The 57081-nt window shown below is 65.8% G+C and carries 49 protein-coding genes and 1 tRNA gene (2 of these 50 running past the window's edge); 25 read left to right on the top strand and 25 right to left on the bottom strand.

Translation table 11 applies throughout. From position 1 onward, the window contains the following. Nucleotides 1–9: the final stretch of an SLC13 family permease gene (locus BZF61_RS08735; RefSeq protein WP_086618555.1), read on the top strand. 1827 nt of this gene lie to the left of the window's left edge; only the last 9 of its 1836 coding nucleotides appear in the window; its start codon lies off the left edge, out of view; its stop codon occupies nucleotides 7–9. A gap of 182 nt (nucleotides 10–191) precedes the next feature. Further along, the gene (locus BZF61_RS08730) at nucleotides 192–1511 is read left to right on the top strand and encodes an amidohydrolase (protein WP_086618632.1); all 1320 of its coding nucleotides are present in this window, start codon (nucleotides 192–194) and stop codon (nucleotides 1509–1511) included. A 121-nt stretch (nucleotides 1512–1632) separates the two neighbouring features. Here BZF61_RS08730 and BZF61_RS08725 read toward each other — a convergent pair whose 3' ends face one another. Both BZF61_RS08725 and BZF61_RS08720 read right to left on the bottom strand, forming a co-directional pair. Then, nucleotides 1633–1818, bottom strand: coding sequence for a hypothetical protein (locus tag BZF61_RS08725; protein ID WP_086618554.1), 186 nt, complete (start codon nucleotides 1816–1818; stop codon nucleotides 1633–1635). 99 nt (nucleotides 1819–1917) lie between these two features. Next, nucleotides 1918–3516, bottom strand: a complete 1599-nt coding sequence (locus BZF61_RS08720; protein ID WP_281251528.1) for an isocitrate lyase — start codon at nucleotides 3514–3516, stop codon at nucleotides 1918–1920. Nucleotides 3517–3696: 180 nt separating this feature from the next. Here BZF61_RS08720 and BZF61_RS08715 point away from each other — a divergent pair, with 180 nt between their 5' ends. From BZF61_RS08715 to BZF61_RS08690, 6 genes are all read left to right on the top strand, one after another. After that, on the top strand, nucleotides 3697–5049 hold the full coding sequence (locus BZF61_RS08715) for a helix-turn-helix domain-containing protein (RefSeq protein ID WP_086618551.1): 1353 nt from the start codon (nucleotides 3697–3699) through the stop codon (nucleotides 5047–5049). 115 nt (nucleotides 5050–5164) lie between these two features. After that, nucleotides 5165–6550: a TIGR03013 family XrtA/PEP-CTERM system glycosyltransferase gene (locus BZF61_RS08710; RefSeq protein ID WP_086618549.1), complete on the top strand. Its 1386-nt coding sequence runs from the start codon at nucleotides 5165–5167 to the stop codon at nucleotides 6548–6550. After that, entirely contained in the window at nucleotides 6547–8679 is a 2133-nt protein-coding gene (gene prsK, locus BZF61_RS08705; protein WP_245804555.1) for an XrtA/PEP-CTERM system histidine kinase PrsK, read from the top strand. Before BZF61_RS08710 ends, prsK begins: the two co-directional genes overlap by 4 nt. Then, nucleotides 8679–10043 carry a PEP-CTERM-box response regulator transcription factor gene (prsR, locus tag BZF61_RS08700; protein ID WP_086618546.1) on the top strand — a complete coding sequence of 455 codons (1365 nt, stop codon included), beginning with the start codon at nucleotides 8679–8681 and terminating at the stop codon, nucleotides 10041–10043. The genes prsK and prsR overlap by 1 nt, the downstream gene beginning before the upstream one ends. Then, nucleotides 10027–11505 carry a tetratricopeptide repeat protein gene (locus BZF61_RS08695; RefSeq protein ID WP_086618545.1) on the top strand — a complete coding sequence of 493 codons (1479 nt, stop codon included), beginning with the start codon at nucleotides 10027–10029 and terminating at the stop codon, nucleotides 11503–11505. The genes prsR and BZF61_RS08695 overlap by 17 nt, the downstream gene beginning before the upstream one ends. 48 nt (nucleotides 11506–11553) lie before the next feature. Beyond that, on the top strand, nucleotides 11554–12516 hold the full coding sequence (locus BZF61_RS08690; RefSeq protein WP_086618543.1) for a bile acid:sodium symporter family protein: 963 nt from the start codon (nucleotides 11554–11556) through the stop codon (nucleotides 12514–12516). Here BZF61_RS08690 and BZF61_RS08685 read toward each other — a convergent pair. Next, nucleotides 12513–13565, bottom strand: a complete 1053-nt coding sequence (locus BZF61_RS08685) for a DUF475 domain-containing protein (RefSeq protein ID WP_086618542.1) — start codon at nucleotides 13563–13565, stop codon at nucleotides 12513–12515. The two genes, BZF61_RS08690 and BZF61_RS08685, sit on opposite strands and share 4 nt — an antisense overlap. 43 nt (nucleotides 13566–13608) lie before the next feature. After that, nucleotides 13609–14481: a 3-methyl-2-oxobutanoate hydroxymethyltransferase gene (gene panB, locus BZF61_RS08680; RefSeq protein WP_086618540.1), complete on the bottom strand. Its 873-nt coding sequence runs from the start codon at nucleotides 14479–14481 to the stop codon at nucleotides 13609–13611. A gap of 194 nt (nucleotides 14482–14675) precedes the next feature. Between panB and BZF61_RS08675 the strand changes: the two genes are divergently transcribed. The 7 genes from BZF61_RS08675 to BZF61_RS08645 all read left to right on the top strand — a co-directional run bounded on the left by BZF61_RS08675 (nucleotide 14676) and on the right by BZF61_RS08645 (nucleotide 25315). Further along, on the top strand, nucleotides 14676–16238 hold the full coding sequence (locus BZF61_RS08675) for an amino acid permease (protein ID WP_086618539.1): 1563 nt from the start codon (nucleotides 14676–14678) through the stop codon (nucleotides 16236–16238). Between the two features lie 104 nt (nucleotides 16239–16342). Further along, nucleotides 16343–17122, top strand: a complete 780-nt coding sequence (locus BZF61_RS08670; RefSeq protein ID WP_245804554.1) for a recA-like protein — start codon at nucleotides 16343–16345, stop codon at nucleotides 17120–17122. Then, complete coding sequence (locus BZF61_RS08665; protein WP_245804553.1) at nucleotides 17007–18638, top strand: DNA polymerase Y family protein; 1632 nt, start codon at nucleotides 17007–17009, stop codon at nucleotides 18636–18638. Before BZF61_RS08670 ends, BZF61_RS08665 begins: the two co-directional genes overlap by 116 nt. 54 nt (nucleotides 18639–18692) lie before the next feature. Then, entirely contained in the window at nucleotides 18693–19025 is a 333-nt protein-coding gene (locus BZF61_RS08660; RefSeq protein WP_086618534.1) for a PilZ domain-containing protein, read from the top strand. A gap of 90 nt (nucleotides 19026–19115) precedes the next feature. Next, a complete protein-coding gene (locus BZF61_RS08655; RefSeq protein WP_086618532.1) occupies nucleotides 19116–20369 on the top strand; it encodes a putative DNA modification/repair radical SAM protein in 1254 nt (417 codons plus the stop codon). After that, nucleotides 20369–21820: a UdgX family uracil-DNA binding protein gene (locus BZF61_RS08650; RefSeq protein WP_086618531.1), complete on the top strand. Its 1452-nt coding sequence runs from the start codon at nucleotides 20369–20371 to the stop codon at nucleotides 21818–21820. Before BZF61_RS08655 ends, BZF61_RS08650 begins: the two co-directional genes overlap by 1 nt. Further along, the gene (locus tag BZF61_RS08645; RefSeq protein ID WP_086618529.1) at nucleotides 21821–25315 is read left to right on the top strand and encodes an error-prone DNA polymerase; all 3495 of its coding nucleotides are present in this window, start codon (nucleotides 21821–21823) and stop codon (nucleotides 25313–25315) included. A 16-nt stretch (nucleotides 25316–25331) separates the two neighbouring features. On the opposite strand, the gene phoB is transcribed toward BZF61_RS08645, so the two are convergent. The 8 genes from phoB to recJ form a co-directional block, all read right to left on the bottom strand. Then, complete coding sequence (phoB, locus tag BZF61_RS08640) at nucleotides 25332–26021, bottom strand: phosphate regulon transcriptional regulator PhoB (protein WP_086618528.1); 690 nt, start codon at nucleotides 26019–26021, stop codon at nucleotides 25332–25334. A 124-nt stretch (nucleotides 26022–26145) separates the two neighbouring features. After that, nucleotides 26146–26814, bottom strand: coding sequence for a phosphate signaling complex protein PhoU (phoU, locus tag BZF61_RS08635; RefSeq protein ID WP_211276745.1), 669 nt, complete (start codon nucleotides 26812–26814; stop codon nucleotides 26146–26148). Beyond that, the gene (gene pstB, locus BZF61_RS08630; protein ID WP_086618629.1) at nucleotides 26814–27581 is read right to left on the bottom strand and encodes a phosphate ABC transporter ATP-binding protein PstB; all 768 of its coding nucleotides are present in this window, start codon (nucleotides 27579–27581) and stop codon (nucleotides 26814–26816) included. Before pstB ends, phoU begins: the two co-directional genes overlap by 1 nt. A gap of 17 nt (nucleotides 27582–27598) precedes the next feature. Further along, nucleotides 27599–28870: a phosphate ABC transporter permease PstA gene (pstA, locus tag BZF61_RS08625; protein ID WP_086618526.1), complete on the bottom strand. Its 1272-nt coding sequence runs from the start codon at nucleotides 28868–28870 to the stop codon at nucleotides 27599–27601. After that, complete coding sequence (gene pstC, locus BZF61_RS08620; protein WP_086618525.1) at nucleotides 28867–30252, bottom strand: phosphate ABC transporter permease subunit PstC; 1386 nt, start codon at nucleotides 30250–30252, stop codon at nucleotides 28867–28869. The genes pstA and pstC overlap by 4 nt, the downstream gene beginning before the upstream one ends. A 112-nt stretch (nucleotides 30253–30364) precedes the next feature. After that, nucleotides 30365–31618 (bottom strand): sensor histidine kinase, encoded by a 1254-nt coding sequence (locus BZF61_RS08615; protein ID WP_086618524.1) that lies wholly within the window; start codon nucleotides 31616–31618, stop codon nucleotides 30365–30367. Between the two features lie 115 nt (nucleotides 31619–31733). Next, nucleotides 31734–31808, bottom strand: a tRNA-Glu gene (locus tag BZF61_RS08610). A 92-nt stretch (nucleotides 31809–31900) separates the two neighbouring features. Continuing rightward, nucleotides 31901–33700: a single-stranded-DNA-specific exonuclease RecJ gene (gene recJ / locus BZF61_RS08605; RefSeq protein ID WP_086618522.1), complete on the bottom strand. Its 1800-nt coding sequence runs from the start codon at nucleotides 33698–33700 to the stop codon at nucleotides 31901–31903. An 82-nt stretch (nucleotides 33701–33782) separates the two neighbouring features. Here recJ and BZF61_RS08600 point away from each other — a divergent pair, with 82 nt between their 5' ends. The 3 genes from BZF61_RS08600 to BZF61_RS08590 all read left to right on the top strand — a co-directional run bounded on the left by BZF61_RS08600 (nucleotide 33783) and on the right by BZF61_RS08590 (nucleotide 35732). Then, nucleotides 33783–34277: an NAD(P)H-dependent oxidoreductase gene (locus BZF61_RS08600; protein WP_086618520.1), complete on the top strand. Its 495-nt coding sequence runs from the start codon at nucleotides 33783–33785 to the stop codon at nucleotides 34275–34277. Nucleotides 34278–34445: 168 nt separating this feature from the next. Beyond that, on the top strand, nucleotides 34446–35213 hold the full coding sequence (locus BZF61_RS08595) for a hypothetical protein (RefSeq protein ID WP_143736965.1): 768 nt from the start codon (nucleotides 34446–34448) through the stop codon (nucleotides 35211–35213). After that, on the top strand, nucleotides 35214–35732 hold the full coding sequence (locus BZF61_RS08590) for an AHH domain-containing protein (RefSeq protein WP_086618517.1): 519 nt from the start codon (nucleotides 35214–35216) through the stop codon (nucleotides 35730–35732). Between the two features lie 7 nt (nucleotides 35733–35739). Here BZF61_RS08590 and BZF61_RS08585 read toward each other — a convergent pair whose 3' ends face one another. The 10 genes from BZF61_RS08585 to miaA form a co-directional block, all read right to left on the bottom strand. After that, nucleotides 35740–36744 carry an NAD(P)H-dependent flavin oxidoreductase gene (locus BZF61_RS08585; RefSeq protein ID WP_086618515.1) on the bottom strand — a complete coding sequence of 335 codons (1005 nt, stop codon included), beginning with the start codon at nucleotides 36742–36744 and terminating at the stop codon, nucleotides 35740–35742. A gap of 87 nt (nucleotides 36745–36831) precedes the next feature. Further along, nucleotides 36832–37887: an amidohydrolase family protein gene (locus BZF61_RS08580; RefSeq protein ID WP_086618514.1), complete on the bottom strand. Its 1056-nt coding sequence runs from the start codon at nucleotides 37885–37887 to the stop codon at nucleotides 36832–36834. 159 nt (nucleotides 37888–38046) lie between these two features. Next, nucleotides 38047–38826, bottom strand: coding sequence for a DUF2189 domain-containing protein (locus BZF61_RS08575; protein ID WP_211276750.1), 780 nt, complete (start codon nucleotides 38824–38826; stop codon nucleotides 38047–38049). A 189-nt stretch (nucleotides 38827–39015) separates the two neighbouring features. Further along, nucleotides 39016–40704 (bottom strand): 2-isopropylmalate synthase, encoded by a 1689-nt coding sequence (gene leuA, locus BZF61_RS08570; protein ID WP_086618512.1) that lies wholly within the window; start codon nucleotides 40702–40704, stop codon nucleotides 39016–39018. Between the two features lie 203 nt (nucleotides 40705–40907). Next, a complete protein-coding gene (locus BZF61_RS08565; RefSeq protein WP_086618511.1) occupies nucleotides 40908–41360 on the bottom strand; it encodes a hypothetical protein in 453 nt (150 codons plus the stop codon). Nucleotides 41361–41461: 101 nt separating this feature from the next. Beyond that, nucleotides 41462–42610, bottom strand: a complete 1149-nt coding sequence (locus BZF61_RS08560) for an alpha-hydroxy acid oxidase (RefSeq protein ID WP_086618509.1) — start codon at nucleotides 42608–42610, stop codon at nucleotides 41462–41464. A 67-nt stretch (nucleotides 42611–42677) separates the two neighbouring features. Beyond that, nucleotides 42678–43697 (bottom strand): ketol-acid reductoisomerase, encoded by a 1020-nt coding sequence (ilvC, locus tag BZF61_RS08555; protein WP_086618508.1) that lies wholly within the window; start codon nucleotides 43695–43697, stop codon nucleotides 42678–42680. Nucleotides 43698–43736: 39 nt separating this feature from the next. Continuing rightward, nucleotides 43737–44258: an acetolactate synthase small subunit gene (gene ilvN / locus BZF61_RS08550; RefSeq protein ID WP_086618506.1), complete on the bottom strand. Its 522-nt coding sequence runs from the start codon at nucleotides 44256–44258 to the stop codon at nucleotides 43737–43739. 9 nt (nucleotides 44259–44267) lie between these two features. Next, nucleotides 44268–46064, bottom strand: coding sequence for a biosynthetic-type acetolactate synthase large subunit (ilvB, locus tag BZF61_RS08545; protein ID WP_086618504.1), 1797 nt, complete (start codon nucleotides 46062–46064; stop codon nucleotides 44268–44270). Between the two features lie 137 nt (nucleotides 46065–46201). Further along, the gene (miaA, locus tag BZF61_RS08540; protein WP_086618503.1) at nucleotides 46202–47158 is read right to left on the bottom strand and encodes a tRNA (adenosine(37)-N6)-dimethylallyltransferase MiaA; all 957 of its coding nucleotides are present in this window, start codon (nucleotides 47156–47158) and stop codon (nucleotides 46202–46204) included. On the opposite strand from miaA, the gene serB reads away from it, so the two are divergent. The 4 genes from serB (at nucleotide 47151) to BZF61_RS08520 (ending at nucleotide 51856) form a co-directional block, all read left to right on the top strand. After that, a complete protein-coding gene (gene serB, locus BZF61_RS08535) occupies nucleotides 47151–48023 on the top strand; it encodes a phosphoserine phosphatase SerB (protein WP_086618501.1) in 873 nt (290 codons plus the stop codon). The genes miaA and serB overlap by 8 nt on opposite strands. Before the next feature lie 11 nt (nucleotides 48024–48034). Next, nucleotides 48035–49891, top strand: a complete 1857-nt coding sequence (locus BZF61_RS08530; protein WP_158094078.1) for an acyltransferase family protein — start codon at nucleotides 48035–48037, stop codon at nucleotides 49889–49891. Between the two features lie 119 nt (nucleotides 49892–50010). Next, nucleotides 50011–50850: a Coq4 family protein gene (locus tag BZF61_RS08525; RefSeq protein ID WP_211276744.1), complete on the top strand. Its 840-nt coding sequence runs from the start codon at nucleotides 50011–50013 to the stop codon at nucleotides 50848–50850. A gap of 214 nt (nucleotides 50851–51064) precedes the next feature. Then, a complete protein-coding gene (locus BZF61_RS08520; RefSeq protein WP_086618498.1) occupies nucleotides 51065–51856 on the top strand; it encodes a Coq4 family protein in 792 nt (263 codons plus the stop codon). A 158-nt stretch (nucleotides 51857–52014) separates the two neighbouring features. On the opposite strand, the gene purL is transcribed toward BZF61_RS08520, so the two are convergent. Genes purL through BZF61_RS08505 form a run of 3 tightly spaced genes read right to left on the bottom strand, consistent with a single transcriptional unit; the run spans nucleotide 52015 to nucleotide 55385 of the window. Beyond that, a complete protein-coding gene (gene purL, locus BZF61_RS08515; protein WP_086618496.1) occupies nucleotides 52015–54252 on the bottom strand; it encodes a phosphoribosylformylglycinamidine synthase subunit PurL in 2238 nt (745 codons plus the stop codon). A 28-nt stretch (nucleotides 54253–54280) separates the two neighbouring features. Beyond that, nucleotides 54281–54955: a hypothetical protein gene (locus BZF61_RS08510; protein WP_086618495.1), complete on the bottom strand. Its 675-nt coding sequence runs from the start codon at nucleotides 54953–54955 to the stop codon at nucleotides 54281–54283. Nucleotides 54956–54968: 13 nt separating this feature from the next. Continuing rightward, complete coding sequence (locus BZF61_RS08505) at nucleotides 54969–55385, bottom strand: DUF2177 family protein (protein WP_086618493.1); 417 nt, start codon at nucleotides 55383–55385, stop codon at nucleotides 54969–54971. A gap of 81 nt (nucleotides 55386–55466) precedes the next feature. Here BZF61_RS08505 and BZF61_RS08500 point away from each other — a divergent pair, with 81 nt between their 5' ends. The 3 genes in view from BZF61_RS08500 to coaD are tightly spaced (at most 27 nt apart) and all read left to right on the top strand, a layout consistent with a single transcriptional unit that may run on beyond the window. Beyond that, the gene (locus BZF61_RS08500; RefSeq protein ID WP_086618624.1) at nucleotides 55467–55736 is read left to right on the top strand and encodes an exodeoxyribonuclease VII small subunit; all 270 of its coding nucleotides are present in this window, start codon (nucleotides 55467–55469) and stop codon (nucleotides 55734–55736) included. 5 nt (nucleotides 55737–55741) lie between these two features. After that, nucleotides 55742–56653: a polyprenyl synthetase family protein gene (locus tag BZF61_RS08495; protein WP_086618492.1), complete on the top strand. Its 912-nt coding sequence runs from the start codon at nucleotides 55742–55744 to the stop codon at nucleotides 56651–56653. Nucleotides 56654–56680: 27 nt separating this feature from the next. Further along, nucleotides 56681–57081: the 5' portion of a pantetheine-phosphate adenylyltransferase gene (coaD, locus tag BZF61_RS08490; RefSeq protein ID WP_086618490.1), read on the top strand. 112 nt of this gene lie beyond the right edge of the window; the window shows 401 of its 513 coding nt (coding positions 1–401); its start codon is at nucleotides 56681–56683; its stop codon lies beyond the right edge, outside the window.

Raw genomic sequence — 57081 nt, 5'->3', positions numbered from 1 at the left:
GGGTTATGAAAGGGGCGGGCGCGTTTCCTACCGGTCGTGCGCCATGGCAAGATCGGACAATGATCGCAATGCGCCGCTTGATGACCAATCTGCGTTCGTGGACGAAAGCGGCCGCGGGCGGATCTTTTCTGTTTCAGGACAGTGTCTCATGTGTCTCCAACAGGGCTGAAGATGAAGGAAAGGGCAGTGCGATGCGGTTGATGGCGATTCGGGCGGGGGCGAGCGCGCTGGCGCTGCTGGCGGTGCCCGCGCAGGCGGATGACCTGCGCGATGCGGTGGCGGCCGATATGCCGGGGCTTATCGCCCTTTACGAGGATCTCCACGCCAATCCCGAACTGAGTTTCCAGGAGGTCGAGACCGCGAGGAAGCTCGCTGCCCGCGTCCGCGCGCTGGGCTTCGCGGTGACCGAAGGCGTCGGCAAGACCGGCGTGGTCGCGGTGCTGAAGAATGGCGAGGGGCCGGTGGTGATGCTGCGCGCCGACATGGACGGACTGCCGGTGATCGAGCAAACGGGCCTGCCCTATGCCTCGAAAAAGCGCGCCATCGCGCAGAACGGCACCGAGACCGGGGTGATGCACGCCTGCGGGCACGATACCCACATGACCGCGTGGATCGGCACCGCCCAGCAGCTCGTGGCGCGCAAGGACCAGTGGTCGGGCACGCTGGTGATGATCCTCCAGCCAGCCGAGGAAATCGGCGAAGGCGCCAAGGCGATGCTCGATGACGGGCTTTTCACCCGCTTTCCAAAACCCGATTACGTGCTGGCCTTCCACGATGCCGCGCAGTTTCCGGCGGGGCATATCGGCTATTCCAAGGGCTTTGCGTTGGCGAACGTCGATTCCGTCGACATCGTGGTTCCCGGCGTGGGCGGGCATGGGGCTTACCCGCACACCACCAAGGATCCGATCGTGATCGCCGCCAGCATCGTCACCCGGCTCCAGACGCTGGTCAGCCGGGAACTCAATCCGACCGATGCGGCGGTGGTGACGGTGGGGAGCTTCCAGGCGGGGGCAAAGCACAACATCATCCCCGATGAAGCGCGGCTCCAGCTGACGGTGCGCAGTTACGAGGACAAGACCCGCCAGCACCTGCTCGAGGGGATTGCCCGGATCGCCAGGGCCGAGGCGATGGCGGCCGGAATGCCCGAGGACAAGCTGCCGAAGGTTACGGTGCAGGACCCCTATACCCCGGCGACATACAATACGCCGGAGTTCACCGAACAGGTGATGGCGGGCCTCAGGACCCGCTTCGAAGGGAGGGTATTCGAGACCCCCGCGGTGATGGGCGGCGAGGACTTCAGCCGCTATTACCGCGCCGACCGGGACAAAGTCGAAAGCCTGATCTTCTGGGTCGGCGGGGTGCCGCAGGACCAGTGGGAAAAGGCGCAGAAGGGCGAGTTGCAACTGCCCTCGCTGCATTCGCCGTTCTGGGCGCCCGATGCGCCCGTGGTGATCGCCACCGCAACCGAGGCGCTGACGGCGGCGACGCTTGATCTGATGAAGAAGCGGTGATGCTGTCGCCGGTCACGCAGCGACAGGACGGCGCGAACCAATGATTACGGCCGCCGGAGCACGCACCTTGCGGGGCGATTCCGACGGCCGTTTCTCCTCCCCAGGAGAACTGTGAAAGGACCTATTCCGATGCCGGCACGTAGGTCCCGAGGCGGTGGTGCAGGGCGTTGATCTTGGCCAGCTCCTCGCGGTCTTCGGTGTTGCGGGCGTAGCTTTCGAGCGCGCGGCGCAGCAGCTTCATGTCGGCCGTCGACAGCAAGGCGCGGGCGCGGGCGGGCTCGGTCTTGGGGGTATCGGTATCGCTCATCGTCACTCTCCGCTGGGTGATAGCCCGCGAGGTCTTAGGCGCTTCGGCAGATTACCGGAAGGCCGCAAATCGCGTCCCTTCCGGCAACCCACAGCAAGATCAGGCCGCTTCGAACTGGTTCATGGTGTTGTGGACACCACCAGCCTTGAGTGCGGCTTCACCGGCGAAATACTCCTTGTGATCGTCACCAATGTCACTGCCGGCCATGTTCTGGTGTTTCACGCAGGCGATGCCCTCGCGGATCTCCTTGCGCTGGACGTTCTTGACATAGCCGAGCATCCCCGCGTCGCCGAAATACTCACGGGCAAGGTTGTCGGTGCTGAGCGCCGCGGTGTGATAGGTCGGCAGGGTGATGAGGTGGTGGAAGATGCCCGCCCGCGCCGAAGCGTCGCGCTGGAAGGTGCGGATCTTCTCGTCGGCTTCCTCGGCCAGCGCGGTGCCGTCATATTCGACGCTCATCAGGCGGCTGCGGTCATAGGCCGAAACGTCCTTGCCAGCCGCTTGCCAGGCGTCGAACACCTGCTGGCGGAAATTGAGCGTCCAGTTGAAGCTGGGCGAGTTGTTGTAGACCAGCTTGGCGTTCGGAACCACTTCGCGGATCCGGTCGACCATGCCGGCGATCTGCTCGACATGGGGCTTCTCGGTCTCGATCCAGAGAAGGTCGGCGCCGTTCTGGAGCGAGGTGATGCAGTCGAGCACGACGCGGTCCTCGCCGGTGCCGGGGCGGAACTGGTAGAGGTTCGAGGGCAGGCGCTTGGGCGCCAGCAACTTGCCGTCGCGGCTGATGAAGACCTGGCCGTTGGTGATGTTGGCCGGATCGACTTCATCGGCATCGAGGAAGCTGTTGTACTGGTCGCCCAGATCGCCCGGCTCCTTGGAGTAGGCAATCTGCTTGGTGAGGCCGGCGCCGAGCGAGTCGGTGCGGGCAACGATGATCCCGTCTTCTACGCCCAGTTCGAGGAAAGCGTGGCGGCAGGCGCGGATCTTCTGGAGGAAATCCTCGTGCGGCACGGTCACCTTGCCGTCCTGGTGCCCGCACTGCTTTTCGTCCGAAACCTGGTTCTCGATCTGGAGCGCGCAGGCGCCGGCCTCGATCATCTTCTTGGCGAGCAGATAGGTCGCTTCGGCATTGCCGAAACCGGCGTCGATGTCGGCGATGATCGGCACGACGTGGGTTTCGTAATTGTCGATCGCGTTTTCGAGCCGCTTGGCCTCGACCGCGTCACCGGCCTTGCGCGCGGTGTCGAGCGCGCGGAACATCATGCCCAGTTCGCGGGCATCGGCCTGCTTGAGGAAGGTGTAGATCTCCTCGATCAGCGCGGGCACCGAGGTTTTCTCGTGCATCGACTGGTCTGGCAGGGGCCCGAATTCGCTGCGCAGCGCGGCGACCATCCAGCCCGAAAGATAGAGGTAGCGGCGCTTGGTCGAGCCGAAGTGCTTCTTGATCGCGATCAGCTTCTGCTGGGCGATGAAGCCGTGCCAGCAGCCGAGCGACTGCGTGTACTGCGCCGGATCGGCATCATAGGCGGCCATGTCGGCGCGCATGATCTGGGCGGTGTACCTGGCGATGTCGAGACCGGTGCGGAAGCGGTTCTGGATCGCCATGCGCGCGGCGTTTTCGGGATCGATCGCCGCCCAGCTCGGCCCGTTGGCGGTGATGACGTCGCGCATCCGGGTGATGGTGTTCTGGTAGGTCACGTGCTTCTCCTGTCCGTCCATGGGCGGGTGCGTGCCTGTTGCAGGGACTCGCACCGGCTCGGGGCAGGATTTGCCGTGTTGCGGCGCAGCATCACAGAAAAAATTACAAGAAATCGTGTCGCTATCCCGACATTTGCGCGAAAATTTGTGTAAATAAGTAAAATAATTTACAAGGCGCTCATGGTGGATTCCAATCTTCTGGCAGGACCGGCGCTGCGCCGCCTGCGCAAGCGCGAGGGACTGACGCAGGCCGCGATGGCCGCAGCACTCGGTATCTCGCCATCCTATCTCAACCTGATCGAGCGCAACCAGCGTCCGCTGTCCGCACGCGTGCTGGTGCAGGTGATCGAGCGTTTCGACTTCGATCCGCGTTCCCTGCGCGAAGATGATGCGATCGGCGGGCTCGATGGGCTTGCCCGGCGCTTGGCCGACAAGCGCTTTGCCGATCTCGGTATCGACCGCGAGGAAATCCAGGAATTCCTTGCCGCCGCGCCCCAGATCGCGGCCGCCTTCGCCCGGCTTTACGACAGGGGCGGGGGCGAGCGGATCATTGCCGAGGATGCCGCCGCCGCGGCCCGGCGTGCGATCGAACGCTGGCAGAACCACTTCAGCGACCTCGATCACGCTGCCGAGGGTCTCGCCGACGAACTGCGCCTGTCGCGCGGGGAAATCAGCGCGGCGCTCGGAGACCGGCTGCGCGAGAAGCACCGCATCACGGTGCGCATCCTGCCAGCCGAGGTGATGCCGGGGCAGGTCCACCGGCTCGATCTCCATGCGCGCCAGTTGCAGCTGTCGGAAATGCTGCCCGGTGCCGCTCGCCGCTTCCAGATCGCCCGGCAGGTCGGTGCGCTGGAGATGCGCGAAGGGATCGAGACGCTGGTGGCTGGTGCCAACCTTGCCTCTCCCGAAGCGCGCACCATCTTCCGCGAACACATCACCGATTACCTCGCCGGCGCGCTGCTCTTGCCCTATCGCCGCTTCCTGCGCGCCTGCGAGCAGACCGGCTATGATCTCTTGGTGCTCCAGCGCCGCTTTGCCGTCAGCTTCGATCAGGCAGCGCAGCGGCTCACCACGCTCGGGCGGGTCGGCGAGCGCGGGTTGCCGTTCTTCGTCGCCACCATCGACCGCGCTGGACGGCTTGAGAGTTTCACTGCTGGCGCATCTGGTGCGCTCTATCCGCTTGAGGGTGCGCGCTGGCCGGCCTGGATACCCTACGCGGCCTTCGAGCGGCCTGGCACGGTGCTCACCCAAGCGGTGACTTTCGCGCAAGGCGAGGCAACCCCGCGGCATTGGCTCACCATCACCCGCACGGTTGATGGCGACGGGGTGATGTGCTCCGCCCGCCGCGCGGTGGTGCTCGGGATTGAAGCGCGTCTGGCCGGCGAACTTGCATATGCCCGCGGCATCTCGCTCGATCCGGCCGATGCCGTGCCGCTCGGCACGCCGTGCCTGCGTTGCGGGCGCGCCGAATGCCTGACCCCTGCCCCGGCGCGCATGGCGAGCACCTTGCCCCGTCCGCGGGTGGGGGGCTGAGCGGGGCGTTAACCGGCGCAAACCGCAGAAACGCGCACCCTTGCAGAGGTGTAAAATTTACCGACACTTAAGGTCTCGCGCCTAGAAGGCAGGACAACGCAAGAGGCCTGCCCCCATGATCCGCCTGTTCAAGCACTATATCCCGCACGCCGTGCTGCTGCTTGGCCTGCTCGATCTGGGCTTGCTGGTGCTGGCGAGCGAGGCGGCATGGCAGCTGCGCGCCGGCCAGATCGGCATGGCGATCGACGATTTTGGCGATCGCTGGCTTGTGCTTGTCGGGACGGCGATGATCATCTGGCTGGCGATGATCGCTGTCGGGGTTTACGGTCCCTATGCGCTGCGTTCGCTGCGGTTTGCCGGCGCGCGGTTGCTGGTGGCGATCAGCCTCGGCATCATCGCTCTGGCGGTGATCGACTTCATCGTCCCGAGCGACTTCTTCTGGCGTTCGACCCTGCTCTACACCATGGGCCTGGCGATCCTCGTGCTGGTGGCCGACCGCTTGCTGCTGTCCAGCTTCCTTGGCTCCTCGGCCTTCCGTCGCCGTGTCATGGTTCTGGGCGCGGGCGAGCGGGCGCAGCGTCTGCGCGAGCTGAGCGAAAAGCCAGAAACCGGGTTTGCCATTGTCGCCTATATCGCGATGGGCGACAACCAGCGCGTGGTCGAGGAAGCGATCCCGCGTGCGGCGATCCATGACCTTGGCCGCTTCGTCGAAAATCTCGGCGTGTCCGAAGTGGTGCTCGCGTTGCAGGAGCGGCGCAACGCGCTGCCCTTGAAGGACTTGCTGCGGATCAAGACCAAGGGTGTCCACGTCAACGATTTTTCCAGCTTCATCGAGCGCGAGACGGGACGGGTCGATCTCGACACGGTCAATCCCAGTTGGCTGATATTCTCCGACGGATTTTCGAGTTCGCGGATGTTTTCGAGCGCGGTCAAGCGCATCTTCGACATCGTCGCGAGCAGCATCCTGCTGGCGCTGACCTTGCCGATTATTATCATCTTCGCCGGGCTCGTGAAGCTCGACAGCAAGGGCCCGGCCTTCTTCCGCCAGACCCGCGTCGGGCTTTATGGCGAACCCTTCACGCTTATCAAGCTGCGCTCGATGCGGGCCGATGCGGAAAAGGATGGAGCCAAGTGGGCCGAGGAAAACGACCCGCGCATCACGCGCCTTGGCCGCTTCATTCGTAAGGTCAGGATCGACGAGCTGCCCCAGACCTGGAGCGTGCTGAAGGGTGAGATGAGCTTTGTCGGCCCGCGTCCCGAAGTGCCTTCCTTTGTCGAGAGCCTCGAGGCCGAAATTCCGTTCTACAGCGAGCGCCATATGGTGAAACCGGGCATCACCGGGTGGGCGCAGATCAACTATCCCTATGGTGCCTCGGTCGAAGACAGCCGCCGCAAGCTCGAATATGATCTCTATTACGCCAAGAACTACACCCCCTTCCTCGATCTGGTGATCCTGCTTCAGACAGTGCGGGTGATCCTCTGGCCGGAGGGCGCGCGGTGAGCGGGCTGCCCGACGGCATGGCGCTGCTGGCGTGGCTCGCATGGGTTGCCGGAGCGGTGCTGGGCGCCGGTTCGCTGGTGTGGATCTGGCACTGCGGCGATCCCGCCCGGCCTGATCGCCTGCCGCTGGCCTTCGCCAGTGGGTTGGGCGGTGCAGCGTGCGCCTTCGCCGCGGCCTTCGGGCCTGATCATGCCGCCGGCCAGATTGCCATCATGGCCCGCAATCTGGCGCTGATTGCGGCGATCTTCGGCATGTTCTCGGCCGACGGGCGCGTCGCCAGCCTCAAGCCGATCCGCCCTGTCATCATCGCGCTGGTGTTGGTGCAATTGTGCCAGCCCGTGGTGCTGGGCCTGCAATTGCGCGGGGCGGAGTTCCCAGCGGTAACCAAAGCCGCTTTCGACGTGCAGATGCTCACCGATATGCTGGTGGCGATCGGCGCGCTTATGTTGCTGCACAATCTCTACGCCGGGGCGGCCGACGGATCGCGCCATTTGCTGCGCTGGTCGGTGATCGGGCTATCGGGCATCTTCGCCTATGATCTCAACCTCGCGACGATTGCCTATCTCGGAGGCGAATATCCGGTGCTGCTGCGCGATCTGCGCGGGCTGGTTGCCGGGATGATGGGAGTACTCTTCGCACTTGGAATGAGCCCGGCCGGGCCACGCGTGCAATTCAGCCCGTCGCGTGCGGTTACCTTCCGCACACTCTCGCTGCTGCTGATCGGCAGCTATCTCGCGTTGATGGTGCTCGTGGCCAAGTCGCTGCCGCTGGTGGGGGGCGATTTCGCTCGCACCGCGCAGGTGCTGTTCCCGGCGCTGGCCGCAGGCGCGGCAGTTGCGGCCTTCACTTCGCCGCGTCTGCGCGGCTGGCTGCGCGTCACCGCGACCAAGCACCTGTTCCAGCACCGCTATGATTACCGCGAGGAATGGCTGCGCTTCACCCGCACCATCGGCCGCGCCGGCAAGGGCAGCGCCAGCCTGGAAGAGCGCGCCGTCAAGGCGCTCGCCGACATTACCGAAAGCCCGGCAGGCCTGTTGCTCATGCCCAACGAGGAGGCCCAGCTCGAACTCACCGCGCGCTGGAACTGGCCAACCATCGCCGTTCCTGCGGTGGCGGGCGAGCACCTACTGGCGGGCCTGCTCGAACAGCACAACCTGATCATCGCGCTCGACGAGGCACGCGGCGGGATTTCGCGCCAGGGCGAGATTGCGCACCTGCCGCACTGGCTGATCGAGGCCGAAGATGCCTGGGCGGTTGTGCCGCTGATCCACTTCGACCGGCTGGTAGGGGTGGTGGTGCTTGCCCGGCCGCGCACGCCGCGGCGGCTCGACTGGGAGGATTTCGATCTGCTGCGCGTGGTCGGACAGCAGCTGGCCAGCTACCTGTCGGAACAGGCCGGTCAGCAGGCGCTGATGGATGCGACGCGGTTCGACGATTTCAATCGCCGCATGGCTTTCGTGATGCACGATATCAAGAACCTCGCCAGCCAGCTTTCGCTGTTGGCCGCCAACGCCCAGAAGCACGCCAACAACCCCACCTTTCGCGCCGACATGCTGCTGACCTTGCGCAATTCAGCGGACAAGCTCACGGCGCTTCTCGCGCGGCTCGGGCGCTATGGCGCGAACCCGGTCAACCAGCTTTGCGCCGTCGATCTGGCCGAGCTGGCGCGCAATGTTGCCAAGCGGCTCGGTGCGATCCATTCCGTGGTGCTGATCCGCGAAGAAAGCGTGCGGGTCATGGCCAATTCCGAAGCGCTGGACCAGGTGCTGGTGCATCTGGTGCAAAACGCGATCGACGCGAGCGAGCCGGGCATGCCGGTTTGCATCGATATCACCGCCGACGGCCTCTACGGCACGCTTGAAGTGATCGATACGGGCTGCGGGATGAGTCCTGAATTCGTGCGCACCGGTCTGTTCAAGCCGTTCGTCTCGTCCAAGCCCGCCGGCTTTGGCATCGGCGCCTTCGAGGCACGCGAACTGGTCAAGGCGATGGGTGGCCGGATCGCGGTCGAATCGCGTGAAGGATTGGGCACGCGCTTCAGTGTGGTGCTGCCGCTGGCCGACGCGGTGCGACTGCTCGGCAGCGCGGCCGGTGGCGGACAGGAACCGAACGCGAAAGAGGTGGCGTGATGGCTGACAGGAAACCCCCGTTGCTGGTGATCGAGGACGATCCCGGGCTGCAGGCGCAGCTCAAATGGTCCTACGATGATTTCGAGGTGATCATCGCGGGCGACCGCGATTCCGCGCTCGCGGCGCTGCGCTCGGAAATGCCGGCGGTGGTGACGCTTGACCTTGGTCTGCCGCCCGATCCCGACGGCACGAGCGAAGGCTTTGCCGTGCTCGATGCGATTATGGCATTGAAGCCCGACACCAAGGTGATTGTCGCCAGCGGTCATGGCGCGCGCGAGAGCACGCTGCAGGCGATCGAGCGCGGGGCCTATGATTTCTACCAGAAGCCGATCGACATCGACGCGCTCGGACTGAGCGTGCGGCGGGCCTTCAATCTCCATCGGATCGAGCAGGAAAACCGCCGGCTCATGGCGAGCGCGAGTCAGGACAAGACCGTGCTTGGCCGGCTGATCACCGGCGCGCCGGAGATGATCAAGGTCGCGCGCACGATCGAACGGGTCGCCAAGACCAACGTGTCGGTGATGCTGCTCGGGGCGAGCGGGACGGGCAAGGAACTGCTGGCGAAGGGTCTGCACGATGCCAGCGACCGCGCGCACGGGCCGTTTGTCGCGATCAATTGCGCTGCGATTCCCGAGAATCTGCTCGAAAGCGAACTATTCGGGCACGAGAAGGGCGCCTTTACGGGCGCGGTCAAGACCACTGAGGGGAAAATCGAAAGCGCCCACGGTGGCACGCTGTTCCTCGACGAGGTGGGTGACATTCCGCTGCCGTTGCAGGTCAAGCTGCTGCGCTTCCTGCAGGAACGCACGATCGAGCGGGTGGGCGGGCGGCGGGCGATCGCGGTCAACACCCGGATTGTGTGCGCCACCCATCAGGATCTCGAAAGCATGATCGCCGGCGGCGCTTTCCGCGAGGACCTGTTCTATCGCCTGGCCGAAATCGTGGTGCGGATCCCCGCCCTTGCCGATAGGCACGGCGAACCGGTGCTGCTCGCCAAGGTGTTCCTCAAGCGCTTTGCTGCCGAGATGAACCCTTCCGTCACCGGATTTGCCGCCGATGCCCTTGCCGCGATCGACGCGCATGACTGGCCGGGCAATGTCCGTGAACTGGAAAACCGGGTAAAGCGCGCGGTTATCATGGCCGAGGGCAAGCTTGTCCATGCGGACGATCTCGATCTGGCCGTGCCGGATGAGGAGAGCGCCGAGGTGCTCAATCTCAAGGCTGCGCGCGAGGCGGCCGACCGCCGCGTGATCCGCCACGCGCTGGCCCGTAGCGAAGGCAATATCTCCAGCACTGCCAAGCTGCTCGGGATCAGTCGCCCGACGCTCTATGACCTGATCAAGCAGTATGATCTGCAAACCTGAGGTGCTGGCCGGATTGCTGGCTTGCGCGCTGCTGCTGTCCGGCTGCGATACCGATCACACCGCCAGCAAGCGCACGCCTTCGGGGGGGGCGCAATTCGTGCGCCTGCTGGACGAGGCCGATGCCGCGATGGCGGGCGGGGCCTTGCCGCAGGCAGGCCAGCTGCTCGATCGGGCGATGGCGCTCGAACCAGACAACCCTGATTTGTGGGTCGCGATCGCCCGCTTGCGTTTCCGCGGTGGCGAGCACCTCACCGCGCTGGAAGCGGCCGACCGGGCGCTCGAACTCGACCACGATCATGCACCCGCGCTGCTGATGCGGGCGCTGATGGTGCGTGATGCGCATGGATTGGCCGATGCCCTGCCGTGGTTCGAGGCCGCGCTGGCGGCTGACGATAGCAATGTCGATGCGTGGGCCGAATATGCCGCGACTCTCGGCGATTTCGGCCGGAACCGCGAGATGTTGGCCGCGGTGCGGCAATTGGCCAAGATCGCACCGGGCGAACCGCGCGTGTTCTATCTCCAGGCGGTTCTCGCCCAGCGTGGCGGCAAGCCCGTGCTGGCGCGCAGCCTGCTCCAGCGGAGCGGCATGGCAGAGCGCGGGGTTCCGGCCGCGGTGCTGCTCGACGCGCTGATCAGCCTCGATCAGGGCAATTTTGCAAGTGCTGCCGCCCAGCTTGAGGCCCTTGTTGCGCGTCAACCCGCCAACCGCCGGATCCGCGCACTGCTGGCGCGGGCGCTGCTGCTCGATGGGCGCGAGACCGAGGTGATTGCACGGTTTGGCGCAGAGGCGGATGAGGCCGAAGCATCGCCCTATCTCCTCATGCTGGTGGCGCGAGCCCATGAACGGCTGGGGGACAGGGCCAGCGCCGCGCCGCTGCTGGCGCGCGCCTATGCCGTGGCGTCAGGCACGCCTGTCGTGCTCGCGGCGCGAGACGGGTTGCCGCCGCCAACCGCCGAGCTGCGCCGGATCGTGCTTGCCGGCAAGGTGGCGCAGGCGCGGGTCAGCGCGCAAGGGCTGCGCGTGCGCTTTCCCGCTTCTGCCGATATTGCGCAACTGGCCGGCGATGCCGCGTTGGCGAGTGGCGATCCGCGTGGCGCGCTGGAAAATTATGCGCACGCCGCAAGGGTCCGCCGCCCCTGGCCGCTCACCCGCAAGGCTGCTTTCGCCTATCGCAGCGCCGGCGATGCGAACGCGGCTGAAACCCTGCTGACGCGCCATGTGGCGGGCGAACCGGACAATCCCGCAGCTCTGACGATGCTCGCGCAGACGTTGGCTGTGCGCGGCGAGTGGAAGCGGGTGGAACTGCTGCTTGATCACGCGATCGCGCTTGGTGCCGGGCACGATCCAGCGCTGCTGGCGCTGCGGGCACTAGCGGCGCGTGAAGGCGGCAAGATCGCCGCCGCGGCGCGGTTTGCAGCCTTGCGGGCCGAACTGCGCCCGCCAGCGCTGACTGCGCACTAGCGTTCCGCCGCTCGACAATCGGCGCGAGACGGGGCAGGGGGCCGCGCCATGCTGCTGCGCCGCCTGCCCTTGCTGAACGACCCGATGATTGGTGTGCTGCTGGCGATGACCACGCTGGCCTTCGTGCTGCCGGCGACGGGCGCGGGCCGCGAGATCGTGCGGCACCTGTCCAACGCGGGCATCTTCGTGCTGTTCCTTGTCAACGGGATGCGCATCCGCCGCAGCGAGATCATGCGCGGGATCGCCAACTGGCGCTTCTTCGCACCGCTGATGCTGTTCGTGTTCGGCGGCATGGCGCTGGCGGGGCTGGGCTTGGCAACGCTGGCCGCAGGCGCACTGCCGCCGTTGGTGGCCTTGGGCTTCGTCTATCTCGGCTGCCTGCCCTCGACGATCCAGTCGGCGACCTCCTACACCAGTCTGGCCCAAGGCAACGTCGCGCTGGCGGTGGTGGGGGCAGCACTGATCAACATCGCGGGCGTTTTCGTCAGCGCGCCGCTGTTCGCGCTGCTCGGAGGCGGTGAGGCAGGCGCAATCGGGACTGAGGCGGTTATCCGTATCGGCCTCATTCTGGTTCTGCCCTTCATGATCGGGCAGGTGGTACAGGATAGGGTGATCGAGCGCGTGGCGGCGCAACGCGCGCGGATTGCCTGGCTCGACCGGGCGGTGATTGGCCTTGCTGTCTATGTCGCCTTCTCTGGCGCGGTCGCGCAGGGCCTTGGCAGCCAGTTCGCACCCGCCGACTGGGCGGTGCTGGTGGCACTGGTGCTGGCGCTGCTCGCGCTGGCGCTCGGCGCTGCGTGGGGCATGAGCGGGCTGCTTGGCCTGCCGCGCGCGGACCGCATCACCTTCCTGTTCGCCGGATCGCAGAAAAGTGTCGCCATCGGTGCGCCGCTTGCCGCGATTTTGTTTCCGGCCTCCGCAGCGGGCTTTGTGATCGCCCCGCTGCTGCTCTATCACCTCGCCCAGCTGGTGCTCGCCGCACCGCTCGCCGTGCGCCTCGCGCGGGGTTAGGCGGCGGCGCGTTCGGCCTTCTGGTGGCGCACGGACCACCAGAACGACAGGCCGATCAGGAACGCACCGATCAGGCCGGTGATCGTTTCGGGAATGTGGAACACCGCCGAAACCAGCATGATCGCGCCCAGCACCACGATCGCCCAGAAGGCGCCGTGTTCGAGGTAGCGGTATTCGGCCAGCGTCCCTTGCTTGACGAGATGCACCGTCATCGAGCGCACGAACATCGCCCCGATCGAAAGGCCAAGAGCAATTACGATCATGTTGTTCGACAGCGCGAAGGCCCCGATCACCCCATCGAAGCTGAAACTTGCATCGAGGATGTTGAGATAGAGAAACCCGCCAAGCCCGCTGCGCACCACGGCGCCCGCCAGCCGCGCGGCCTCCTCGCGCATTTCGAGCCAGTGGCTCACCGCTTCCACCGCAATGAAAGTGACAAGTCCGAGCATTCCCGCGCCGAGGAAGGTGTACGCGTCCGCCACCGGCAGCATGCTCGAGATGCCCCACATCCCGAGCAGGAGAATCGCGATCTCGATCGCGGGCAGGCTCGAGACCTTCGACAAGGCGCGCTCGATGCTCTCGATCCAGTGCACCTCCTTGTCGGCGTCGAAGAAGAACTTCATCCCCACCATCGCCAGGAACGCGCCGCCGAAGCCGGCGATGCCGATATGGGCGGAGCTGACCAGTTCCTCGTACTTCGCCGGATCGTTGAGGGAAAGGTCGAGCGCCTCCATCGGGCCGATCTTGGCCGCAATCGCGACGATTGCCAGCGGGAAGACGATCCGCATCCCGAATACCGCAAAGGCGATCCCCCAGGTGAGGAAGCGCTTCTGCCATACCTCGTCCATCTCCTTGAGCACCGAGGCATTGACCACCGCGTTGTCGAAGCTGAGCGAAACCTCCAGCACCGAAAGGATCATCACGATCCACAGCACCTGCGCCATGCCCACCAGTGTGCCGGTGCTGGCGATGCCGTACCATCCGGCAAGGCCAAGGCAGACCGCGGTGAAGATCAGCGAGAAGGCGTAGTAACGAAACAGCGTCTGCATGGCAGGGGCCTAGAAACCTTGAATGAATTGGGGGAGGGCCGACTTAGCCCTTGGGCTGGTAGGTCTGGTCTGCACCGGGGAAGGCGCGGGCGCGCACTTCATCAGCGTAGCGGGCGACGGTGCGGTCGATCACCCCGGCGATGTCTTCATAGCGCTTCACGAAGCGCGGCACGCGTTCGAACATGCCGAGCATGTCCTCGGTGACAAGCACCTGTCCGTCGCACTGTGCCGAGGCGCCGATGCCGATGGTGGGGCAGGACACCGCCCGGGTTACGGCAATGGCGATGGGTTCGAGCACACCTTCGACGACAATGGCGAAGGCGCCCGCCTGATCGAGTGCGACGGCATCGGAGATGATCTTCTCCGCCTCGGCATCGGATCGCCCGCGCGCGCCATAGCCGCCGAGCACGTTGACCGCCTGCGGGGTGAGGCCGACATGGCCCATCACCGGAATGCCGCGCTGGCTGAGGAAGGCGACCGTCGGCGCCATCACCGCCCCGCCTTCGAGCTTCACGGCAGCGGCACCCGTCTGCTTGAGCAGGAAGGCCGCGCTCTCGAAGGCCTGGCTTGGCGAGGCCTCATACGAGCCGAACGGCATGTCGATGACCACCACCGAATGATACGACCCGCGCACGACCGCAGCCCCATGATTGGCCATCATCTCCAGCGTCACCGGCACGGTCGAAGGCAGGCCGTAGATTACCTGCCCGAGCGAATCCCCCACCAGCAGCAGATCGCAATGGGAATCGAGCAACTGCGCCTGCCGGGCGGTGTATGCGGTAAGCATCACCAGCGGTTCGCCCGTCACGCCATCGGTCTTGCGGGCGCGGATGGCGGGCACGGTGAGCCGCTTCATCGGCGCCGGGGTCGGATTGGCGCGACTGGTCGAGGTGTCGAGCTGGAAGGTCGTGGACATGGATCGAGCGTCTAGCCGCTGTCGGCTGCCGGGGAAAGAGCGCGCTTTACCGCTTGTGTTGCGGGCGTGTTGCGCTAGCGTTGCCGCCTGACGATCGCGCGGGAGATCTGCCTGCGGTCAATGGGAGAGCCAATCCAGATGTTTCTTGACAGGATCAAGCCGCGCGCCGTGCAGGCGTGCAGGGGGAAATTGTAATGGCAAGCAAACCGAACCGCAGCATTGTCGAACGCATGTTCGCGCGCAAGTCGATCGCGCAGGTGCAGCGTGAAACCCAAACCAGTGAATTGAAGCGCTCGCTCGGCAAATGGAACCTGCTGCTGCTGGGCGTGGGCTGCATCATCGGGGCGGGCATCTTTGTGCGCACCGGCAGCGCCGCGGCGCTTCATGCCGGGCCGGCGGTGCTGCTGAGTTTCGTCGTCGCCGGGATCGTCTGCGCCTTTGCCGGCCTGTGCTATGCCGAACTGTCCTCGACGCTCCCGGTTTCGGGCTCGGCCTACACCTATGGCTACACCACGCTCGGCGAATTCGTGGCGTGGATCATGGGCGCGCTGCTGCTGCTTGAATACGGGTTGGCGGCATCGGTGGTGGCGGTGGGCTGGGGCGGCTATGTCGTCAGTCTGCTGGCCGATTTCGGCATCGTCATTCCGCCGCAATTCACCGGCCCCACGGGCTACACCCTGATGCGTGACGGCGCGCCGGTGCTGGTTGACGGGCAGACGGTGACGACGATCTTCAACCTCCCTGCCTTCCTGATCTGCGTCGCGCTCGCCGCGCTGCTGGTGGTGGGCGTGTCCGAGAGCGCCAAGGTCAACAATGCCATCGTCGCGATCAAGGTCAGCGTGCTGACCGCCTTCATCGTCGTCGGCGGCCTGATCGTGCTGCCGAACTTTGGGGAACTGGTGACCAAGAACTGGGTGCCGTTCATTCCCGAGAATCAGGGCGACGGCGAGTTCGGCGTGAGCGGCATCATTCGTGCTGCCTCGATCGTGTTTTTCGCCTATATCGGCTTCGAAGCGGTCTCGACCGCCGGGCAGGAGGCCAAGGATCCGGCCAAGGACATGCCCTTTGGGATCATCGGCAGCCTTGTGGTGTGCACCGTCATCTACATGCTGGTGGCCGCGATCATGACGCTGCTGGTGCCTTACAACACGCTCAACGTGCCCGATCCGGTCGCGGTGGTGGTCGACAATTTCGGCCCGCAATGGGGCTGGCTGGCAAAGATCATCAAGGTCGGTGCGATCGTCGGCCTCACCTCAGTGGTGCTGGTGCTGATGTATGCCCAGACCCGCATCTTCTACACCATGGCGCGTGACGGTCTGCTGCCCAAGGTGTTCAGCCGGGTGAACAAGCGCTTCCACACCCCGGCGGTCAACACGGTTGTGGTCGGCCTCGTGACCGCCATGGCGGCGGGCTTCTTCGACATCAACGTGCTGGGCGACATGACTTCGGTCGGCACGCTGGCGGCTTTCGCGATTGTGTGCCTTTCGGTGATCTACCTGCGCCGCGCCGCGCCGGAACTGCCGCGCGGGTTCAAGGTGCCGCTCTATCCGGTGCTGCCGGTGCTGGGCATCCTCTCGTGCCTCTATCTGATCACCTCGGTGCCGATGAACGTGCTGATGTTCTTCGTCTATTACATGATTGGCGGGGTGGCGCTCTATTTCGTCTATGGCATCCACAACTCCAATCTCCAGCATGGCGATCCGCAGGACGATGCGCCCGACATGGGCGAGTTTCCGGGTCCGGTGATCGAGAACTGATCGCATCTCATCGGGGCTGCGCCTGAGGGGCGCGGGGAGCGGATAGGCGCTTCCCGCGCCCTTTGCATTGCAAGACGGCCAATCTTGGAACATAATAAGAACATATGAGTCGTTCGTCCATGTCCTTCACCCCCTCCAGGCCTTCGCCCGCACGGATGTTGTCGCGTGCGCGTGCTGCCGGCGTTCCGGAAGCGCGCTGGCGGCCGGGCCTCGCCGTTCAGCCGTTCCACTCCGAAATCTTCGCCCCCGCGAGCGAGGCGAGCGGGGCGGGGCTGGCGCTGGCGCTGGCGCGCGATGTGTTCGCGGCATTGGGGCAGGACGAGGACGCCCGGCCGGTGCTGTGGGTGCAGGACAGGAAGGCGATCCGGCTTGGCGGACGCCCTTTCCTCCATGGCCTCCCGCCCGCGTGGCGCGACCGGCTGATTCATGTCGCCGCCAGCACCCCCGAGGATGCGCTGTTCGCGCTGGAGGAAGGGCTCAAGTGCCGCGACCTTGCCTGCGTGATTGGCGAGATTGCGGGCAATCCGCGGGCGCTCGATTTCACCGCCTCGCGCCGGCTCAGCCTGGCGGCAGAAAGGCACGGTGTCAGGTTGTGGCTGGTGCGCCTCGATGCCGTGCCCGATCTCTCCTCGGCGCGGATGCGCTGGCAGGTGTGCGCTGCCCGCTCGCCGCGCCCGCGCTGGAACCCGGTCGCCCCCGGCAGCGCGACCTGGCACGCCGAACTGTTCCGCGCCCGGGGCCATGTGCCGGGCGAATGGATGCTGTGCGATGACAATGGAACCCTGCGCATCCACCGCGATGCCGACCGTGCCGCCGCGACGGATCCTGTCCATCTGGTTCGCCCGACTGTCGGTCGATCGCTGGCGGCGCGCGCTCGCGCCTGAGGCGCGCGCGGCTGCCGATGCCGCACCCACCGCGCTGATCACCGAGACCGCGCATGGCCCGCGCATTGCCGCAGCCAATGATGCCGGCCTTGCCGCCGGGGCGCGTCCCGGAATGCTGCTGGCCGACGCACGCGCGCTGTGCCCCGATCTGACCGCCGTCCCGGCCGATCCGGCGGCCGACCTCGCGGCGCTGGAGAAGCTGGCCTTGTGGGCGCAGCGTTGGGGGCCGTGGAGCGCGATGGATCCGCCCGATGGCGTGCTGGTCGACGTCACTGGCGCCGCGCATCTGCTGGGCGGCGAGGCGGCGCTGCTCGCCGATGTCGCCAACGCCTGCACGCGCCGGGGCCTGCGTGTCCGCGCCGCGCTTGCCCCCACCGCCGGGGCCGCCTGGGCACTGGCCCATTACGGCCCGCCTGCTGCCATTCTCGCCCCCGGCGATGATCCGCTGCGGCTGCTCGGCGATCTGCCGGTCGCGGCGCTGCGGCTCGATGATGACGTGCTCACCGTGCTGCGTCGTCTGGGCATCAGGCGGCTCGGGCAGCTGGTCGGCATGACTGGTGCGGGGGCGGATGATCCGCAGGCCGAGGCCGCCGCGCGCGATGCGCTCCACCGTCGTTTCCGCAACCGCCGTTCCCCCGCTGCCAATCCGCTGCTGCGGCTCGACCAGTTGCTGGGCCGCGTGCCCGAACCGCTCCTGCCGGTGATTGCCCGCCCCGTGCCGATGGTCCAGCGCCGCCTGATGGAGCCGCTGCGCCAGCGCGACTTGCTCGACCGGGTGGTGGGCGATCTCGCGCTCGCCATGGTGCGTGCGCTCGAAGCGCGCGGTGAGGGCGCGCGGCGGCTCGAACTGGCGCTGTGGCGGGTCGATGGCGAGGTGCTCATGCGCCGCATCGAACTCGCCGCCGCTACCCGTGAGGCAGAGCATATGCTGCGGCTGTTCGCGCAGCGGCTCGAGGACGTCGATGCCGGGTTCGGCATCGAGATGGTGCAGCTGCGCGCCAGCTGGAGCGAGCCGCTCGGCCTGTCGCAGAGCGATCTCGATGCTGCCGCCGAAAGCCACGGCACCGCGCTTGCCGCCTGCATCGACCGGCTGAGCGTACGACTGGGGCCGCAGGCCGTGACTCGTCCGGTGGTGCGCGCCAGCCATGTGCCCGAACGCGCGCAAGGCACGCAGCCGCCGCTTGCACCTGTGCCCGCGGTGCAGAGTGCGGGCCCTTTTCCCGCCCGTCCGCTCAAGCTGCTCGACCGTGCGGAGCCGATCGCGGTGCTCTATGCCTCGCCCGACGGTGTGCCCCAGCGCTTCCGCTGGCGCGGCATGGTGCGCGAGGTGGTGCGGGTGGAGGGGCCGGAACGGATCGCGCCCGAATGGTGGCGCGAACGCTCCACCACGCGGCTGCGCGACTATTACCGCATCGAGGACGAAGGCGGGCGGCGTTACTGGATCTATCGCCAGGGCATCGCAGGTGACGGGCGCGGGGGCGTGCCCGACTGGTTTCTGCAAGGGCTGTTCGCGTGAAAATCACCGGGGCGCGCTCAGGAATCCTTTACCCCTTTGTGCCATCTCTATCGCATGAACCTGCACACGATCCCTCGTACCTCGGAACGGCGTCCGCTCAACCTGTGGGTGAAGAGCAGGGTGCGTTCGCGCGAGGTGTTCGTCGACGTGATCGACATCTCGGAAGGCGGGTGCAAGATCCGTGGCACATCCGGCTTTGCGGCCATCGGTGACCGGGTGACGATGAAGGTGGCGGGCATCAACGCGCCGCTCGGCACGATTGCCTGGGTCGAAGGCCCGTTGGCCGGAGTTGCCTTCGAAGGCACGATGCACCCGGCCGTGCTCGATCACCTGTGCAAGGAAGGCGTTATCAGCCGAGACAAGCGCCGTCTTTATCGCACCGCCTGAAGCGCTCCGATCCGCTTGCAAGCTTTGCATTTGGCAGCGAGGCTGTGAGAACATATAAGGAACACTTGCGTAGTGTTCCCCAAGGTTCCCATGGTCCAGCACTCCCCCCCGAAACCCACTTTACGCCAACGTCTCGAAATCCTCGCCGATGCGGCGAAATATGATGCCTCCTGCGCCTCGTCCGGCACGGCGAAGAAGAATTCGCTGGGCGGGAAAGGTGTCGGCTCGACCGAGGGGATGGGGATCTGCCACGCCTATGCGCCCGATGGGCGCTGTATCTCGCTGCTCAAGATCCTGCTGACCAACCACTGCATCTTCGATTGCCACTACTGCATCAACCGCAAGAGCGCGAACACGCCGCGCGCGCGCTTCACCCCGCAGGAAGTGGTTGATCTTACGCTCAACTTCTACCGCCGCAACTATATCGAGGGGCTGTTTTTGTCCTCAGGGATAATGAAGAGCGCCAATCACACGATGGAGCAGCTGGTCGAGGTCGCGCGGATATTGCGCGAGGAGCATGACTTTCGCGGATATATTCACTTGAAGACTATTCCCGAGGCCGATGCGGAGATCATCCATCAGGCCGGCCTCTACGCCGACCGCGTGTCGATCAATGTCGAACTGCCGACCGACAGCGGGTTGACCCGCCTCGCGCCGGACAAGAATGCCCGCCAGATCGAGGCAGCGATGGGGCACACCACGGCGCGGATCATCGAGGCGAAACACGCGCGCAAGCGCTTCCGCCACGCACCGCGTTTTGCTCCGGCGGGCCAGTCGACCCAGATGATCGTCGGTGCAGACGGGGCCAGTGATGCCGCGATCATCGGCAAGGCGAGCCGGCTCTATGCCACCTTCGGGCTGCGGCGCGTCTATTACAGCGCCTTCTCGCCGATTCCCGATGCGTCTGCCGTTCTGCCCCTGAAGCGCCCGCCCTTGCTGCGCGAACACCGGCTCTATCAGTCCGACTGGCTGATGCGCTTCTACGGCTTTGCCCCCGAGGAAGTGGCCGATGCCGCCGGGGCGGACGGCAACCTGCCGCTCGATATCGACCCCAAGCTCGCTTGGGCCTTGAAGTTCCGCGAGCACTTCCCAGTCGATGTCAACCGCGCGCCCAGGGAGATGCTGCTGCGCGTGCCGGGGCTGGGGACCAAGGCGGTGGCGCGCATCCTCGCCTCGCGGCGACACCGCAGCTTGCGGCTCGATGATGTCGCACGGCTGACTGCCTCTATCGCCAAGGTGCGCCCCTTTATCTGCACCGTCGACTGGCGCCCGACCTTTCTTACCGACCGTGCCGATCTTCGCGGGCTGCTGGTGAAGAAGTCTGAGCAACTGGAGCTGTTCTGATGACCGCCCAGAGACGTTCGGGGCAGAATGTCAGCCTCGGCGTGCACTATGCCGTGCACCTGCCCGCGCCCGATGATTTCCCCTTCTGGCGCGAGCGGGCGCGGGGGTTGGTGCAGTGTGATGTGCCACCCGATCGGGTTTCTTGGATCGAACCCGGAGGAACCGGCGATCTGTTCGCCCAAGGCCCCGCGCGCGGCGAGAAGCGCCTGCCGGTGCCGCCCGCCGGCGCGCCTCCGGTGCGTACCAGCCAGCGGTTCCTGACCGTCGCTCGCAGCGCGGCATTGCATTCCGATCCGGCGCGCTTCGGGCTGCTGTATCGCGTGCTGTGGCGCTTGCAGTGCACCCCCCGGCTGATGGAGGACATGGCCGACCCGGAGGTGCGCCGCCTTGAAGAACTCGCCAAATCGGTGCGGCGCGATGCGCACAAGATGCACGCCTTCGTCCGCTTCCGCGAAGTGATGGAGGAGGACGGCACGCCGCACTTCGTGGCCTGGTTCGAGCCCGATCATCATATCGTCCGCGCCGAAGCCGCGTTCTTCATGCGCCGTTTTGCCAATATGCGCTGGTCGATCCTGACCCCGCGCGGGAGCATCCACTGGGACGGCACCACGATGCGCGAAGGCCCGCCCGCGCGCCGCGAGGATGCGCCGGGGGGGGATCCGGTCGAGGCCTTGTGGCGTTCCTACTACGCCTCGATCTTCAATCCGGCGCGGCTGAAGGTCGGGGCGATGCTCTCGGAAATGCCCAGGAAATACTGGAAGAACCTGCCCGAAGCCGAGCTGATCCCACAGCTGATCGCGGGCGCACAGGCGCGCGAGGCGGCGATGGTGGCGGCGGGCGCGCGGGCGGAGCGGGTGCGGCCCGCCAGCCTCGCCGAGGTGGCGCAGGGGATTGCCGCCTGTCGCGACTGCCCGATTGCGGATTGCGGCACCCGTGCCGTGGCGGGGGAGGGGCCTTCGTGCGCTACCCTGATGCTTGTCGGCGAGCAGCCCGGCGATCAGGAGGAAATTGCCGGGCGGCCTTTCGTCGGCCCGGCGGGGCAATTGCTGGACGAGCACCTCGCCCGTGCCGGGATCGACCGGGAGGCGGCCTATGTCACCAACGCGGTCAAGCACTTCAAGTTCGCATGGAGGGGCAGGCACCGCCTCCACCAGTCTCCCACCGCCAAGGAGATCGACACCTGTCGCTGGTGGCTCGAAGCCGAGCGCGTGCTGGTCCAGCCCCGTATCGTGCTGGCGCTGGGGGCGAGCGCCGCGCGCGGGCTGCTCGGGCGCACGCTCAACGTCACCCGCGAGCGGGGGCGGGCGATCCCGCTGGATGACGGGGCGGAGCTGTGGGTTACCGTCCACCCCTCCTACCTGCTGCGTCTCGATGGCGAGGCGCGCGCCCAGCAGGAGAGGCTGTTTGCCGCTGATCTGGCGATGGTGCGCAGGCGGTTGGGGGAGGCCTGAGTGCCCGACGCGCCGCTCACCCCCGACAAGCGCAGGCTCGATATCGACCCGGCCGGTATCGCCCCGCCCGAACGCGCGCCTTTCGTCGAGCTGGGCCTTGTCAGCTGTTTCAGCTTCCTGCGCGGGGCGTCCGATGCGGTCGATCTGGTGCTGGCGGCCAATGCTGCGGGCTATGATGCGATCGGGATTGCCGATGTGAACTCGATGGCCGGCGTGGTGCGCATCCACACCGAGGCCAAGACGCTGAAATTGCGCCCCGTGATCGGCTGCCGGATCGAGACGGTGGAGGGTCTCGCCTTTCTCGCTTACCCTGAGGATCGTGCCGCCTATGGCCGCTTGTGCCGGTTGATCAGTGCTGGCCGGATGCAGACGCTCAGCGGCGAGTGGCAGGACAAGGGGGTGTGCGAGATCGACCTTGCACTGCTCGCCCGGCATTCGGAAGGCTTGCAGCTGATCCTGCTGCCGCCGGATGATCTGGAGGCGCGCTTCACCATTCGGGTGCCGAGCAATGTGGTTCCTCTCCCGCGTGCTGGAGGGGCCAAGGGTGGCGATGCGCGGCGCGAGCTTTGCGACACGCCTTTCCCCGGCTCCTCCGGCATGCGGGCGGAGAACCTTAGCGCCCCCCCCTTTGGTGCCGCTGACTTCACTGCCCCTTTCCCCGACCTTCTCCCCCACCTCGTCTGCCTGTTGCCCACCCTGCGGCATATCGCCGCCAGCTATCTCTACCGCGGCAACGATATCGCACGGATCGAGCGATTGGATGAGCTCGCGCGTGCCCATCGCCTCGGCCTGCTCGCCACCAACGATGTCCATTACCACGCCCCGGAACGCCGCGCGCTGCAGGATGTGATGACCGCGATCCGGCACAAGACCACGGTCGCCGCTGCCGGTCATCTGCTCCACCCCAATGCCGAGCGGCACCTCAAGTCGCCCCAGGAAATGCAGCGCCTCTTCGCCCGCTGGCCCCACGCCATCGCCGCCGCGCGCGCCGTGGCGGACAGGTGCAATTTCAGCCTCGACGAGCTGCGCTATGAATATCCCGAGGAAATCTGCCCCGACGGGCAGACCCCGCAGACCTATCTGGAGGCCGAAGTCTGGAAGGGGGCAGGGCGCCGCTATCAGGATGGCGTGCCAGACGGCGTGCGCGCCACGCTGGAGCGGGAACTCGCGCTGATCGCCAGGCTCGATCTCGCGCGCTACTTCCTGACCATCAAGGACATCGTCGATTTCGCGCGGGGGTGCGATCCGCCGATCCTGTGTCAGGGGCGAGGCTCGGCCGCGAACTCGGCGGTGTGCTACGTCCTTGGCATCACTTCGGTCGATCCGGCCAAGCACCAGCTATTGTTCGACCGTTTCATCTCCGAAGAGCGCAAGGAGCCGCCCGATATCGACGTCGATTTCGAGCACGAACGGCGCGAGGAGGTGATCCAGTATATCTACCGCAAATATGGCCGTCACCGCGCGGGGTTGTGCGCCACGGTGATCCACTACCGCCCGCGCATGGCGATCCGCGAGGTGGGCAAGGCGATGGGTCTCAGCGAGGACGTTACCGGCGCCCTGGCGCGCACCGTGTGGGGTGGTTGGGGGCGCGAGATTTCCGAGAAGCATGTCGCCGAGACGGGACTCGACATCACCGACCCGCACCTGCGGCGCGTGCTCAAGCTGACCGAGCAGATGATCGGAATGCCGCGTCATCTGGGGCAGCATGTCGGCGGTTTCATCCTCACCGAAGGGCCGCTCACCGAAACCGTGCCGATCGGCAATGGTGCGCTGCCCGAACGCAGCTTTATCGAGTGGGACAAGGACGATATCGAGGCGCTCGGCATCCTCAAGGTCGATGTGCTGGCGCTCGGCATGCTGACCTGCATCCGCAAATGCCTCGATCTGCTGGCCGATCATCATGGCCGCCGCTTGAGCCTCGCCACCGTCCCGCGCGAGGATCCCGAAACCTACGCCATGCTGCGCAAGGGCGACTCGCTCGGCGTGTTCCAGGTTGAAAGCCGCGCGCAGATGAACATGCTGCCGCGCCTGCGTCCGCGGGAATTCTACGATCTCGTCATTCAGGTCGCGATCGTGCGCCCCGGCCCCATTCAGGGCGACATGGTGCACCCCTACCTCAAGCGCCGCCGCGGGGCCGAGCCGGTGCAGATCCCCGCGCCCGCGCCCGAACACGGCCCGCCGGATGAGCTCACCAGCATCCTCGGGCGCACCCTGGGCGTGCCGATCTTTCAGGAACAGGCGATGAAGATCGCGCTGGATGCGGCGAAATTTTCGAGCCTCGAAGCCAATCGCCTGCGCAAGGCGATGGCAACCTTCCGCAGCCGCGGGATGGTCGATGAATTGCAGGACATGATGGTCGAACGCATGGTTGCGCGCGGCTATGATCGGGATTTCGCGCAAAGGTGCTTCAACCAGATCAGGGGATTCGGTGAATATGGCTTCCCCGAAAGCCATGCCGCCAGTTTCGCGCAGCTGGTCTATGTGTCGAGCTGGCTCAAGTGCCATTACCCGGCAGCCTTCGCCTGCGCGCTGCTCAATTCGCAGCCGATGGGCTTCTACGCCCCGGCGCAGATCGTGCGCGACGCCCGCGAGCATGGGGTGAGGGTGCTGCCGGTGGATGTGAATGCGAGCGGGTGGGACTGCACTCTGGAGGGCGAGAGCGAACCGCTGGCCCTGCGTCTTGGCCTACGCCAGATCGACGGCCTGCCCGAACACGTCGCCGCCGCGCTGGTGAGCGCGCGCGAGGCGGGCGGGCGCTTTCGCGACATCGTCGATCTGCGCGCGCGGGCGGGCCTCAGTCCTTCCCATATCGAGCGGCTCGCCAGTGCCGATGCCTTCACCTCGCTGGGTCTCACCCGCAGGCAGGCCTTGTGGGATGCGCGCAGCCTTATCGCTGTGCCCGATCTCCCGCTGTTTAGCGCCGCACGGGTGCGTGAGGAGGGGCCGGAGCGCGCCGCCGTCCGTCTGCCCGCCATGCCGCTGTCAGAAGAAGTGGTAGCCGATTACCAGACCACCCGCCTCAGCCTGAAGGCGCACCCCATGGCTTTCCTGCGCCCTGGCCTTGCCGCGCGCGGCTTCGTGCGCGCGGCCGATCTGCGCAGCCGCAAGTTCAGGGCCATGGTGCAGGTCGCAGGCCTGGTGCTGATCCGACAGCGGCCCGGCAGTGCCAAGGGGGTGACCTTCATCACGCTCGAGGACGAGACCGGCGTCATCAACCTCGTGGTCTGGCCCGATCTCAAGGAGAAGCAGCGCAAGGTGGTGATGGGCGCGCGGCTGATCGAGGTGCGCGGACGGGTCGAGTATGATGACGAGGTGATCCATGTCATCGCCGCGCACCTGACCGACGCCACCCCCGCGCTCCACGCCTTGTCCGACGACCTCCTCCACGCCCCGCTCGCCCGCGCCGACGAGGTCAATCGTCCGATGCCTGAGCGCGGGCTAGCAGGGCATCCGCGCGATGTCCGGATCATCCCGAAATCACGCGACTTTCATTAGGCTTTCGCAGCGCAGATCAGCTTGTCTCGAGCGCATATCCGGCCGAGCGCACGGTGCGGATCGGGTCTTTCGCGCCCTCGATCCCGATCGCCTTGCGCAAGCGGCGGATATGCACGTCGACCGTGCGCAGCTCGATGTCGGAGCCGGTCCCCCACACCCCATCGAGCAGCTGGCCGCGACTGAACACCCGGCCCGGGCTTTCCATGAAGAACTTGAGCAGGCGATATTCGGTCGGCCCGAGCTGGAGCGGGCGACCGCGGCGCTGCACCTTGTGCGCTACCGGATCGAGCCGGATATCGCCAACCTCGATCGTCTCGCCCGCCAGCGCCGGGCGGATCCGGCGCATGACCGCCGCCACGCGGGCGAGCAATTCACGCGGAGAAAAGGGCTTGGTGAGATAATCATCGGCCCCGGTCTCCAGACCGCGCACACGATCATCTTCGGCCTCGCGGGCGGTGAGCATGATGATCGGCACATGGGCCGTAGCCTTGTCACGCCGCAGTCGCCGGCACACCTCGATCCCGCTCGTGCCCTCGATCATCCAGTCGAGGATGATCAGGTCAGGCACATCCTCGCTTGCCAGAACCAGCGCCTCGTCACCATCACCGGTGCAGCGCACATTGTAGCCTTCGTTCTGGAAACGGTATTCGAGCAGTTCGGACAGGGCAGGATCGTCTTCGACGAGCAGTAGCTTGGCAGCGGACATGCGGCAGATGTCTCCAAAAGCACGCCAATGCAGGCGGGCCTGCAAACTATGTGTCACTTGAGCGACAATTTGATGAAACCGTCACACAGGACTTTTCCACACGCCCCGCATAGAAGACAGCAGCCTAGCGATCGCCTTCGGGTGGATAGACTCCGGTGGCGGCGAAGTGGACCATCTCGGCCACGTTGGTCGCATGGTCACCGATGCGTTCGATATTGCGGGCCACGAACAGCAATTGCGCCGCGCTCGAAATGGTCGAGGGATTTTCGACCATATAGCTGACGAGATTGCGGAAAATGCTGTTATAGAAGGCATCCACCTTGGCGTCGGTAGCGATCACCTCGCGGGCGAGTTCCGGATCGCGTGCGGCATAGGCGGTCAGCACGTCGTGCACCATTTCGCCCGCCAGTTCACCCATCGCCGGCAGCAGCGTCAGCGGCTCGAACCGGGCGCGGCCTTCGATCATGCCGGCCCGCTTGGCGATGTTCTTGGAATAGTCGCCGATGCGTTCCAGGACGCCGCCAATCTTCAACGCGGCGATTACTTCGCGCAGATCGTCGGCCATCGGCGCACGCAGCGCGATGATTCGCACCGCGAGCTTATCGACCTCGGTTTCCAGAGCGTCGATCCGCTTGTCGCGGGCGACCACCTTTTCGGCGAGTTCCTCGTCGCCCCGCACCAGCGCATCGAGCGATTCCTGGATCGCGACTTCGGCAAGACCACCCATTTCGGCAATCAGGCCGCGCAGCCGGGTAATGTCCTCATCGAATGCCTTGACGGTGTGCTCGGCCATCAGCCGTACCTTCCTGTGATGTAGTCCTTCGTCCGCTCCTCGATCGGATTGGTGAAGAATTCGGATGTGGGGCCATATTCGACCATCTTGCCGAGATGGAAGAAGGCCGTGCGCTGGCTGACGCGGGCTGCCTGCTGCATCGAGTGGGTGACGATGACGATGGCGTAGCGACCCGAAAGCTCGTCGATCAGTTCCTCGATCTTGGCAGTCGCAATCGGATCGAGCGCCGAGGCCGGTTCGTCCATGAGAATCACTTCCGGATCGACCGCGATCGCCCGGGCGATGCACAGGCGCTGCTGCTGGCCGCCCGAAAGCGCCGTCCCCGCATCGTCGAGCCGATCCTTGACCTCGTCCCACAATCCCGCACGGGTCAGCGAACGTTCGACCACGATGTCGAGATCGGCCTTCTTTTCGGCCAGACCGTGGATCCTCGGCCCGTAGGCGATGTTCTCGTAGATCGACTTGGGGAAGGGGTTGGGCTTCTGGAACACCATGCCGACGCGGGCGCGCAGCTGGACGACATCCATCCCGTCGCCGTGGATGTCTTCCCCTTCGAGTTCGATCAGACCCGTGACGCGCGCAGCGGGGATGGTGTCATTCATGCGGTTGAAGCACCGCAGGAAGGTCGACTTGCCGCACCCCGAGGGGCCGATGAAAGCAGTGACGTAATCGGGCGAGATGTCGATCGAGACATCGTCGATCGCTGTCTTGTCGCCGTAGAAGACCGAGACTCCGCGCGCACGAATCTTCGCGTTTTCGTCCTGCATATTGGGATGGATGACAGTCACCAGCGTTTCTCGAACTTGTTGCGAAGGTAGATGGCCAGGCCGTTCATGGCGAGCAGGAACACGAGCAGCACGATGATAGCGGCACTGGTGCGCACAACAAAGCCGCGATCGATCTCGTCCGACCACAAGAAAATCTGCATCGGCAGCACCGTGGCAGGCGAGGTGAAACCGTCGGGCGGGGTGGCGACGAAGGCGCGCATCCCGATCAGCAGCAGCGGCGCAGTTTCGCCCAGTGCGCGGGCCATGCCGATTATGGTGCCCGTGAGCATTCCCGGAAGCGCCAGGGGCAGCACGTGATGAAACGCCACTTGCACCGGCGAGGCGCCCAGGGCCAGCGCCCCGTCACGAATCGAGGGGGGCACGGCCTTGATCGCATTCCGGCCGGAAATGACGATGACCGGCATGGTCATCAGCGCCAGCGTCATCCCGCCGATGAGCGGGGCGGAGCGCAGGTCGGGAAACAGCGTGAGAAACACCGCGAGGCCCAGCAGGCCGAAGATGATCGAGGGCACGGCAGCCAGGTTGTTGATCGACACCTCGATCAGCTCGGTCCAGCGGTTACGCGGAGCATATTCTTCAAGGTAGAGCGCCGAAAGCACGCCGATCGGGAAGGCCAGCACCAGCGTCACCAGCATCGTCAGGATCGAACCCTTGAGCGCGCCCCAAATGCCGACCGCCTGCGGGCTGGTTGCGTCGGCGCGGGAGAGGAATCCCCAGTCCCAGTTCTTGGCGAGCTTGCCCTCCTTGACCAGCCGCGCAGCGAGCATGCGTTGCTGGGGAGAGCCTTCGCCTTCAAGACCCGCCGCAAGGCGTGAGGAGGCTGGCAGCATGAAGGTCTGCGAACGGTTGATCATCGCCGGGTCCGCAGCGAGTGCAGCGGCCACGTCGCGCCAGGCTTCGGGTGAAAGTTCTGCGGCTGCATCAGCCCCCAGCTGGCGCTCGGCGTAGAAGCGCACCACATCGGGCAGGCCCTGCATCTCCAGCGTCTGCATCGCGCTCGGTGCGGTCAGCGAGACGGCATCTCCTGTCACGCCGCTTTCGGGAAAGTCGATGGTGACGGGCAGTTCGGCGCGCTGGAACCCGCCGATCCCGTTGGCCAGCATATTGCCGAGCAGCACCACCAGCACAGCCACCGAGAACACGACAGCCAAAAGCCCGAGCAGCCGAAAATTGCGCTCCGAGCGGTAACGCTGGGCGAGGCGCTTTTCGAAAGCCGGTGTACGGGTCGGGCCGAGCTTCTCGGCGTCAGATAAAGCAGGGCTCGTCATTCATAGGCCTCACGGAAGCGTTTGACGACGCGCAGAGCGATGAAGTTGAGCATCAGTGTCACCATGAACAGGACGAACCCCAGCGCAAAGGCGCTCAGCGTCGCCGGATGATCGGTGCTCTGTTCGCCGGTCAGCAGCTTGACGATCTGCACCGTGACGGTCGACATCGGTTCGAGCGGGTTGGCGGTGAGATTGGCCGCCGGCGATGCGGCCATCACCACGATCATGGTCTCGCCAATCGCGCGGCTGACGGCGAGCATGATGCCCGCCACGATCCCGGGCAGCGCGGCCGGGAACAGCACCTTGCGGATCGTTTCCGACTTTGTCGCGCCCATCGCCAGGCTGCCATCGCGCAACGCGTTCGGCACGGCCGCCATCGAATCGTCCGCCATCGAGGATACGAAGGGGATGATCATCACCCCCATCACGACACCCGCCGCAAGCGCGCTCTCGGTCGAGGCGCCGGTAATGCCGATAGCGACGGCCGCGTCGCGGATCAGCGGCGCCACCGTCAAGGCGGCGAAATAGCCATAGACCACGGTCGGCACGCCCGCGAGGATCTCCAGCAGCGGCTTGACCCAAGCGCGCAGGCGCGGATCGGCATATTGTGTGAGATAGATCGCGCTCATCAGCCCGAGCGGGATGGCCACGATCATGGCGATGATTGCGCCGATGAAGATCGTGCCCCAGAACAGCGGCACCGCGCCGTAACGTGTCGGATCGACCGCCTCCGGGCTGACCATCGTGTCCGGCCCCCACTTGGTGCCCAGCAGGAAATCGGCAGGCGAGACGATGCCGAAGAACCGCACTGTCTCGATCACCAGACTGGCGAAAATGCCGAAAGTGGTGAAGATCGCCACCAGCGAGGCGAGCAGCAGGATCGCCATGATGCTGCGTTCGACCCGGGTGCGGGCGCTGAACTCGGGACGCAGTTTGAGAAAGGCGAACCCGCCACCGGCCAGCGCGATCAGCACCGTGATGATGATACCGATGATGTTGTAGCGCAGGAGGGCCTCGCGGAATGGCTCGATCAGAGCCTCGGCCTCATCGTTGAACACCCCCGGCGCATTGCCCAGTGCAACGGCGCGCGCTTCGTTGATGAAGGCATCGCGTTCAAAGCCGAAGGCGGGCAGTTCCGCCGCCGCGGGCGAGGCGAGCACGGCCTGCTTCACAAGCTGCGGCGAAATGGCCGACCACAGCGCCACGAAGGCCAGCACCGGCAAAACCACCCACAAGGCCACATACCAGGCATGATAGACCGGGCGCGACACCGGTCGCCGATCTGGGTCGGGGCCCTGGAAGCTCCACGCCTTCGCGCGGCCTGCCAGCCATCCGGCAAGGCCGAGTCCGATGGCAATCAGGATGAGCGTGATGGGCGACATTGAGTGAACCTGTAATTCCCGAAGGAGGCACGCGTGAATCGGCTGGCCGGAATGAATCGAGGCTTCGCGCCGTCATCCCATGGCGGGCGCATGTTGAAGAAATAAGACACTACTATGACAGTTGTTGGGTTTCCGTCTCGTACGGTGCGCCGTCTTGCGCGACCCGCGTTTCTTCGGAACCCGGATTCTCGTCCATCGCCAGGGGGATACGCACAACGACGCGGGTGCCTTTGCCCAGTTCGCTGGAAATGTCGAGGCGTCCGCGGTGACGTTCCACGATATGTTTCACGATCGCCAGACCCAGCCCGGTTCCGCCCGAAGCGCGGCTGCGACCCGGATCGGTGCGATAGAACCTGCGCGTGAGGTGCGGGATCTGTTCGGGCGCGATGCCTTCGCCTTCATCGGTGACGGCAATGCGCGCCTGATCGCCGGGCGCCAGATCGAGGGTGACGCTAACCGGCTTGTCATGTGCGCCGTATTTCAGGGCATTGTCGACCAGATTACGCACCACCTGCTCGAGCTGGTGCTGATCGCCCAGCACGAAAGGTACGTCGGCGAGATCGAGAACCAGCCGGTCGATCCGGCCCGATCCCGCCGCATCGCGCGCGGCGCGTTCGACGAGGGGGGCAAGCTCGATGCGCTCGGTGGGAAGTTCGTGCTTTTCCGCCTCGACCCGCGACAGGCTCATCAGATCGCTCACCAGCGCTTGGAGCCGCTGGGCCTCGCGCTCGATGATGCCGAGGAATTTCTGCGCGGTTGGCGTGTCGACCCCGCCTTCTTGCTCGCGCAAGGTCTCCACATAGCCGATGATCGCGGCAAGCGGCGTGCGCAGTTCGTGGCTGGCATTGGCGACGAAATCGGTGTGTGCACGGCTGATGTCGGCCTCGGCGGTCTGGTTCGTCAGTTCCAGCATCGCCAGCCGGTCGTCGATCGCCTGCCGGTTGATCTGCCAGATGTCCTTCCGGCGCACCAGCCCGCGCACGACTGCCTCGCCAATGCGATTTTCGTTGAGCAGCGAGATCGCCTCGGGCTGGCGCAGCGCGACACGTGCATCCTGACCGAAGAGATGCTGCCCCAGAATGGTGCGCGCGGCCCGGTTGGCCAGCGCGATGGTGTTGCGATCGGTAATCAGCAGCGGGGTCGAGAAATTCTCGATCAGATCGCGGATCGACTCGACATCGAGCCGCTGGCGGACCGCCCTTCGGGGCGGTTCCGGGGGCCGTCCGGCGGTCACCATCAGCGAACCGCCCCACACCAGCAGCACCGAGACCGCGATCAAGGCATCGACCCCGAGTAGGATCATCGCCACGAAGGTCACCGCGGCCAGCGCTATGCCTGCGACCGGAAAGTTCTGGCCCATGCCCATAGGGTGCCGCCTTACAGCCAAGGCGCGAGACTGGAAAGCGGGGAAGGCGCGTGCAGGCGAAGAAAAGGGCGGCCAGGCCAAGGCCCGCCGCCCGTTCGTCCCGCATCCGGAAAGATGGTGACCCCTACGGGAATCGAACCCGTGTTTCAGCCGTGAAAGGGCCGCGTCCTGACCGCTAGACGAAGGGGCCACGTCCGATGCGAGAGCGCGCCTTTAGGGGGGTGGGCGAAGTCGGTCAAGCCCGACTTGCGCAAAAAATCGTCCGGCGGGCAAAGTCCCCGTTCAACCGGCGAAGGCTGCGTCTTCCAGTTGCAGTTCTGCCGCCGGGCGATTGCCCCAGTCGTCGATCCTGGCCCGGCCCGCCAGATGGAAGCGTCGCCCTTGGCTGCGATGGAGCAGGGTCTGCGCCATTTCGGTTTCGGCAGCGCGGAAGGCGATGGCCTTGAAGCTCTTGCCGTCATTGCCGCTGGCCACCAGCCGCAGGTGATCCTTGCCCACGATGTCCGCCTTGACGATCCGCACCGGTCCGACCGCGATCCGCGGAGCCGGCCAGCCTACGCCATATGGCCCGGCGGCTTCGAGCGTATCGACCAGTTCCGGTGTGAGGCCGCCGGGGGCGAGTGCAACATCGAGCAGCATCGCCGCGTCGGCCCGCGCCCGTGCGACATCGCGGGCCAGCCGCGCGTCGAGGAAGCCCGCGAAATCGGCAAGGCGCGCTGGCTCGATGGTCAGGCCTGCGGCCATGGCGTGGCCACCGCCTGCCACCAGCAACCCGGATTCGCGTGCGGCGATGATCGCCGCGCCGAGATCGACCCCGCTAATCGACCGGCCGGAGCCCTTGCCCTGCGCTCCGTCGAGCGCGATGACGATCGCGGGCTTGCCGGTCTTTTCCTTGATCCGCCCGGCGACAATCCCGATCACGCCCGGATGCCAGCCATGTCCGGCCAGCACCTGCACCGCCATATTGTGCTGGCCTGGCAGCTGCGCCTCGGCAGCCTCCTGCACCTCGGCTTCGATGGCCCGGCGTTCCTCGTTCAGCTGCGACAGCCGGATCGCCAGGGCGCGCGCTTCCTCGGCGTCGGTGGTGGTGAGCAACCGGACACCCAGCGTCGATTCGCCGATCCGTCCACCCGCATTGATCCGCGGGCCGAGCGCGAAACCGAGATCGCTGGCCTGCGGCGGGCGGGTCAGGCGGCTCGCATCGATCAGGGCCGCCATGCCGATCCGCTCACGCTTGGCGAGCACCTTGAGGCCCTGGGCCACAAAGGCGCGGTTGAGGCCATGGAGCGCGGCCACATCGGCCACCGTGCCCAGCGCGACAAGATCGAGCAGACCGCGCAGGTCTGGCTCCTTGCGCTGCGCGAACCAGCCCTTGGCGCGCAATGAGCGCACCAGCGCAACCGCGAGCAGGAAGGCGACACCCACCGCCGCGAGGTGGCCGTGTGCTGCGCCAAGATCGCTTTCGTCGAGGCGGTTGGGATTGACCAGCGCAGTGGCTTCCGGAAGTTCGGGCGCGCACTTGTGGTGATCGACGACGATCACGTCGACCCCCGCACGCCTCGCCATGCTCAGCGCCTCGTGCGCCATCGCGCCGCAATCGACCGTGACGATCAGGCTGGAGCCCGCCTCGGCCAGCCGCACCAGCGCCTCACCACTCGGGCCGTAGCCTTCGAGCAGGCGGTCGGGGATGTAGTAGCCGGCATCGTGTCCCAGCCGGCGCAGCAGTTCGATCAGGAGTGCGGCGCTGGTTGCTCCGTCGACATCATAATCGCCGTAGATCGTCACCTGCTCGCCGCGCACGACCGCCTCAGCGAGACGCTCGGCGGCGGCGTCCATGTCGCGGAAGATCGACGGATCGGGCAGGAAATCCCGCAAGGTCGGGCGGGCGTGGCGGGCGAGATCGTGCTCAGCCACGCCCCGCGTCAGCAACAGCTGCTCGAGGATCGTGCGATCTAGCCCCGAAGCCGCTGCCGTGCCCAGCTCCATATTGCCGCCGCGCCAGCGCCAGGCCTTGCCCGAGAGCGAATGCGTCACACCAAGGACATGGTTATGCGGGGCAGCGGAAATCGAACTGGAGGCCATTTCCCGTCTGTAGCGCAAAGCGCAAGGCAGGCACAGGCGCAGGCGATTGACAATCGACAGCAACGCGGGCCACCCCCGTGCCATGCCGCATACGCCGCGCTCTTGCCGCCTGCTGATCGTCTGGCACAGCCGCACTGGTGCCAGCGAGGCGATGGCGCGCGCAGCTGCTGAGGGAGCCGGGGATGCGCTGCTGCTGCGGGCCGACACGGTGACCGAGGGCGACATTATCGCCGCAGGCGGCTACCTGTTTGTCTGCCCCGAAAACCTCGCCGCGATGAGCGGGCTGATGAAGGAAATGTTCGATCATCACTATTACGCCGTGCTCGGTCGGATCGAGGGGCGGCCCTACGCCACGATCATCGCCGCCGGTTCGGACGGTGAAGGCGCACAGCGCCAGATCGACCGGATCGCCACCGGCTGGCGGCTCAAGCGGGTGGCCGAGGGAATGATCGTCAACTTCGCCGCACAGACCCCAGAAGCCATCGCCGCACCCAAGGTCGTCTCGGACAAAGTCCTGAAACAATGTCGGGAACTGGGCGCGGCCTTGGGAGAAGGGATGCGTCTCGGCATCTTCTAGGTTATGTTCCCTATCGGGACATAGAGACCTTTTGGGGACTCGACGATAGCGGCCAAACAGGCCAAGGTCTGATGCCGGATTACGGCTCTGTCAGGCGTGGGACAAAGGGGGGCCTCGACAATTTCACCGTCGCAGCATGGCAGAGCCGCAGGGCTGCATTTGCTGTTCATGCCCGGCAAGCGGCCCACGCGCGCGGCGATTCTCGACTTTGTGGCTCGCCAGCAGAGCGTGTGTCTCAGCCACGATCCAGCGGGCGCGGTTGGCGGGGAAGGCGCGGTCGCGGCCAGGGCGCGCGGGGTGCAGGGCGCAGGCAGCGCCGGAGCAAAGAACGAGGTCTGGCTCGAACTGCTGCGCGACGGCTTGACATTCGATCTGCGCGGGCTTGCCCCCGGGCCATGTCCTGTCATCCCGCCGATCACCCACCGTTTCGATTTTACCTGGCAAGAGGGCGCGGAGGGGCTGGAAGCGCTCGCCGTGCTTCCCGGCCCGCACCTTGCAGGCGGGGAGCGCAGCATGCCGGTGATGAAGGCGATGCTCGCCCTCGCGCGCGACCTGACCCAGCATTTCCCAGATCTGATCGGGATTCACTGGGCACCTTCGCACAGCGTGATCGGCGGACGCTTTTTCGAATCGGTGATCACGGCCTGGCTCGATGGCGGAGTTTTTCCCGCCCTCGGCATCACCGCCTTCGAGGAAACGCCTGATGGTGCCCTGCAAAGTCTCGGGCTGGATGTCTGGATCGGCCAGGAAGTGCGGATCGAACCACCGCTTGCTGCCGACAGGATATCCGCCACACGGCTGGCCGTGCGGCTGATCAACCAGTTGGTGATCGTCGGCGGGCTCGACGGAAGTGAGCGCATCATCGCCCCTGACGGGACGCGGCTGGTGATGCAGGCCTCGCGCAACAGCCAGTACATAAGGGTCAGGCGCGAATAGATGCGAGGGGAGGGGCGTAGGAATCACCGCAATGTCATCGCCTTTCGTTCGGTCAACCGTCGTGGCTTGCCCGGTTACGATCCCGCGCTCCAGCGCCATCATCTGCTCCCGCGCCAGCTGCTTTCGCACCGCTGTTTCGGCCCACTTTTCGACCGGCTGGGACTCGATCGGGTGGGGTTCGATGACTTCCGCGCCAATGGCCTGCTGCTACCGGCGAGCGAGGAGGCGACGATGCGCACCGGCATGCCGCTCCATCGAGGACCGCACCTGCGTTACAACGAAGTCGTGATCGCCCGTGTCGGCCGGATCGAGTCGGACTGGTCGCGGAAGCGTCGGCGCGATCCGGAAGCCGCGCTGTGCGAGGCGCTGACGCGCCTGCAACTGCTCCAGAGCGCGCTTCGCCGCCAGCTCCTGGCCGAGCGCCGGCGGATGCTGCTCAACCGCAAGGATCCGCTCGGCACCGGCTTCGACTTCAGTGCGCTTGACGCGATGGCCGAGACGCTGTGGCGCGCCGAGTAAGGCCGGGCTACTCTGCCGCTTCGGCCAGCGCGGCCCACGAGGTGTAGCCGGCACTTTCCGCCAATCGTGCCTTGGCCGCATTGTATTCCCGCTCGAGCCGGGCGACGAGGTCTTCCACCGTGCCGACCGCCTTGATCGTGCCGATGCCCTGGCCCGATCCCCAGATGTCCTTCCACGCCTTGGCCTTGGTGTTGCCGCCGCTGCCGAAATTCATCTTGCTCGGATCGCTCTCGGGCAGGTTGTCGGGATCGAGACCGGCCGCTTCGATCGAGGAGCGCAGGTAGTTGCCATGCACCCCGGTGAAGAGATTGGTGTAGACGATGCCTTCCGAGGATCCCTCGACGATGCCCTGCTTGTAGGCCTCGGTCGCGTTGGCTTCCTTGGTCGCGATGAAGGCACTGCCGACATAGGCGAAGTCGGCGCGCAGGGCCTGTGCGGCGAGGATCGCCGCGCCGTGGGCGATCGCGCCCGACAGGGCGACAAGGCCATCGAACCACTCGCGGATTTCCTGCATCAGCGCAAAGGGCGACAATGCGCCAGCGTGCCCGCCCGCGCCGGCGGCAACCGGGATCAGGCCGGTGGCGCCCTTTTCGATCGCCTTCTGGGCGAAACGGTTGTTGATCACGTCGTGCATCGTCACGCCGCCCCAGTTGCGCACGGCGGTGTAGATGTCCTCGCGCGCACCGAGCGAGGTGATGATCATCGGCACCTGCCACTTCTCGCAGGTCGCCATGTCGGCATCGACCCGGTCGTTGGTCTTGTGGACGATCTGGTTGACGGCAAAGGGCGCGGCGGGGCGATCGGGATTGGCGCGGTTATGCGCGGCCAGTTCCTCGGTGATCTGGTGCAGCCATTCGTCGAGCTGCGACTGTGGCCGCGCGTTAAGCGCCGGGAAACTGCCAATGATCCCCGCCTTGCATTGCGCGATCACCAGTTCGGGGCCCGAAACGATGAACAGCGGCGATCCGATCAGCGGCAGGCGCAGGCGATCGAAGGGGGCGGGAAGGGGCATCGGTTTCTCCTCAAAACTGGCTTTTCAACCCGCGTCTCTAGCGCCGGTTCCAAACCTGCCAAGCGCGTTTTTGCGAGTGGGCCCTGGTCAAGCGAGCACGTCGGCGATCCGGTAGAAGCGCGCCGCCGTGCCACTGAACAGCGCGGCCTTCTCGTCGACGCTGGCACCGCTGGCGATGCGCTTGAAGGCGTTCCACAGCGCCGGGTAGCTCGCGCCCCAGCGATCGGGGGGATAGTTGCTCTCGAACATCGCGCGCGATGGCCCGAAGGCCTCGATGCAGGTTTCGATGTAGGGGCGCCAAAGCTCGGCCAGCTCTTGCGAGCCGACCCCTGCGGCCGGTCCGCGATCGGGCAGCTGCACCTGCGCCATGCCCAGTCCGCCGAGCTTGACAACCACGTTGGGGCATTCGGCCAGCCTGCGGATCGCCGCACGCCAGCCCTCGAAGCGCTCCTTGTGCGTCCCGCGATAGCTGCCGAGGCCGAGCGGTCCCCCGCAATGGTCAAGACAGATGGGCTGATCGGGGAAGGCGCGGGCCAGGTCGATCACCTCGCCCAGTTGCGGCTCGAACACCCAGACATCGAAGGTCAGCCCGCGCTTGCCCAGTTCGGCAAAGCCGGTCCGGAAAGCGCTGCTGGCGAACAGGCCCTCGGGCGCCATCAGCGCCGGCGGATAGGCCTCGCCATCAGCCAGCCGGGCGCCCTGGTGACGAATGCCGCGGAACCGGGGCGAGGCGGCGGCCAGCGCATCGAGCACCGCGCCTGCCGCCGCCCCCAGCGATAGGTCGGCATGGCCGACGATTCCCGCACAGGGGCGGAAGGCCCCGTAGATCCCGCTCGCCCCCTGCGCGGCGACACCGTTGACGAACTCCACTTCGCCCACCGGCTTGAGCGCCTCGCCCAGCGCGGCATTGTAGAATGCGCCGCATTCGACGAAGACCGAGGCGATGATGCGATGCCCGCTGGTCGCATCGGCGTGGAACTGGTCGAAAGTGTAGTAGGCCGCATCGACCAGCGATTCGATGAAGGGATGGCGCGGTTCGGGGAAGGCCGCCATCAGCGGTCGCAAATCCCAAAGGTGATGATGCGGATCGATGATGGGCAGATCCGGTTCGAGAATCGGCTCGGGCGTAGCGGTGGTGTTCATGTTTCTCTCCCCTTGCGCGCGTGTTGGAGACACATGAGACACTGTCCAGAACCAGAAATCCCGCGCCTCGCGCCGCGCCTTATCAGAGCATCACTAACGGCAGGATGGGCAAGCGTCATTCCTCAATTGATAGAGCCCGCGCCGCGGTTAGGAAATCGCTCAGACTACCGCCCGGCGATAGAGGTGCCAGGTCGCATGGCCGAGCACCGGCAGTGCCGCCAGCAGGCCCATGAACGCCGGGGCCATCGCCGCAAACAGCACCGCGGCAATGATCGCCGCCCAGCCGAGCATCACCGTTCGATTGCTGCGCACGACCTTCAGGCTGGCGATGATCGCGGTGAGGAAATCGACCCTGCGCTCGACCAGCATCGGCAGGCTGATCACGGTCATGGCGTAAAAGGCAAAGGCCATCACCGCCCCGACTGCGCTGCCGATCGCGAGCATCATCAGCCCGGCAGGAGTGGCCAGGGCCGCGAGCGAATCGCTGCCCAGTCCGCTTTCACCCATGAAAACCGCGAAGATCGCGTGCGCAACAATCATCCAGAACGAGAAGGCGACGAAGACGATCACGCCCATCGACAGGATCTGGTCATCGCCGTGGCCCTTGAGCGCGCCGAGCACCGCGCGCCAGGACAATGGCTCGCCGGCCTCGCGCCGACGGCTGGCTTCGTAGAGGCCGACCGCGACGAACGGCGCGACCAACGGAAAGCCTGCCATGGCCGGGATCAGCCAGCTCGGCTCACCGGTGGCAATCGCAGCCCAGCCCATCGCCAGGCCAGCCAGCACATAGACCCCGCCGAAGAATAGCCCGAATTGCGGCATGGCGAGAAAATCGTGCCATCCCGCCGCCAGCGCCTTGCCGAGATCGGCAAAGGCGAGATCGCCCGCCACCTGCGGTCGCGGCTGCGGTGCGAGAGGTTCCTGTTCCATCACATCCATCTGCGCCACGCCTGCTTCCTCCCTGCTTGCACGCGCGGCGGAGATTGCGGGCAAACCGGCCGGCAGACAAGCGGGCGAAGCGGTCTGGAACGAGCGCGCTGGGATGCTGGCGCATCACGCGCCGGATTTGCTCAGGCGCTGCAAGGGCCTAACCAATGCCCGATGCGCGATGCGCAAGGGGCATTGGCCTTATCCTGCCTTGCGCGCCACCGCGACATTGGCAGCCGAAAGCACCGCGCGCACGCTGGCGGTGGCGATGTCCTCGTCGATCCCGCAGCCCCACACGGTGCTGCCATCGGCCCCGCGGCATTCGAGATAGGCCGCCGCGCGCGCATCAGTGCCTTGTCCAAGCGCGTGCTCGGTGTAGTCGACCACCTCCAGCTCCACTCCGAAGACCTCGCGCAGGGTGCCCATCACGCTGGAGATCAGCCCGTTGCCGCGGCCCGACACGCTCTGCTCCACCCCATTGACCGCGATGGTGCCGGCAAAGATCCGCGTGCCGTCGGCGGTGCGGCTTTCCTCATAGCGCACCAGCTGGAAGTGCTTCGGGTGGGTCTTGACGTGGTAGGCCTTGCGGAAGGCGTCCCAGATATCGGCGGCGCCCAGTTCGCGGCCCAGTTCGTCAGCCAGGCGCTGGACGTGCTTGGAGAAATCGGCCTGCATCTTCTTGGGCAGCTTGAGCCCCTGATCCTTCTCCAGCACCCAGGCGAAGCCGCCTTTGCCGGACTGCGAATTGACCCGGATCACCGCTTCGTAGCTGCGTCCGAGATCGGCCGGATCGATCGGCAGATAGGGCACGCGCCATTGCTCGTCGTTCTGCCGCTCGCGGGCCTCGAAGCCCTTCTTGATCGCGTCCTGATGGCTGCCGGAAAAGGCAGTATAGACCAGCTCGCCGCCATAGGGGTGGCGTTGGTGGACGGGGATGTCGTTGCAATATTCGACCGTCTCGATCACCCGGTCGATGTCCGAGAAATCGAGACCGGGATCGACCCCCTGCGTGTAGAGGTTGAGCGCCATCGTCACGAGGCAGCAATTGCCGGTGCGCTCGCCATTGCCGAACAGGCAGCCCTCGACCCGGTCTGCGCCCGCCATCAGCCCAAGTTCCGCCGCCGCAACGCCGGTGCCGCGGTCGTTGTGGGTGTGCAAGCTGATTACCGCGCGGTCGCGGCCCGGAAGGTGACGGCAGAAATATTCGATCTGGTCGGCATAGACGTTGGGCGTCGCCGCCTCGACCGTGGCGGGCAGGTTGAGGATGATGGGGTGTTCAGGCGTCGGCTGGAGCACCTCCATCACCGCTGCGCAGACCTCAATCGAGAAGTCGAGTTCGGCGGTGGAGAAGGTTTCGGGACTGTACTGGAAGTGCCAATCGGTTTCGGGGAAGCGCGCGGCCTGATCACGCATCACCTTGGCCCCGGTGACGGCGATGGCCTTCACCTCGTCCTTGCTCATGCGGAACACGATGTCGCGCCATGCCGGACTGACGGCGTTGTAGAGGTGAACGATGGCCGCGCGCGCGCCTTCGAGACTTTCGAAGGAGGTGCGGATAAGGTCTTCGCGGCTTTGCGTCAGCACCTGCACGGTGACATCCTCGGGAATGTCGCCCGAGCGCACCAGGCCGGCGATGAAATCGAATTCTGTCGCCCCCGCGCTCGGGAAGCCGATCTCGATTTCCTTCAGGCCGATCTCGACCAGCAGATCGAAGAAGCGGCGCTTCTTTACCGCGTCCATCGGGTCGATGATCGACTGGTTGCCGTCGCGCAGATCGGTCGAGAGCCAGCGCGGCGCCTTCTCGATCAGGCGGCTGGGCCACTGGCGGTCAGGCAGATCGATCCGACCGAAGGGACGATATTTGACGGAAGGGTCACGGAGCATGGGCATGGAAAGAAGCTCGTCGCGATGGGAACGGGAAGGTGCGGCGGGTTACCCTTGGGAGCGGGCCGCTCGCGTCCTGTGCGCGCGGCTACCTACGCCCAAGGGCGCATAAGTCGAAGCAGCGCAAGTCCGTTCCGCGTCATGGCCTCAGCCTTTGCTCATTATTGCGTCGAGCGCAAGCCGGGATTGTGCCCAATTGCCGACGCGCTCTATCCGCAGCGCGCATCGCGGATGATGTTCTGCGCGTCGAGCATCAAGCTGAGGCGCGGATTGGTGGGATCGGGATTGACGGTGTCGACGCTGCCGAACACGACGAAGCGCAGGTTGTCGCTGCGGCCGAGCGTCCTGACGATTGCGGCGCGGGTGGACTGATCCGCCGGCTTGCCGATGAAAGGACCCATCAGGTTGGCGCCGCAGGTCTTGGCGGCGGGATCGGTCAGGGTTCCGGCGGCAAAGGCGCCGGGTGCGGCGCCCGGCAGGGGCTTGGCGATGGCCGGGGTGGCGGTGGCCGCAGGCGCCGGGGGCGCGCCGGGCGCCGCCTTGCGATTGATGCGTGCGGCAAAGCTGTCGGCATCATTGGCTGTCGTGTCGGGATCGCTGCCGCAAGCGGCAAGCAAGAGCGCAAGGGGAAGGGCAAGCAAGGCAGACGAAAGCTTGGGCATGGGATGGTCCGTCAATGTGGTTTGGCCGCTTCAAGCGCGCGCAATTTTACCGGATCATGACATTTTCGCCTGCCGGCACGCATTGGCGAGCGAAGATCTGGCTATCGGAAGCGCAACCGGTCGCTCGTGAGCTGGCCCACCGTGGTCACCCCCATCAGCCGCATTCCGCGCTCGATCTCGTCCTTGAGGATGCCGAGCGCGCGTTCGACGCCCTTCTGCCCCGCCGCGGCTAGGGCATAGAGATAGAGCCGCCCGCCCGAGGCCGCGGTCGCCCCGTTGCACAGCGCCTTGAGCACATGGGTGCCGCGCCGCACCCCGCCATCGCAGATGATCTCGATCTGCCCGCCGACCGCATCGACGATCTCGGGCAGCTGGTCGAAGGGGGCGCGGCTGCCATCGAGCTGCCTGCCGCCATGGTTCGAGACCATGATCGCATCCGCCCCGATCGCCACCGCCCGGCGCGCATCGGCGGCGCTCATCACGCCCTTGAGCACGAAAGGGCCGCCCCATTGCTGGCGGATTGCGGCGGCGGTGTCCCAGTCCATCGCGGTGTCGAGCATGGTGTTGAAATATTCGGCGATGCTGACCGCCTTGTTGGTGCCCTCGGCGACATGGGTGTCGAGATTGGGCAGGCGGAACTTCTCGCGAAAGATATAATCGAGCGTCCAGCGCGGGCGGGTGGCGTAGCTCCAGATGCTTGGCAAGGTGAAGCGCGGCGGGGTGGTGAAGCCGGAGCGCAGGCAGCGCTCGCGCTTGCCGGAAACGATGGTATCGACCGTCAGCGCCAGCGCATCGAACTTCGCCGCCCGGCAGCGCTCGATCATGTGGGTGTTGAGGCCCTTGTCCTTGTGGACGTAGAGCTGGAACAGCTTGGGGCCGCTGGTGAGCGCAGCGATTTCCTCGATGCTGCGCGTGGCAAGGCTGGAGATGCCGAACCACAGGCCGAATTTCTCCGCGGCTCTGGCCACCGCCGTTTCGCCCTGCCAATGGAAGGCGCGCTGGACCGCGGTGGGCGAGAGCATCAGCGGCAGGGCCGACTTGCGCCCGAGGATGGTGCAGGAGGTGTCGATCACCTCCACCCCGGCGAGCACGTCGGGCACCAGATCCGCCGTGGCAAAGGCCGCGGTGTTGCGCGCCTTGGTCAGCTCGTCATCGGCCGCGCCATCGATATAGTCGAACACGGGGAAGGGCAGGCGGGCCTTCGCCAGCCGCCGGAAATCGTCGATATTGTGGCAATCGGCAAGGCGCATGAGCGTGCTTTTGCAGCAGGCGCGGCCGCGGGCAAGCCCGCTGCGCCGCACCGGCTTGCGCCCATGGTCAGTTCTTGGCCTTATCGACCAGCTTGTTGGCGGTGATCCACGGCATCATCGCGCGCAGCTTCTCGCCGGTCTGCTCGATCGGATGGGCGGCGGCCCGTTTGCGCGCAGCCTTCAGTTCGGGCTGGCCGGCACGGTTGTCGAGCACGAAGTTCTTGACGAACCGGCCCGACTGGATGTCGGCGAGCACGCGCTTCATCTCGGCCTTGGTTTCATCCGTGATGATGCGCGGACCCGTTGTGATGTCGCCGTATTCGGCGGTGTTCGAGATCGAATAGCGCATATTCGCGATCCCGCCTTCATAGAGCAGATCGACGATCAGCTTGGTTTCGTGGAGGCATTCGAAATAGGCCATTTCGGGGGCGTAACCGGCCTCGACCAGCGTTTCGAACCCGGCCTGGATCAGATGGGTGATGCCGCCGCAGAGCACCGCCTGCTCGCCGAACAGGTCGGTCTCGCATTCCTCGCGGAAGCTGGTTTCGATGATGCCCGAACGCCCGCCACCGACAGCCGATGCATAGGCAAGAGCGAGGTCATGCGCCGCGCCGCTCGCGTCCTGATGGACGGCGATGAGGCATGGCACGCCGCCGCCCTTGACATATTCCGAACGCACGGTGTGACCCGGGCCCTTGGGGGCGATCATGATGACGTCGATGTCCGACGGCGGCTCGATCAGGCCGAAGTGGATGTTGAGCCCGTGCGCGAAGGCGAGCGCGGCACCGGGCTTCATGTGGCCCTTGAGGTCGTTCTCCCAGATCGCGGCCTGATGCTCGTCAGGCGCGAGGATCATGATGATGTCGGCCCACTGCGCGGCCTCGGTGTTGGAAAGCACCCTGAAGCCCGCGGCCTCGGCCTTCTTCGCGGTGGCCGAACCCTCGCGCAGGGCGATGGCGACTTCGGCAACGCCGGAATCGCGCAGGTTCTGGGCATGGGCATGGCCCTGCGAGCCATAGCCAAGGATCGCGACCTTCTTGGGCTTGATCAGATCGAGATCGGCGTCGGCATCGTAAAAGACTTTCATCGCTATTCTCTCTTGTGCTTTGTATTCGGTTAGGAAGATTCAGGCGCCCTGCGCCCCGCGCATCATGCCCACGATCCCGGTGCGGCCGACTTCGACCAGCCCCAGCTGGCGCATCAGGGCGATGAAGCTGTCGACCTTGTCGGGCGGTCCAGTGATTTCGAAGATGAAGCTTTCGGTGGTGGTATCCACGGGGCGGGCGCGGAAGATATCGGCCAGGCGCAGCGCCTCGACCCGCTTCTCGCCCGTTCCGGCGACCTTGATCAGCGCGAGTTCACGCTCGACATGCGGGCCGGCGGTGGTGAGATCGGTGACCTTGTGCACCGGCACCAGGCGTTCGAGCTGCGCCTCGATCTGATCGATCACCTGCGGCGGGCCGTTGGTGACAATGGTGATGCGGCTGACCGCGTGATCCTCGGTGATATCGGCCACGGTCAGGCTGTCGATATTATAGCCGCGGGCGGTGAACAGCCCGGTGATCTTGGCGAGGATCCCCGGCTCGTTGTCGACCGTGACAGCAAGCACGTGGCGCTCGGAAGGGCTTTCCGCAATCTTCAGGGGCATGTGCGTTTCCTAGACCAGCGCCTTGGCTTCGTCGTCCATCGTCCCGTCGACCTTGTCGCCGTGGAGGATCATGTCGGTATGCGCCGCGCCCGAGGGGATCATCGGCAGGCAGTTGGCATCCTGCGCGACGAGGCAGTCGACCATCACCGGCCCATCATGGGCGAGCATTGCGGCGATGCCCGCGTCGAGCTCGCTCTCGTCATGGATGCGGATGCCCTTCCAGCCATAGGCTTCGGCGAGACGCACGAAATCGGGCAGGCTGTCCGAATAGGAATTCGAGTAGCGGCTTTCGTAGGTCAGTTCCTGCCACTGGCGGACCATGCCCATGTACTCATTATTGAGGATGAACACCTTGACCGGCAGACGATACTGGCTCGCGGTGCCCATCTCCTGGATGTTCATCTGGATGCTGGCCTCGCCCGCAATGTCGATCACCAGCGCATCGGGGTGGCCGAGCTGCGCGCCGATCGCGGCCGGCAGGCCATAGCCCATGGTGCCCAAACCGCCCGAGGTGAGCCACTTGTTGGGGGCATCGAAGCCGAAATACTGCGCAGCCCACATCTGGTGCTGGCCGACTTCGGTGGAGATGATCGGCTCGCGCTCGCGCGTGAGGGCGTAGAGCCGCTCGATCGCCTTCTGCGGCATGATCATGTTCGGGTGCTTGGCCGACCGTTCGGGATAGGCGAGGCATTCGCGCGCCCGCCACCCGGCGATGCGGGCCTTCCACTCGCCGAGGTCACGCGGCTTGCGCGTGCCCCACGCTTCGACCAGCTGGCCCAACACCGCGGCGCAATCGCCGAGGATGCCGAGATCGACCGCGACCGTCTTGTTGATCGAGGAACGGTCGATATCGATGTGGATCTTCTTCGAATCCGGCGAGAAAGCGTCAAGCCGGCCCGTCACCCGATCATCGAAGCGCGCGCCGATGCACACCATCACGTCGCACTTGTTCATCGCCATGTTGGCTTCATAGGTGCCGTGCATTCCCAGCATCCCGAGCCAGTCCGGATGGTGCGAGGGGAAGGCGCCAAGGCCCATGAGCGTGGAAGTGACCGGCGCACCGGTGAGATTTTGCAACTGGCGCAGCAAGGCGCTCGCCCGCGGGCCGGAATTGATCACGCCGCCACCGGTGTAGAAGATCGGGCGTTCGGCATTGGCGATCATCTCGATCGCCGCGTCAATCTGCTCGGCCGGCGCGACCATCTGCGGGGCGTAGCGGTGCGAGCCGGGGCGCACGAAGGCGCGGCGTTCGCTGGGCACGGCGATCTGCACGTCCTTGGGAATGTCGATCACCACCGGACCGGGGCGGCCGGTGGTGGCGATGCGGAACGCCTCGGCGATGGTCGCGGCGAGATCGGCCGGGTCCTTCACCAGATAATTGTGCTTGGTGCAGTGGCGGGTGATGCCGATGGTGTCGGCTTCCTGAAAGGCGTCGGTTCCGATCAGACCGGTCGGCACCTGGCCGGTGATGACGACGAGCGGGATCGAATCCATCCACGCATCGGCAATGCCGGTGATCGCGTTGGTCGCGCCCGGGCCGGAGGTGACGAGCACCACGCCCGGCTTGCCGGTGGCGCGGGCATAGCCTTCGGCGGCATGGGCCGCGCCGGCTTCGTGGCGCACCAGAATATGGCGGATCCGCTCGTCCCCGAACAGCTCGTCGTAGATCGGCAGCACCGCGCCGCCCGGATAGCCGAACACGTATTCGACGCCTTGGTCGATCAAGCATTGCACAAGGATCGCGGCGCCGCTGCTGGGAGCGCTTCGGGCGCTGTCGGGCTGGGCTTGATCCGGCTGGCCGGGCACGGGAAACTCCAAAGCTTGAACGGCAGCCGGCGGACAATTCGCGCGGGTGCCTGACAACAAAACCGGCCCGATGCCGGGGGGTGCGCATCGGACCGCGTGGGGCTGCCGCTACGGGTTATAATCTAATAAGTCAACCCCTAATTGCGTAATAATGATGCGAATTGAGCATCAAAATCGATATTTTCGAATGCAGGCCCTGGATCGACCCGGAGCCACTCGGTCGGCGGCTGGCGCCGGAACCAGGTGAACTGGCGCTTGGCGTAGTTGCGGGTGGCCTGCTGTCCGGCGGCGATCATCGCCTCCGCGTCGATCTCGCCGCGCAGGAAAGCGGCGATCTCGGGCACCCCGATGGCGCGCATCACCGGCAGATCGGGATCGAGCCCGCGCGCGAGCAGCGTCTCGACCTCGGCAATCGCGCCTTCATCCAGCATGGCCTCGAACCGCATATCGCAACGTGCGTAAAGCCAGGTGCGATCGGGCAGCAGCACCAGCGGGTGCACGGTCACGTCCTCGCCGATGCCACCCGCCCTGGCGAGCTGCCATTCGGCCAGCGTCACCCCGGTCGAGCGTTTCACCTCCAGCGCACGGGCGATGCGCTGGCCATCGCCCGGGTCTAGCTCGGCCGCGCGCTGCGGGTCTTCGATCTGGAGGAGTTTGTAGGCCGCATCCGCATCGAGCGCGCGTACGAAGGCACGGATGGCAGGATCGATCTCGGGAATCGGGGCGATGCCTTCGAACAGGACCTTGAGGTAAAGGCCGGTGCCGCCGACCAGAATCGGCACACCGCCCGCCGCGTGAATAGCGGCGATCTCCGCCTTGGCGCGCGCCGCCCAGGCGGCTGCCGAGCACGCCTCGCTGCCGTCCCAGGCGCCAAACAGGCGGTGCTCGATCCCGTCCATGTCCTCCTCGGATGGACGCGCGGAAAGGATGCGCAGATCGGCATAGACCTGTGCGGAATCGGCGTTGACGATCACACCCCGCTGCCCGACCTCGGCAAGCGCCCGCGCGAGTTCGAGCGCAATCGCGCTCTTGCCGCTGGCGGTCGGCCCTGCAATGAGCGCGACGGGGGGTGCAGGAGAAGTCACGATGCTCATTGCCCGGCTGATAGCAGACACGGCGACAAGGGAAACACGCCTTGATGCGCTGGCCGTCGCTTTGCGCGCGCAAGGCATCGCGCTCGCCACGGCCGATTTGCTGGCCGACGGTGAAACGCTGGAGCTGCGCTTTTCCGACGGCGCAGCGGAAACCGTGCTTGCCGCGCTCGACCGGTTCTTCGCCCCTGCCGACATGTTGGTGAGCCAGGGGCCGATCACGCTGCCGCAGGTGTTCGTCTCCGACATGGATTCGACCATGATCGGCCAAGAATGCATCGACGAGCTGGCCGATTATGCCGGAATCAAGCCGCAGATCGCGGCGATCACCGAACGCGCAATGCAGGGCGAACTCGATTTCAGCGCCGCCCTGCGCGAACGCGTGGCGCTGCTCGAAGGGCTGGAGCAAGGCGCGATCAGCGCTTGCCTGGCCGAGCGGATCAGGCCGGAGCCGGGCGCCCGCACGCTGGTGGCGACGCTGGCCGCAAGCGGCGTGCGGACCGTGCTGGTGACCGGCGGCTTCCACCATTTCGCAGATCCGGTGGGGTCCATGCTCGGGTTCGACAGGGTGGTGGGTAACCGGCTCGAGGTGGCAGGCGGCAGGCTCACCGGGCGCCTGGTGGGCGAGATCACCGACAGCGCCGTCAAGGCCGCCGTGCTGCGCGAGGAGGCCGCGGGCGGGCGGATCAGCCTTGCCACCGGCGACGGGGCCAATGATATCCCGATGCTTTCCGCCGCCACCTACGGCTTTGCCTATCGTGCCAAGCCCAAGGCGCGCGCCGCGGCCAATGGCCGGATCGACCGCGGCGACCTGACCGCCGTTCTCGGCCTGCTCGGCATCCCGCGCAATAATTGGTGTGAGGGCTGATGCCGATAGGCGTGGCTTCGCCGGACGCCGGGTATCGCCCCGATATTCAGGGGTTGCGGGCCGTTGCGGTGCTGGCGGTGCTGCTGTTCCATCTCGGGCTCGACGGATTTTCCGGCGGCTTCGTCGGGGTGGACGTGTTCTATGTTATTTCGGGCTATCTGATTGGCGGCATCGTGCTGCGCGAGCACGAGGCGGGACGCTTCAGCTTGGCCCACTTCTACGCCCGTCGCGTGCGGCGGCTGGTGCCCGCGCTGCTGGTGGTGCTCGCGGCGAGCACGCTGGCGGCGATGCTGCTGCTGCTGCCGGCGGAGCTGGCCAACTATGCCGAAACCCTGCTTGCCGCGCTGGTGTTTGCAGCGAACATCCATTTCTACCGCGCACAGTTTGAATACAGCGAAAGCGGCGAAGTGCCGCTGCTGCATCTGTGGACGCTGGGGGTGGAATGGCAGTTCTATCTGCTGCTGCCCTTGCTGATGCTGGCGCTGCTGCGTTTCGGACGGGCGGGCTTGTGGTTTGGGCTGGTCGGGGTTGCGGTTCTGTCGGCGGCGTGCTCGCTGGCCTATCCCGAGGCGAGCTTCTACCTCCTGCCGGCGCGGGTCTGGGAGTTTCTGGCCGGGGTGTTGACGGCGATCACGACGGTGCCCTTGCTGCGTTTGCGGGTGCTGCGCGAGATTCTGGCGCTCAGCGGCCTTTTGCTCATCGCTGCGGCGATCGTGCTGCTTGATACCGCCGATCCCTTTCCGGGCTGGCGTGCGCTGATCCCCTGTGCGGGTGCAGCGGCGATCGTGCTGGCGGGCAAGGCAGGGCCATCGCTGACCGGCCGCGCGCTGTCGCTGCCGGGCATGACCTGGCTGGGCGCGATCTCCTATTCGCTCTATCTGTGGCACTGGCCGGTGATCGTGTTCCTGCTGCTGGGTCTTCCGGCACCGCGACTCGACTGGCCCCTGCAGCTGGCGGCGACGGCGATTTCGGTGGTGCTGGCGACGCTCAGCGCGCGCTTCGTCGAGGCTCCGGCGCGCCAGCGCACCGTGCCCTTTGCCCGGCTTGCGCTGATTTCGGGCGGCGTGGCCGCGGTGCTTGCGGCGAGTGCGGCCATGCTGCTTGCCAGCGGCGGGTGGCCGGGGCGTTTCAGCCAGCGTTCCAATGACCTGGCGCGCGCGCTCGATTACCCGATCGATCAGGTGTTCCGAACCGGGAGCTGCTTTATCCACCATAAGAGCCAGCAGCTCGACGAGGCGGCCTGCCTGCTGCCCGACGATGGCCGGCCGCGGGTGCTGGTGCTGGGCGACAGCCACGCTGCAATGCTGGTGCCGGGGCTGCAGGCGGCCTTTCCGGGCAGCGCGGTGAGCCAGTTGACGGTAGCGGGCTGTCGTCCCGTCACCGGCGCGCGCGCCGAGCGCTATTTCTTCTGCCACCGCCTGATCGAGGACGCCTACAAGCGGCGCATCGCCGCGGGCAATTATGACTTGCTGGTGCTGGCGGGCTACTGGGAGGAAGGCGATCTCGCACCGCTCGAAGCCAGCCTTGCGCTGCTCGCCGAGCGTAAGCAGGCGGTGCTGCTGGTCGGGCCGTTTCCTGCCTTCGAGAAATTCGTCCCGCGGCTGCTGGCGATCGGCGCGGCGCGCGGGAACCCGCGGATCGCCGACGCTTTCCTCAAACCCGATCGCGCGCTGCTCGACCAGCGCATGGCCGCGCTCGCCGCGCGCTACGCGGCCCACTATTTCTCGCCGCTGCGCCAGTTGTGCGATCCGCAATGCCGCTATCTCGGGGCGCACGGCGATCCGCTGATTATCGATGACGCACACCTCACCGCCGAGGGCAGTCGACTGGTGGCCGAGGCCATGGCAGCGCCGGGGCTGATGAAATGAGCAAAGCCTGCGGCAGGCGGTGAAGCGGGGGATTGCCTTGGCGCGTCGATAAACTATTTACATCAGTGTAAGCTAATTCGGATTGCCCTTTGGTTGCTCCCCTGCTCACGAGACCGGACATGACCGCCGCCAACCGCAAATATCGCAATATGTTCGCCGCTGACGGCACGGTGCTGCTGCATCCAGATCGTCCTTTGGCGAAGTATCGCCCGCTGCGGGCGCTGCGCAATTTCCGGATGCTGATGAAGGACAAGGAAGACACGGCGGCAGTGTTTAGGATCTTCCAATCGCTGCCTCCGAAGGATTTCCTCGCCCGGATTGCCGAGCTTGCGCTGTCCGAGCGCGGGACCTACCTGCGCCAGACCGAGCCGTGCCTGCCCGAAATCCTTGACGATCACGCCGCGCTGCGGCGCACTCCGAAAGGCAGCCTGGCCCATGCCTATTGTGATTTCATGGAGGCCGAAGGTCTGACCGCCGCGGGCCTCGTGGCCGAAAGCGAACGCGCTGGCCGTCCGCGCTATCCCGATCTGGTCGAATGGTACATCGACCGCTCGCGCGATACGCATGACCTGTTGCATGTGCTTACCGGCTATGGCCGCGACGCGCTCGGTGAAGCTTCGGTGTTGCTGTTCACCCATGGCCAGGCGCCGAGCCATGGCCACCTCCTGATCGGCTATGCCGGGGCAGCCAATATCAAGAAGCGGGCCGAGGGCAGCAGAGCGCCCGTTTTCGGAGCCGTGCGCGAGGCGCATCGCATCGGCAAGGGCGCGCTGCCGCTGATCGCCCAACCGATCCGCCAGCTGCTTGAACGGCCAATCGCCGATGTGCGTGCCGAGCTGCGCATTGCCTCGCCGGTCAAGTACCGCGAATGCCACGAAATATGGCGCGAGGAAGGGATCGATCCCTACGATCTGCTCGCCCGCGGCAATGACCAGACAGCCGAGTTGCTGGCGGCCTGAGGCGCGTTAAAAGCCGGTTGGCGATCTGCCTCACCGGCGCGGGTCTGCCGGTAATGCTGGCTTTTCTCACCCGGGCCGTTTGCACAGGCGGCGCCAGCATCCCAGCGGTGAAGGGGCGTCCCCCGACGACCGAGGGAGTGGACTATTAACTGACATGAATGTAAGTAAATCGATACAAGAGCAGATCGCGATTCGCGCAAAGGATGTTGCACCTATGGCATTGACCGATCTTCCCCTGGTTGCCCCGGACCGCAAGGTTTCCGGATTCCGGCCGCTCAAGGTGCTTCACCACTTCGGCAAGCTGGTCGAGAACAAGGAAGACACCGAGCAGGTGTTCCACATCATCGAGGCGACCAAGGGCAAGCGTTCGCACAGGCAGGCATGGGATTTTATCCAGTCGCCGCAGGGCCAACGCTTCCTGCGCGAAGCGGTCGACATTCCGGCGATGCTCGACGATCACGCACGCTGGGCAGACTGCGCGCCCAACAGCGTCGCGGCGCATTACATCGCCTTCATGAAGCGCGAGGGCCTCTCGGCGGCGGGGCTGGTGGCGGAAAGCCACAAGTGGGCCCCGCCCGAAAGCCTGCCCAAAGATCAGACCCAGTGGTATTTCGATCGCCTGCGCGACACGCATGACCTGTTCCATGTGCTGACCGGCTATGGCCGCGACGCGCTGGGCGAGGCATGTTTGCTCGGCTTTACCTACGAGCAGAACCTCAACAAGGGCATCCTGTTCATTGCCTATGCCGGCGCGCGGCAGATCAAGAAGGTGAGCGGCACCAAGGCGCCGCTCTACGCTGCGGTCAAGGAAGGCCGCCGGCTTGGCAAGGCGGCGGAGAAGATCGCCCACCAGGACATTGCCGCCCTGATGCGCGAGGATATCACCGAGGCGCGTGCGCGGCTGGGCATCGGCACGCCGGAAATCTACCGCCAGTGCCTTGCAGTCCTTTCAGGCGAGGGCATTAGGAGCGAGCAACTGACGCTGCACGCCGCCCAGGCAGCCTGAGCCTTCTGCCCAAGGACTTGCGGATCACCAGCGTAAGGCCCGGACAGGTCTTGTCGCTGGCGGTTTTGCCTGTGGCATCACGCCATTTTTCTATCCCGTCCCGAGCGGAGAGCTGTCAGGCGATTGGTATGCCGGACGGGTCCGACGCCACGTCGCGCTCAGCCTTCCATCCACTCGGTGAAGAATCGCTCGTGCGCGGCGCGCAGTTCGGCAAGCGGGACACCGAGCACATGATCGCCACCCACAACCCCGATACGCTGGAAGCCGATCTGCGCGGTCTCGTCGTTGCGGGTGCCCTTGGCGAGCGCCTCGTTCAAGGCGACGACATCGGGCACGGTCACAAGATAGCGTCCCTGATCCTCGCCGAACCACCACTGCGCCGGGGTGTAATCGGGGTTGCCGGCTTCGACTTCGGCGCCAATGCCGCCCGCCAGCGCCATTTCCGCCAGCGCCACCGCCAACCCGCCATCGCTCAGATCGTGAACGGCATTGACCAGCCCATCGTCGATCAGCTCGTGGATGATGGCGCCCGCAGTCCGTTCGACCGTCAGATCGGTCGGCGGGGTGCGGCCTCCTTCCACGCCCTTGATAACGCGCAGCCACAAGGATTGGCCGAGGTGCGAGCGGGTGGGATCGGGCTTGGCCCAGAATTCGGGGCCGACGAGATAGATCGTATCGCCCGCGTTCTTGAAGTGCATCGTCATCATCTTGGAAAGGTCGCTGATGATGCCGACGCCGCCGATCGCCGGGGTGGGCAGGATCGCCGAGCCACCCCCGGTCGCCTTGCTTTCGTTGTAGAGGCTGACATTGCCCGACACGATCGGGAAGTCGAGCGCGCGGCAGGCATCGGCCATGCCTTCGAGCGCATGGACGATCTGCGCCATGATCTCGGGGCGCTGAGGGTTGGCGAAGTTGAGGCAGTTGGTCACGGCGAGCGGCCGCGCACCGACGGCGCACAGGTTGCGGTAGGCTTCGGCGATCGCCTGCTTGCCGCCCTCGTAGGGATCGGCAAAGACATAGCGCGGGGTGCAGTCGGTGGTGATCGCCAGCGCCTTGCCCGTCCCGTGCACCCGCACCACGCCCGCATCGCCGCCGGTCTGGAGCGTGTCCGCGCCGACCTGCGAATCGTACTGCTCGGCAATCCAGCGGCGCGAGGCGAGATCGGGCGAGGCCATCAGCTTGAGCAGGTCTGCGGCGACGTCATCCGTCGTGGGCACCTCGCCCAGCGGCTTGACGCCGGCCCATGCCGCATATTCGGCCTTTGAGAGATAGGGGCGGTCATAGAGTGGGGCCTCATCGGCCAGCGGGGCGAGCGGTATATCGCAAACCACCTCGCCATTGAATTCCAGCACCATGTGCCCCGTATCCGTGACTTCGCCGATCACCGCGAAATCGAGTTCCCACTTGCGGAAGATCGCCTCGGCCATCGCCTCCTTACCGGGCTTCAAGACCATGAGCATCCGCTCCTGGCTTTCCGAGAGCATCATCTCGTAAGGGGTCATGCCCTCTTCGCGGCAGGGCACCTTGTTCATGTCGAGCCGAATGCCAGCGCCGCCCTTGGATGCCATCTCGACCGACGAAGAGGTGAGGCCCGCCGCGCCCATGTCCTGGATCGCCACGATCGCGTCGGTCGCCATCAGTTCGAGGCAGGCCTCGATCAGCAGCTTTTCGGTAAAGGGATCGCCGACCTGCACAGTGGGACGCTTGGCTTCGGCATCCTCACCGAAGTCCGCGCTCGCCATGGTCGCGCCGTGGATGCCGTCGCGCCCGGTCTTGGAGCCGACATAGACGATGGGATTGCCCACCCCGGTCGCTGCCGAGTAGAAAATCTTGTCCTGATCGGCCACCCCCACGGTCATGGCGTTGACGAGGATGTTACCGTCATAGGCCGGGTGGAAGTTCGTCTCCCCCGCCACGGTCGGCACGCCGACGCAATTGCCATAGCCGCCGATGCCTGCGACCACGCCCTGCACCAGATGCTTCATCCTGGGGTGTTCGGGTCGGCCGAAACGCAGCGCGTTGGCGTTGGCTATCGGTCGCGCGCCCATGGTGAAGACGTCGCGCAGAATGCCGCCAACGCCCGTCGCCGCTCCCTGGTAGGGCTCGATGTAGGAGGGATGGTTGTGGCTCTCCATCTTGAAGATCGCCGCCTGACCGTCACCAATGTCGATCACGCCCGCGTTTTCGCCCGGGCCGCAGATTACCCAGGGGGCCTCGGTTGGCAGCTTCCTGAGGTGGATGCGCGAGGACTTGTAGCTGCAATGCTCCGACCACATCACCGAAAAGATGCCGAGTTCGACAAGGTTGGGCTCGCGCCCGAGCACGTGCAGGACGCGCTCGTATTCTTCGGGGGAAAGGCCGTGCTGTTCGACGATTTCGGGGGTGATGGCGGTCATGCGGGGACTCCTTGCGGCGCCCCCTAGATTATGGATCGCCGAAGGCCAAGCCACCGCGCTTCTGGAACCAGCGATTCTCCCCCACCCAGATCGCGAGCGCGGTGAGGAGCGCGAAAGCCAGCAGCGCCTGCAGGTAAAGCAACGGCCCGGCGCTTTCGGGGTGGGGGGCGAACCAGTTGACCGCCTGGAACAGCAGCATCACGGCAAGCAGCACCAGCGGCGGGCCGACCGGGCCGCGGGTGCGGCGCACGTAGAAGGCAAAGGCCCCGCCCGTCACCACCAGTTCCAGCGGCATGGCGATCGCGGGATGGTTCCACAGTCCCAGCCCCATTTTCGGCGGTTCGCCGTTGAGCGTCAGATCGGGCACGTGCACCAGCCAGTCGAGCGGCCAGTGCGACAGCACCACCAGCCCGGCGATCAGGCCCGCAAGCAGGTCGCGCTGCCCCGCAGCCACCACCAGTAGGCAGGCCAACGCCCATAGCCCCGCACCGACCAGGCTGTGGGTATAGGGCATGTGGTAAAGGTTGAGTGGCACCATCACGCTCGCCGCCGGATCGACCCTGAGCTTCTCCACTCCGATCAGCGCCAGCGTGAAGAACCCCCAGTCGACCAGCTGCGCCGCCACGAAGAGCGTGCCCAGCTTTGGGCTGCGCGGCGTGAGTGCGGCGGCAACGAAAGCCGGGGCGAAGTGTCCGATGAACATTGCTCGCGCCGGGTCAGCCCTCTGCCGCCGGGGCAAAGCGCAGCGTTACCCAGGTTGCCACCGCGCTCGCCGTGCCGGTGGCGAAGGCCCCCCACAGGATGTCGAGCACGCTGACATGGGTCGCCCACACCTTGAACACCGCCTGCGAGGTCAGATCGAAGGTGGCATAGCACAGTGCGCCGAGCAGGATGCCGTTGAGCAGCGCGGCCTGCACCGTGCCGCCGACCAGCCCAGGCCTGATCGCGAACCATGTCATCCCGGCGAGATAGATGAGATAGAATGCGCCCGCTGCGGCGAGGTTGAAGTCGCTGGCCATGATCTCGCCGATCACCGGCCGGTAGAGGTTGCCTGCGGCCCAGCGCAGCCAGATCGCATCGAGCGCGCCGAAGGCGAGCGCGGCGCTGGCATAGGCGATGATCCATTTGGTCATGTTGACTGTCTATCCCGGTTTGTCCCGTGCCAAGCGCGCCAGCCTTGACCGGACACGGCGCCTCCGTCAATGCTGCCGGGCATGGACGAGGGCAACACCGCCGCCGCGGGCGCGCAGGACATTTCGCAGATGAGCTTCGAGCAGGCGCTGGCCCAGCTCGAACAGATCGTGCAGCAGCTCGAACGCGGTGACGTGCCGCTCGACCAATCAATCAGTCTCTACGAACGCGGCGAAGCGCTGCGCGCGGCGTGCCAGCAGCGGCTCGATGCGGCACAGGCGCGGATCGAGAAGATCGTCACCGGCACCGATGGCCGCGCGAGCGGCACGCAAGCCTTCGACGCGGAAGGGTAGTGGCAATGCTGATCGAAGCGGGAACCAATGCGCTTGGCGCCGCGATCAGGCAGGTGCAGGCCGAAATCGATTCGCTGTTCGATGCGCTTTTGCCGGTGCCTGACGACACCAGCGCGCGGCTGGTCGAGGCGATGCGCTATGCCGCGATCGGCGGGGGCAAGCGGGTGCGCCCGCTGCTGGTGGTGAGCACGGCCGGCCTGTTCGGCGTCGCGCGCGATCCGGCGTTGCGGGCAGGCGCGGCGGTCGAGGCGATCCACGTCTATTCGCTGATCCACGATGATCTGCCCTGCATGGACAATGATGATCTGCGCCACGGCAAGCCGACGCTGCACAAGGTCTATGATGAGGCAACCGCTGTGCTTGCGGGCGATGCGCTTCATGCGCTCGCCTTCGAGATCCTCGCCGATGCCGAAACCAGCGCCGATCCTTTCACCCGGGTGGAACTGATTTCCACGCTCGGCAGCGCCTCAGGCATGAACGGCATGGCTGGCGGACAGATGATGGACATGGTCGCCGACGAAGAGGGCATATCCTACGATCTTCACGCGATCACCCGACTGCAACAGCTGAAGACCGGCGCGTTGCTCGGCGCCAGTGTCGAGATGGGGGCGATCCTTGGCAAGGTGCCGCCTCAGGCGCGCACGCATCTTAGGGCCTATGCCCGCGATATCGGCCTGGCTTTCCAGATCGCCGACGATCTGCTCGATGTCGAAGGCGATGTCGACAAGGCCGGCAAGGCGCTGCGCAAGGATCAGGAACAGGGCAAGCAGACCTTCGTCACCCTGATGGGGGTGGACAAGGCGCGCGAACAGGCCCGCGCTTTGGTGGATCAGGCGATCGGGCACCTCGCGCCCTATGGCCCCGAAGCCGACATTCTGCGCGCGCTCGCCCGCTTCATCGTCGAGCGCGACCGCTGAGAGCCGCGCCGGAGAGAGGATAAAACCATGACACGCCGCGTCGGGATTTACCCCGGAACCTTCGATCCGATCACGCTGGGCCATGCCGACATCATCCGGCGCGGCTCCAAGTTGGTCGATCACCTGATCATCGGGGTGACGACCAACATCGCCAAGAGCCCGATGTTCTCGGACACCGAACGCATCGCGATGGTCGAGCGGGAGGTCGCCAGCCTCGGTCTTGCCAATGTCGAGGTGGTCGGGTTCAATGCGCTGCTGGTGGAATTCGCCGATGCGCAAGGGGCCTCGGTGGTGGTCCGCGGCATTCGCGGGGTGACCGACTTCGAATATGAATATCAGCTCACCGGCATGAACCGGCAGCTCAACGACAAGGTCGAGACCATCTTCCTGATGGCCGATGTCAGCCTCCAGCCGATCGCCAGCCGGTT

This window comes from Erythrobacter tepidarius, from assembly GCF_002155695.1.
GTDB classification, from domain to species: Bacteria; Pseudomonadota; Alphaproteobacteria; order Sphingomonadales; family Sphingomonadaceae; genus Erythrobacter; species Erythrobacter tepidarius.
This window is presented reverse-complemented; position numbering and strand designations above follow the sequence as displayed.

What these genes read in the sequence shown, in the direction of transcription:
- BZF61_RS08685 (WP_086618542.1), bottom strand. Translation starts at nt 13,565, where the DNA reads ATGCAGACGCTGTTTCGTTACTACGCCTTCTCGCTGATCTTCACCGCG.
- BZF61_RS08495 (WP_086618492.1), top strand. Translation starts at nt 55,742, where the DNA reads ATGCTGATCGAAGCGGGAACCAATGCGCTTGGCGCCGCGATCAGGCAG.
- BZF61_RS08525 (WP_211276744.1), top strand. Translation starts at nt 50,011, where the DNA reads ATGACCGCCGCCAACCGCAAATATCGCAATATGTTCGCCGCTGACGGC.
- BZF61_RS08615 (WP_086618524.1), bottom strand. Translation starts at nt 31,618, where the DNA reads ATGGGCATGGGCCAGAACTTTCCGGTCGCAGGCATAGCGCTGGCCGCG.
- BZF61_RS08655 (WP_086618532.1), top strand. Translation starts at nt 19,116, where the DNA reads ATGGTCCAGCACTCCCCCCCGAAACCCACTTTACGCCAACGTCTCGAA.
- BZF61_RS08690 (WP_086618543.1), top strand. Translation starts at nt 11,554, where the DNA reads ATGCTGCTGCGCCGCCTGCCCTTGCTGAACGACCCGATGATTGGTGTG.
- pstA (WP_086618526.1), bottom strand. Translation starts at nt 28,870, where the DNA reads ATGACGAGCCCTGCTTTATCTGACGCCGAGAAGCTCGGCCCGACCCGT.
- BZF61_RS08505 (WP_086618493.1), bottom strand. Translation starts at nt 55,385, where the DNA reads ATGACCAAATGGATCATCGCCTATGCCAGCGCCGCGCTCGCCTTCGGC.
- BZF61_RS08510 (WP_086618495.1), bottom strand. Translation starts at nt 54,955, where the DNA reads ATGTTCATCGGACACTTCGCCCCGGCTTTCGTTGCCGCCGCACTCACG.
- purL (WP_086618496.1), bottom strand. Translation starts at nt 54,252, where the DNA reads ATGACCGCCATCACCCCCGAAATCGTCGAACAGCACGGCCTTTCCCCC.
- BZF61_RS08585 (WP_086618515.1), bottom strand. Translation starts at nt 36,744, where the DNA reads ATGCCCCTTCCCGCCCCCTTCGATCGCCTGCGCCTGCCGCTGATCGGA.
- BZF61_RS08730 (WP_086618632.1), top strand. Translation starts at nt 192, where the DNA reads ATGCGGTTGATGGCGATTCGGGCGGGGGCGAGCGCGCTGGCGCTGCTG.
- BZF61_RS08710 (WP_086618549.1), top strand. Translation starts at nt 5,165, where the DNA reads ATGATCCGCCTGTTCAAGCACTATATCCCGCACGCCGTGCTGCTGCTT.
- recJ (WP_086618522.1), bottom strand. Translation starts at nt 33,700, where the DNA reads ATGGCCTCCAGTTCGATTTCCGCTGCCCCGCATAACCATGTCCTTGGT.
- BZF61_RS08520 (WP_086618498.1), top strand. Translation starts at nt 51,065, where the DNA reads ATGGCATTGACCGATCTTCCCCTGGTTGCCCCGGACCGCAAGGTTTCC.
- BZF61_RS08500 (WP_086618624.1), top strand. Translation starts at nt 55,467, where the DNA reads ATGGACGAGGGCAACACCGCCGCCGCGGGCGCGCAGGACATTTCGCAG.
- panB (WP_086618540.1), bottom strand. Translation starts at nt 14,481, where the DNA reads ATGTCCACGACCTTCCAGCTCGACACCTCGACCAGTCGCGCCAATCCG.
- ilvN (WP_086618506.1), bottom strand. Translation starts at nt 44,258, where the DNA reads ATGCCCCTGAAGATTGCGGAAAGCCCTTCCGAGCGCCACGTGCTTGCT.
- BZF61_RS08675 (WP_086618539.1), top strand. Translation starts at nt 14,676, where the DNA reads ATGGCAAGCAAACCGAACCGCAGCATTGTCGAACGCATGTTCGCGCGC.
- BZF61_RS08665 (WP_245804553.1), top strand. Translation starts at nt 17,007, where the DNA reads ATGACAATGGAACCCTGCGCATCCACCGCGATGCCGACCGTGCCGCCG.
- BZF61_RS08660 (WP_086618534.1), top strand. Translation starts at nt 18,693, where the DNA reads ATGAACCTGCACACGATCCCTCGTACCTCGGAACGGCGTCCGCTCAAC.
- BZF61_RS08595 (WP_143736965.1), top strand. Translation starts at nt 34,446, where the DNA reads ATGCCCGGCAAGCGGCCCACGCGCGCGGCGATTCTCGACTTTGTGGCT.
- BZF61_RS08670 (WP_245804554.1), top strand. Translation starts at nt 16,343, where the DNA reads ATGAGTCGTTCGTCCATGTCCTTCACCCCCTCCAGGCCTTCGCCCGCA.
- miaA (WP_086618503.1), bottom strand. Translation starts at nt 47,158, where the DNA reads ATGAGCATCGTGACTTCTCCTGCACCCCCCGTCGCGCTCATTGCAGGG.
- BZF61_RS08725 (WP_086618554.1), bottom strand. Translation starts at nt 1,818, where the DNA reads ATGAGCGATACCGATACCCCCAAGACCGAGCCCGCCCGCGCCCGCGCC.
- BZF61_RS08575 (WP_211276750.1), bottom strand. Translation starts at nt 38,826, where the DNA reads ATGGATGTGATGGAACAGGAACCTCTCGCACCGCAGCCGCGACCGCAG.
- ilvC (WP_086618508.1), bottom strand. Translation starts at nt 43,697, where the DNA reads ATGAAAGTCTTTTACGATGCCGACGCCGATCTCGATCTGATCAAGCCC.
- BZF61_RS08590 (WP_086618517.1), top strand. Translation starts at nt 35,214, where the DNA reads ATGCGAGGGGAGGGGCGTAGGAATCACCGCAATGTCATCGCCTTTCGT.
- phoU (WP_211276745.1), bottom strand. Translation starts at nt 26,814, where the DNA reads ATGGCCGAGCACACCGTCAAGGCATTCGATGAGGACATTACCCGGCTG.
- pstC (WP_086618525.1), bottom strand. Translation starts at nt 30,252, where the DNA reads ATGTCGCCCATCACGCTCATCCTGATTGCCATCGGACTCGGCCTTGCC.
- BZF61_RS08565 (WP_086618511.1), bottom strand. Translation starts at nt 41,360, where the DNA reads ATGCCCAAGCTTTCGTCTGCCTTGCTTGCCCTTCCCCTTGCGCTCTTG.
- BZF61_RS08600 (WP_086618520.1), top strand. Translation starts at nt 33,783, where the DNA reads ATGCCGCATACGCCGCGCTCTTGCCGCCTGCTGATCGTCTGGCACAGC.
- phoB (WP_086618528.1), bottom strand. Translation starts at nt 26,021, where the DNA reads ATGTCCGCTGCCAAGCTACTGCTCGTCGAAGACGATCCTGCCCTGTCC.
- leuA (WP_086618512.1), bottom strand. Translation starts at nt 40,704, where the DNA reads ATGCCCATGCTCCGTGACCCTTCCGTCAAATATCGTCCCTTCGGTCGG.
- BZF61_RS08560 (WP_086618509.1), bottom strand. Translation starts at nt 42,610, where the DNA reads ATGCGCCTTGCCGATTGCCACAATATCGACGATTTCCGGCGGCTGGCG.
- pstB (WP_086618629.1), bottom strand. Translation starts at nt 27,581, where the DNA reads ATGCAGGACGAAAACGCGAAGATTCGTGCGCGCGGAGTCTCGGTCTTC.
- BZF61_RS08650 (WP_086618531.1), top strand. Translation starts at nt 20,369, where the DNA reads ATGACCGCCCAGAGACGTTCGGGGCAGAATGTCAGCCTCGGCGTGCAC.
- BZF61_RS08715 (WP_086618551.1), top strand. Translation starts at nt 3,697, where the DNA reads ATGGTGGATTCCAATCTTCTGGCAGGACCGGCGCTGCGCCGCCTGCGC.
- prsR (WP_086618546.1), top strand. Translation starts at nt 8,679, where the DNA reads ATGGCTGACAGGAAACCCCCGTTGCTGGTGATCGAGGACGATCCCGGG.
- serB (WP_086618501.1), top strand. Translation starts at nt 47,151, where the DNA reads ATGCTCATTGCCCGGCTGATAGCAGACACGGCGACAAGGGAAACACGC.
- BZF61_RS08695 (WP_086618545.1), top strand. Translation starts at nt 10,027, where the DNA reads ATGATCTGCAAACCTGAGGTGCTGGCCGGATTGCTGGCTTGCGCGCTG.
- BZF61_RS08580 (WP_086618514.1), bottom strand. Translation starts at nt 37,887, where the DNA reads ATGAACACCACCGCTACGCCCGAGCCGATTCTCGAACCGGATCTGCCC.